The organism is Actinomyces sp. zg296 (assembly GCF_009829695.1).
GTDB classification, from domain to species: domain Bacteria; phylum Actinomycetota; class Actinomycetes; order Actinomycetales; family Actinomycetaceae; genus Actinomyces; species Actinomyces marmotae.
Genome location: NZ_VWPG01000014.1, coordinates 1 through 42,504, shown reverse-complemented (window position 1 = coordinate 42,504; position 42,504 = coordinate 1). Strand labels below are relative to the sequence as shown.

The following is a 42,504-nucleotide window of genomic DNA, read 5'->3' as shown; positions in this document are numbered from 1 at the left end:
TGATAGACGTCCCGGTGGTCATAGCGGGGGTGCCACGCCCGGCTCCCTTTCCGAACCCGGAAGCTAAGACCCCCAGCGCCGATGGTACTGTCCCTGCCAGGGGGCGGGAGAGTAGGACACCGCCGGGTACTTTCGTGATGGTGGTGGGCCCTGTTCTGGGTTGCTCCACGCGTCCCAAAGGCCCCGTATCGTTCAGCGATGCGGCAGGTCTTGAAGGGGGTGTGTTGAACGCTAGAACAGGACCCACCACCCTTTTTTGTTACCTGGCGTCCCCCCGTGTCCCCCGTGTCTCCCGGGCCTGCGTCTGCGCGCCCGGGGGCGGGCGAGGACCCCTTTTAGGGGGGGGCGGGGGTCCCGGCGGTGGGGGGGGCTGGGGCCCCCCTTTTTTTTGTTGCCCCGCTTTGCTTCCTCGCGTCTGGCAAGAGGGTCCAGGTAGTGGTCGGTACCCCGCCCACCACCCGGGGGTTCCAGGCGAGAGCCTGGGCCCAGGGGATACCGCCTCACCCCCGGGGATACCGCCTGGCCCCGGGGATACCGTCTCGGCCCGGCGTTGCGGTCTCGGCCTCCAGATACCGTCTCGGCCCGGCGTTGCGCCCTCATTCTCGCAGTTTGAGGCCGTATCTGCGGAGGTGAGACGGTATCTATGGGGTGGGGCGGTTTGTGTGGGGTGGGGCGGTATCCCGGGGGTGGGGCGGTTTGTGTGGGGTGGGGCGGTATCCCGGGGGGCGGTACCCCGGGGTCGGGCCTGGCTCGTGCTAGCCCGCGCGCCCGCGCCCTTCGCGGACCCACGCGCGCCCGCATGCCCCCGCCCCGCAGCAGCCAACGACGCTGCCGCACGATCCCGCCCACATCCGGCGGGCGAGATGGCTCAGGTGACGGGGCTCGTCGGCCTGTCGAAACGCGCGGCCGACTGATTCAGATCCAGCTCCGGAACCAGATGTGCCAGTACCAGTAGTCGTAGCTGATCCTCTGGCCTGTCCACAGGGGCCACCACAGCACGGCGAAGATGATTGAGAGCGAGACGACCACGCCCATCGCCGCCAGCCCCTCATACCTCAGGCGCCACCCGGAGACGCCGATCCACGTGGGTGTGAGGAAGCGCGGGTTGATGATCCCGTGCCACCTTCCGAAGCCCAGGAAGCGCGCCACGATCCCCCGGGGCGCCGGCAGGCCCGGTCCCGTCTCCCCCGCGATGACGGCGCGCTCCTCGGCCCTAGCGGCTGCCGAGCCCGGCACTGGCGGGATCATCCCGGACAGCGATCCCAGCGCGAGAGCGAGCGCCATGACGACGCACGGCACGAAGGCCACCGTGTAGAAGGAGAAGATCGTGCGGTCCGGGTACTGGAACCACGGCACGTAGAGGCCCACATAGCCGATCAGCGGCACCCACATCCTCCAGTCGCGGCGCGCCACTGCCACCGTGACGATGACGGCGAGCGCCCCAATGCCGAACCACCACACCGGGATGTTTCCGATCGCGGAGATCGCTTCCACGCAATGGCTGGAGCCGCAGGAGCCGCCCAGGTCCTCCTTGGGAGGGTAGTAGAAGAGCGTCGGGCGTAGCTGCGCCAGCCAGGAGATCGGCTTCGACATGTACGGGTGACTGCTGTCCAGGCCCACGTGGAAGCGGTACATCTGGATGTGGTAGTCGAGAAGGCTGTTGAGGGAGTCAGGCATCCACGCCCGGGGCAGTGTCTGGCCGGTCGCGCGCCGCTGCGCGGCCCAGCCGTGGTTGAAGGCATGAGGATGGGCGAACCAGGAGAACCAGCCGAGCACGTACACGATGATCGCCGTGGGCACCAGGTAGAGGAAGTCCTGCAGGCTCCTGCCGAGGAAGCCCACCACTCGCCAAGAGCGAGCCCTGACCGCTCGCAGCGCGCAGACGTCCCACACCACGACCAGGATCCCCACCGCGGCGAGGAGGTAGAGGCCCGACCACTTGATCGAGCAGGTCAGGCCCAGGCTGATCGCCGTCGCCAGGAGCCACGGCCGCCACAGGAGCAGGGGAGGGACACTGCCCGCGGGCTGACCAGCGAGGCCGCGTGCCAAGCGCTCGCGCGTCCACTGGCGGTCGCGCACGAGGCAGTACAGGGCGCAGGTGGCGAACAGGCCGATGAAGTTGTCAAGGAGGGCGATCCGGGACTCGGTGATGCCGATCCCGTCGATGGCCAGGAAAAAGCCCGCCAGGCCGGCCAGGAGCGGGGAGGGGACGAGCCGCATCATGATCCGCGTGACGAGGAGGACGGTGAGCACGCCCGCCAGTGCCGGCATGAACCGCCAGCCGAAGGAATTGACGCCGAAGATCTCCATACCTGAGCCGATGAGCCACTTCCCGAGCTGGGGGTGGACGACATAGGAGGGCTTCGTGGTCAGGGCTTGGGCGACGTCGCCCGTGGCGAAGAGGGCGTCGGCCCCCTCCTTCCACTCGGCCTCATAGCCGACGTGCCAGAGCGCGTAGCCCTCCTTGACGTAGTAGATCTCGTCGAACATGAGGCCCCGCGGGTGGGACAGCCCCACGAAGCGCGTGACCGCCGCCAACAGGGTGACGATCGCGGTGACGATCCAGCCATTGACGCGCAGGGAGGCGGTGAGCGCCCAGGAGGTGGGGCGCAGCCCGAGGCGCTCCCGTAGATCGTCCTCCGAGCGGCCTTCCGTCAGGGGGGCAGCCGCGGGCGCTGGCCGCTCGCCAGCCGTCCAGCGCTCCAACTCCTCGCGAGGAGAGGCGGTCTCGGCGTCAGGAGCGCTCATGAAGGGGGGCTCGTCGACGGCGCCCGGCTGGCCTGCGACCTCAGGGACGTCGGGATGGTCATGCCTGTTATCAGTCACCCGGCGAGTCTAAAGGGGAGCGCCATACTGGGCCCATGAGCGACGTCACCGCGCCCCCGGGCGCCCACGAGACCGAGAACGAGGCCCATCCGCGCGATGCCGCCGGCAGTGTCGGTGAGGCGGGCGCGCCCGGGCCCGCCACGCCGGGGGCCGATGTCCCACGGCCAGGCGAGATCCTCCTGGCCGCCACGCCCATCGGGAACGCCGGTGACGCCTCGGCCCGGCTGCGCCTGGCCCTGGAGAAGGCGGACATCGTCGCGGCTGAGGACACCCGGCGGGTCAAGGCTCTCGCCCAGCGGCTCGGCTTGCGCATCGGCGGCAGGACCGTGGCGTACCACGAGCACAATGAGGCCCAGCGGACCGGCGAGCTCATCGAGGCCGCCCAGTCCGGGCAGAGCGTCGTCATGGTCTCCGACGCCGGAATGCCGTCCGTCTCCGACCCCGGCTACCGGCTCGTCGTGGCCGCCGCCGAGGCGGGCGTGCCCGTAAGCGCTGCCCCCGGGCCCTCAGCCGTCCTCACCGCACTGGCTGTCTCGGGCCTGGCCTCCGATCGCTTCTGCTTCGAGGGCTTCCTGCCCCGCAAGCAGGGGGAGCGGGGCCGGGCCCTGGCCGAGCTCGCCGATGAGCGGCGCACCATGGTCCTCTTCGAGTCGCCGCGCCGTGTCCACGCGACTCTTAAGGCGATGGTCGAGGCCTTCGGCCCCGAGCGGCCCGCCGCGTTGTGCCGCGAGCTCACCAAAACCCATGAGGAGGTGCGCCGGGCCACGCTCGCCGAGCTCGCCGCCTCCACGGCCGGTGAGGTGCTCGGGGAGATCGTGCTCGTCGTCGCCGGGGCCCCGCAGCGCTCAGCCGATCCCGAGCAGGCCGCCGCGGCGGCGCTAGCACTGGCCGACGGCGGCATGCGCCTGAAGGAGGCCGCCGCCCAGGTGGCGCGCGGCCGTGGGCTGCGGCCCAACGCCGTCTACGAGCGCGCCCTGGCGCTCCGCCATTGACGGACCCCGCCCCCAGCCTGTGACGCGGCCGGTTGACGGCCGTCGGGGGTGCCCCGGCGCCCCCGACTCCCCGGAGTGCGCCCGCGACCACCATACGGCGCCTCGCGCGCGAGCGGATAGGCTTGTCCCATGAGCCACATCCTGTCCGCCGTCGCCTGGCCCTACGCCAACGGCCCCCGCCACATCGGCCACGTCGCCGGTTTCGGTGTCCCCTCCGACGTCTTCTCCCGCTACATGCGCATGGCGGGGCACGACGTCCTCATGGTCTCGGGCACTGATGAGCACGGCACCCCGATCCTCGTGGCCGCGGATGCCGAGGGCGTGAGCGCCCGCGAGCTCGCCGACCGCAACAACCGGCTCATCGTCGAGGACCTCGTCGCCCTCGGCCTGTCCTACGACCTCTTCACCCGCACGACGGCGGGCAACCACTACCGGGTGGTCCAAGAGATGTTCCGCACCGTGCGGGACAACGGCTACATGGTCGAGCGGGTCACCCGCTCCGCCATCTCGCCGTCGACCGGCCGCACCCTGCCCGACCGCTACATCGAGGGCACCTGCCCGATCTGCGGCGCCGACGGCGCCCGCGGCGACCAGTGCGACGCCTGTGGCAACCAGCTCGACCCCACCGACCTGATCAAACCGCACTCGCGGATCAACGGCGAGACCCCCGAGTTCATCGACTCCACCCACTACTTCCTCGACCTGCCCGCCCTGGCCGACGCCCTGGGCGACTGGCTCGACGAGCGCGAGGCCTCGGGCACGTGGCGCCCCAACGTCATCCGCTTCTCCAAGAACATCCTGGCCGAGATCCGCCCCCGCGCCATGACGCGCGACATCGACTGGGGCATCCCCGTCCCCGGCTGGGAGGACCAGCCCTCCAAGCGCCTCTACGTCTGGTTCGACGCCGTCATCGGCTACCTGTCCGCCTCCATCGAGTGGGCGCGCCGCACCGGCGACGCCGAGGCCTGGAAGCAGTGGTGGGCCGACCCCGATGCCCTGTCCTACTACTTCATGGGCAAGGACAACATCGTCTTCCACTCCCAGATCTGGCCCGCCGAGCTGCTCGGCTACAACGGCCAGGGCAGCCGCGCGGGCCTGCCCGGCGTCGGTTCCAGAGAGCTCGGCGCGCTCAACCTCCCCACCGAGGTGGTCTCCAGCGAGTTCCTCACCATGGAGGGAAAGAAGTTCTCCTCCTCCCACGGCATCGTCATCTACGTGCGCGACTTCCTGGAGCGCTACCAGGCCGACGCCCTTCGCTACTTCATCTGCGCCGCGGGCCCTGAGACCGCCGACGCCGACTTCACCTGGGCAGAGTTCGTGCGCCGCACCAACTCCGAGCTCGTCGCCGGCTGGGGCAACCTCGTCAACCGCACCGCCACCATGATCCACAAGCGCTTCGGCGCCATCCCCGCCCCCGGTGAGCGGGCCGAGGAAGACGCCGCGCTCCTGGACGCCATCGAGGCCGGGTTCGACGCCGTCGGCGGCCTCATCCGCGCCCACCGGCAGAAGGCCGCCCTCGCCGAGGCGATGCGCCTGGTGGGGGAGGCCAACAAGTACATCGCCGACACCCAGCCCTTCAAACTCAAGGGCGAGGATGAGGCCACCCAGGCGCGGCTCGCGACCATCCTGCACACCCTCGCCCAGGCGGTCGCCGATCTCAACCTCATGCTCTCGCCCTTCCTGCCCCACGCGGCCAACGACATCGACCGCGTCCTGGGCGGCAGCGGCCGGATCGCCCCCATGCCGCGCATCGAGGAGGTGGCCGAGCTCGATCCCGAGGTGCTGCCCGCCGACTTCGATGGGCGCGCCGGCTACCCCATCATCACCGGTGACTACACCGGCGCCCCGACCTGGGGACGGCACGAGATCGTCGTCGGCGCCCCGATCGCCAAGCCCGCCCCCGTGTTCACCAAGCTCGACGAGTCCATCGTCGAGGAGGAGCTGGCCCGCTACGCCGACTCCGCCCCCGACGACGTCACCGGGGCATGAGCCGCTCCCGCCGCGCCCCCGGGGAGCGGTCCTGGCCGCCCGCCGACGCCGTCGCGCCCCTGGCGGCGCCCGTCACCGACAACCACGCGCACCTGCCTGTGCCCGGGCTGCCACCCAGCGGCCCCGGGGCCGACGCGCCGCTGAGCGCGGCCGAGCTCGTCGAGCGGGCTGCCGCGCGCGGCATCACCCGCATCATCACCTCCGCCTGCGAGGCCCCCGCGTGGGAGGGGAGCATCGGCCTCGCCCGCGCCCTGCCCGGGGTGCGCGCGGCGCTGGCCATCCACCCCAACGAGGCCGTGCTGCACGCCGGGGTGCGCGAGATCGGGCCCGACGGCCTGGAGTCGCGCGCGGAGGAGCACCACGCCGAGCCCCTCGACGAGGCCATGAGCCGACTCGAGGCGCTCATCCGAGCGGCGGGGGCCGCCGTCGTCGCCGTGGGGGAGACCGGCATGGACCTCTTCCGCACCGGCGAGCGCGGGGCCGCCGTCCAGCGCGAGGCCTTCCGCGCCCACATCGCCCTGGCCAAGGAGCTCGACCTGCCCCTGCAGATCCACGACCGCGACGCCCACGAGGACTGCGTCGAGGTCCTCCTGGCCGACGGCGCCCCCGAGCGCACGGTGCTCCACTGCTTCAGCGGCGGGGCGCCGCTCGCCCAGGCCTGCGCGGAGAACCACTGGTACGCCTCCATCGCCGGCCCCCTCACCTACCCCTCCAATGGCGCGCTGCGCGACGCCGTCGCCATCGTGCCCGACGATCTCCTGCTCGTGGAGACCGACGCCCCCTACCTGCCGCCCAAGCCCTGGCGCGGACGACCCAACGCCAGCTACCTCATGGGCGACACCGTCCGCTTCCTCGCCGAGCAGCGGGGCTTGGACGAGCGCGTCATGTGCGAGCGCCTAGAGGCCACCACCACCGAGGTCTATGGGCACTGGCCCGGCGCGCCGGCCCCGCGCTGAGGGGCGGCCGCGGGCCTGTCAAGGCGCATGCGCCCAAGGGACGGCGCCCCCTTCGAGCGATCAGGTCGCGGCGAGGGGGATGTGATGGGGAGCATTGCCCACGAGACGGGGTGTCGGTTAGCGTGAAGCCCATCCCCGAGTGATAGGAAGTCAATACCGTGGGTCGTCACTCCGACAGTAGTTCCCTGAATACTACGCTCACCGAACTCGGAGCTCTCGCCGCCCGGTCCCTGACCGCGGACCGCAAGGCAGGCCACGGCCGCAGGCGGGCCGAGGGCCCGGCGCGCACCTCGGTGGGCCCCGTCGTGGCCCGTGCCGGTGGCGTGGCCACCGCGCTGTCCATCGCCGTGTCCGGGAGCGCCTGGGCCGCCGTCAACGCCCACGAGGACGCGGCCGATGAATCCGCCTCCCCCGCTCTGGCCGCCCTCGGATCGACCGTCGACGGCGACGCCACCACCCAGGGCCACGCCGTCCGCGCGTCCTCCGGCGACGCTGGCGGCGGCATCGCCACGACGGGCGCGGAGACCTTCTCCACCCTCACCGAGGATGTGGCCGACCCGCACGCCTCCTCGGAGAAGGAGAGCTCATCCCTGGCCGCCGGTGACAAGAAGGTCGAGACCGCCGGCGTCGACGGCGTCACCCGTGTCACCTACCGGGTCGTCAGCGTCGATGGCCAGGAGGTCTCCCGCGAGGTCCTCTCCAGCGTCGCCGTGACCAAGCGCGTTGACGAGGTCGTCGTCGTCGGCAAGGGCACCCCCCAGGACGTCGCCATCGCCCAGGCGGGCGACGGCAAGACCAAGGCCTCCGCCCAGGCGATCGGCAAAGCCCTGCTGTCCTCCTACGGCTGGGGCGAGGACCAGTTCTCCTGTTTGGACCGCCTGTGGACCCGCGAGTCCCAGTGGGACTACCAGGCCGTCAACCCCTCCTCCGGGGCCTACGGGATCCCGCAGTCCCTGCCCGGCGAGAAGATGGGCTCGGTGTCCAGCGACTGGGCCTCCAACCCCGCCACCCAGATCAAGTGGGGGCTGGGCTACATCCAGGGCCGCTACGGCAGCCCCTGTGCCGCCTGGGCCCACTCCGAGGCCACCAACTGGTACTGAGCCGCTCCGGCCGGGACACGACTGAGGTGCCCTGGCCGCTTGGGCCGGGCGGCCCGCTGCGGGCCCGCCCGGCCCGCTGAGGGCGGCGGGGCGCGAGATCGCGATTGAGCGCGGCTCGCCGTGAGTTTCCTCGCCCGAAACGCCTCTGACCGGCTGCGCCGCGATCGCGTGCTCGCGCATGTGACTGGCCTCAATGGAAACGACCGACGGGCGTCCGTTAGCGTGAGGGCAGTCAAGCCCATGGAAGGAGGAGTCACGTGACTCCCGCCCCCCGCAAGCACATCCTCGTCCGCTCCGGCGCCCTCGCCGCGGCCGTCGCCGCGGGCGTCTCCGGTGGCGCCTACGCCGCCGTCGATTCTGCCGGCAACGGGTCCCTGCCGCTACCCTCCCTGACCGGCGGCGACATCGCGCAGGCCGCTGAGGCCCCCACCGCCAAGCCGGACTTGACCCCCGCGATCGGAGGCGAGGTCCCCGAGGCGCAGAGCGCCGCCGCCAGCGCGGAGAACGTCGTCGTCGAGGACGTCACCGAGTCGCACGGTTCCACCGAGGAGGAGACCGACCAGCTCCCCAAGGGGGAGAAGAAGGTCAAGACCGCCGGCGTCGACGGTGTCACCCGCACCGTCTCGCGGGTCACCGCCGCCGCCGACGGCACGGAACTCTCCCGCGAGGTCGTCTCCACCATCGTCGTGACCGCCAAGGTCGATGAGGTCGTCCTCGTGGGCACCAAGGAGAAGGCCGGCCAGGACTCCCCGGCGGACGGTGCCGGGAGCGGTCAGGCCGGTAGGGGCGGCGCGCCGACGGCGCCCCCGGCCGCCTCCGGTACCGACGCGGCCAGCGCGCAGGCGATCGCTCGCTCCATGATGGGCGCCTACGGCTGGGGGGACAGCGAGTTCTCCTGCCTGGTGAGCCTGTGGAACCGGGAGTCCGGCTGGAACTACCAGGCCCGGAACGCCTCCTCGGGCGCCTATGGGATCCCGCAGGCCCTGCCCGGGGGCAAGATGGCCTCGGCCGGCTCGGACTGGCAGACCAACCCCGCCACCCAGATCAAGTGGGGCCTGGGCTACATCCAGGGCCGCTACGGCAGCCCCTGCGCCGCCTGGTCCCACTCCGAGAGCACCGGCTGGTACTGATCCCCCTCCCTCCCCTCGCCGAGACCGGTCGAAAATAAGAGCGAGACCGGTCGAAAATAAGAGCGAGACCGGTTCCCTCTTCTCAGGCGGCGCCGTCGGCTCGTCATGAGCCGGTCTGTGGTTCCCCGGCTCCTCCGGCGAGATGGCGCTTGGGGGTGACCGGCTCAATGGCGCGGGGCGCGGCTCCTCGGGTAGCGTGGACACTCCGTCCCACCCCGAGGAGCGAATCCCATGACTCCGCGAACCCCTGGCAGTCGGGCCCACGCCCTGAGAGCCGGCGCCATCGCCGTCGCCGTCGGCCTGCTCGTCCCCGGCGGCGCCTATGCCGCTGTGGCCACCACGAGCGCCTCCACGCAGAACCCCGACCAGGCCAGCGCCGTCAAGGACGACGCCGGCATCGCCTCGCTCGGCAGTTCTCATGAGGCCGCCAGCACCTCCCCGATCTCGACCGAGGAATCGCTCGTCGTCGAGGACACCACTGAGGCGCACGGTTCCACCGAGGAGGAGACCGACCAGCTCCCCAAGGGGGAGAAGAAGGTCAAGACCACTGGCGTCGACGGCGTCGCTCGCGTCACCTACCGCGTGATCAGCGCCGACGGCGTGGAGGTGTCCCGCGAGGCCGTGTCGTCCGTGGTCATGACCGCGAAGGTCGATGAGGTCGTCCTCGTGGGCGCCAAGGATGCCGCGGCCACTCCGACGGCGTCGAGCGGCGCCGACTCCTCCTCGGGATCGTCGCGGAGCGCGGCCGCGCCCGCCGATGACGGCAGTCTTGACGATGACTTCCGACGGCTCGCCCAATGCGAGTCCGGTGGCAACCCGCGTGCCGTCAATCCCGCCGGGTACTACGGGCTCTACCAATTCTCCCTGGAGACGTGGGCCTCTGTGGGCGGCACCGGCAACCCCATTGACGCCAGTCCCGAGGAGCAGACCATGCGCGCCAAGATCCTCCAGCGGCGCTCCGGCTGGAGCCAGTGGGGCTGCGGGCACTGATGCGCCGAGGCGCGCGCGGGGGCGCGCGGAGCGCTTGTGCCGCGTGCTCGGGGGTCCGGTGGTGCCGCCCATGGCGCACTGGACCGGTCTCGTTCCTGATTTCGACCGGTCTCGTTCATGATTTCGACCGGTCTCGCCGCTATTTTCGACCGGTCTCGGCGAGGGGGTGGGGCGGGGCGCCGGTAGGCTTGGGCCCATGCCCGATACGACACCCCAGGCTGGCGCCGGACTGCTCGGCCCCGCCGAGATCCGGGGACTGGCCGCCGACCTCGGCATTCGCCCCACCAAGACCCTCGGGCAGAACTTCGTCCACGACGCGGGGACCGTGCGCCGCATCGTGCGCTCCGCGGGCGTCGAGCCGGGCGAGTGCGTCCTCGAGATCGGCCCGGGCCTGGGCTCCCTGACCCTGGCGCTTCTGGAGGCCGGGGCTCGCGTCGTCGCCGTCGAGATCGACCCCCCGCTCGCCCGCGCCCTGCCGGCGACCGTCGCCGATCGGATGCCCAGCGCCGCCGAGCGCCTGAGCGTCATCAACGCCGATGCCCTGTCCATCACCGGCCTCGAATCGCTGGGGCTCGCCCAGCCCGACGACGGCGCGGCGCCAGATCCCGCGGCGCCTGCCCCCGCCGCCCCCACCCGGCTCGTGGCCAACCTGCCCTACAACGTCGCCGTCCCCGTGCTCCTCACCGTGCTCGCCGCTCTGCCGTCGATCCGCTCAGCCACCGTCATGGTCCAGGCCGAGGTCGCCGACCGGCTCGCCGCCGCCCCCGGCAGCCGCACCTACGGCGTCCCCTCGGCCAAGACCGCCTGGTACGCCGCCGCCCGCCGCACCATCACCATCGGGCGCACCGTCTTCTGGCCCGTCCCCGGGGTCGACTCCGCGCTCGTCGAGCTCACCCGCCGCGAGCCCCCCGCCACGGCCGCCAGCCGGGAGGAGGTCTTCGCTGTCGTCGACGCCGCCTTCGCCCAGCGCCGCAAGACCCTCCGACAGGCCCTCGCCACGCTGGCCGGGAGCCCCGGTGTCGCCGAGGCCGCCTGCCGACGCGCCGGCATCGACCCCGCGCTGCGCGGCGAGCGCCTCGACATCACCGCCTTCGCCGCCCTCGCCGAGGCCCTCGCCGCCCCTGAGGTGCTGGCCGCCCCTCAGGCCCCCACCAGCAGCACCGCCATCGAGGAGAAGCGATGAACCACCTGCGCGCCGTCCCCGACCCGGACGCCACCGGCCCCCGCGCGGGTTCCGCGACCTCCGTGCGCGTCGAGGCCCCCGGCAAGGTCAACCTGTTCCTATCGGTCGGCGCCCCCCGCCCCGACGGCTACCACCCCCTGACCACCGTCTTCCAGGCCGTGCGCCTCATCGAGACCGTCACCGCGCGCCGCCAGGCCCTCGACGCGCGCGGCCGCATCACCCTCACCCTCGCAGATCCCGACGACGCCGTCCCCACCGACGAGCGCAACCTCGTCGTGCGCGCCGCCCGCCTCCTCGCCGAGGCCACCGGCGTGACCGAGGGCGTCGACCTCGTCCTGCGCAAGCGAGTGCCCGTGGCCGGGGGCATGGCCGGGGGCAGCGCCGACGCCGCCGCGACGCTGCTCGCCTGCAACCACCTGTGGGGCACCGGCCTGGGACTGGGCGACCTCCTCGACCTGGCGGCCCGGCTCGGCGCCGACGTCCCGTTCCCCCTCATGGGCGCCACGGCGCTCGGCCACGGCGTCGGCGATCGACTCACCCCACTCATGGGGCGCGGCACCTACCAGTGGGTGTTCGCCCTGTCCCGCGAGGGCCTGTCCACCCCGGCCGTCTTCGCCCGCTTCGACGAACTCAGCGCCACCAGGGCCGCAGGCGCCGGGGCGCCGGCCGCCCCCGCTGAGGTCCCCGAGGCCCTCACGGCCGCCCTGCGCGCCGGCGACGCCGAGGCCCTCGCCGACTGCCTGGCCAACGATCTTCAGGAGGCTGCCCTCGATCTGCGCCCCGAGCTCGGAGAGGTCATCGAGACCGCCGAGCGGGCCGGGGCCCTGCGCGCCATCGTCTCCGGCTCCGGGCCCACCATCGCCGCGCTCGCCCCCGACTCGGCCACCGCCCAGCGCGTCGCCCGGGCCCTTTCCGCCTCGGGCCAGTGCGCCGACGTCGTGCGCGCCGATGCCCCCGTCGCCGGCGCCCGGGTGGTGGGCTGATGGCGCACCTGCTGGGCATTGAGGACCTGCGCATCATCGTCGGGTCGCGAGCCCTCCTCGACGGCGTCCGCCTCGGCATCGAGGATGGCACCCGCGTGGGCGTCCTGGGCCCCAACGGCGCCGGCAAGTCCACCCTCCTCGCGGCCCTGGCCGGCAAGCGGGAGCCCGACGGCGGCCGCATCACGCGCGCCGGGGACCTCAGCATCGCGCTGCTGACCCAGTCCGACGACTTCACCCCGGGTACCACCGTCACCCGTGCCGTCCACGGTGACGCCCCCGAGCACGAATGGGCCTCCGATCCCGCCATCCGCGACATCCACGCGGGCCTGCTCGCCGACGTCAGCCCCTCCGCCGACGTCACCACCCTGTCCGGCGGGCAGCGGCGCCGCGTCGCCCTGGCCGCCGTCTTGACCGCCGACGCCCGGATCGTGCTCCTCGACGAGCCCACCAACCACCTCGACGTCGAAGGCGTCGACTGGCTCGCCCGGCATCTCAATGCCCGCTTCTCCGGGCGGCGCGCCGGGGCCGGGGCGCTCGTCGTCGTCACTCACGACCGCTGGTTCCTCGACGCCATCTGCACCAACGTGTGGGAGGTCGTCCCCGGCGTCGACCCCGGCGGCGACCGCCCCCAGGTGCCCGGGCGCATCGAGACCTACGACGGCGGCTACGCGGCCTACGTCCTGGCTCGCGCTGAGCGCGCCCGCCAGGCCGCCGTCGCCGCCGCCAAGCGCGACAACCTCCTGCGCAAGGAGCTCGCCTGGCTGCGGCGGGGCGCTCCGGCTCGCACCTCCAAGCCCCGCTTCCGCATCGAGGCCGCCGAGGCGCTCATCGCCGATGTGCCCCCGCCGCGCGACACCGTCCAGCTCGCCGCCATGGCCACCGCCCGCCTGGGCAAGAAGGTTATCGACCTGGAGGACGTGAGCCTGAGCTACCCGGGGAGGGGCGGTGGGGCTGCGCCGGGCGAGGGCCCGGCCGACGGCGCCGCCCCCGCGGAGGTCCTGCGCCATGTCACCTGGCGCCTGGCCCCCGGCGAGCGCGTCGGCATTGTCGGCGTCAATGGCGCGGGCAAGACCACCCTCCTCAGGCTCCTCGAGGGCGTCCTCGAGCCCACCTCCGGGCGGGTAGTCCGCGGCACAACGGTCGCCGTCGCGACCCTGTCCCAGTCCACTCACGAGCTCGATGCCCTGGCTGACCTGCGCGTCGTCGAGGCCGTCGCCCAGGTGGGGGAGCGCGTCATGGTCGGCGGCAAGGAGCTCACCGCCACCCAACTCGTCGAGCGGCTCGGCTTCACCCGCCAGCGCGCCTGGACGCGCGTCGGCGAGATATCCGGAGGGGAGCGGCGCCGCCTCCAACTGCTGCGCCTGCTCATGACCGAGCCCAATGTCCTCCTCCTCGACGAGCCCACCAACGACCTCGACACTGACACCCTCGCCGCCGTCGAGGACATCCTCGACACCTTCCCGGGCACGCTCGTCGTCGTCTCCCACGACCGCTACCTCCTCGAGCGCGTCACCGACCACCAGGTCGCCGTCCTCGGGGACGGGCAGGTGCGCGATCTGCCCGGCGGGGTCGAGGAGTATCTCGAGTTGCGCCGGGTCGCGGCTGACAGCGTTGGGCGGGGCGTCGTCGTCGGGGCGCGCGATCGCCCCGGCTTCGGGGGCCCCGGCGACGACCGCCCCGGCGACGATGGGGGCCCTGGCACGTCCGCGCGGCCAGTGCTCACCGGCGCCCAGCGCCGCGAGGCCACCAAGGCCCTCGGGCGGATCGAGCGGCGGATGGAGCGCGCCGCCTCCCGCATCGAGGACCTCCACGCCCGCCTTGAGGAGGCCTCGGCCGAGCCCTCGCGCCTGGGCGAGTTGGCAGGGCTGGGGCGCGAGCTCGCCCAGGCCCAGGCCGAGCACGCTGCCCTGGAGGAGGCCTGGCTAGATGCTGCCGAATCGTTGGAGTCCTGACTCGGCTCCTCACCCCACTTCCCCTTACGATGGTCGGGACGCAACGGCCGGGTGCCGAGCCTGAGGGTCAGGCCGGCTGGCCCAAGAGGAGGTCCTGTGCGCGAGGCTGCAGGCACGATCGGCGAGGCCCGCTGGGGCGCTGGCGACTGGCACGGAATCATCACGCCGCGCGCCGCCCTCATCCTGCCCCCGGTCATCCCCATGCCGATCGTCGAGCGACTCTGGCGGGACCTCCACGGGGACGGCCTGACGACGGCGGCCGTCCTGTGGGACGTCATCTCCAGCGTCGTCGCCCGCACGGGTGAGCGGCCCGATTTCGCCTTCGTCCTCCTCGAGCCCGATGGGAACCGGCACGTGGCCGTGCGGGGGCGCGGGATCGTGCGCACCTCCCACGGGGACATCGCCTCGGGTCCCACCTCCACGTGGACCGAGACCATCGTTGAGCCTTCCGACACCCTGGTCCTGCTCACCCCGGACACCGGTGACGGCATCATGCGGCCCCTGGCCGACGGCATCGCGCCGGTCAGCGTCGTGGCGCTGCCCGCGCTCGCGGAGGAGGAGCGGCCCGAGGGCGCGTCCACCGTCCACGACGCGGCCAGCCTCCCCCGCCGTGCTGAGGCCTCCGGCCCCTCTCCCGCCACGAGCCGCCCCACCGCCGATGTCCTCGCCGGCGCCCCCGCCCCTTCGGTGGCGCCGGTCGCGCCGCCGGCGGCGCCGGTCACGCCGTCGGTGGCGCCGACTCCGCCCACCGCGCCTGCGGCGTCGGCGGGCCGGCCCGAGACCCTGCCCGAGACTCTGCCCGAGCCCGCCGTCGAGTCCACCCTGGCGGTCCCCTTCGACCCCGCCGCGATCCTCGCCGGCATCGACCAGCAGGCAGCCCCCGGCGTCGACGGCGTCCCTGAGACTCTGCCCGAGCCCGCCGTCGAGTCCACCCTGGCGGTCCCCTTCGACCCCGCCGCGATCCTCGCCGGCATCGACCAGCAGGCAGCCCCCAGCGGCGACGGCGTCCCCGAGACTCTGCCCGAGCCCGCCGTCGAGTCCACCCTGGCCGTCCCCTTCGACCCCGCCGCGATCCTCGCCGGCATCGACCAGCAGGCAGCCCCCGGCATCGACGGCGTCCCCGAGACTCTGCCCGAGCCCGCCGTCGAGTCCACCCTGGCCGTCCCCTTCGACCCCGCCGCGATCCTCGCCGGCATGAATCAGGGCTCGACTCCTGCCGAGGCCGAGGGCTGGACCGCCTCCGGGCCGGCGGTGACGGCAGGCTCCGTGCCCGCCCCGTCCGCGGGCTCCGCGCCCCTCCTCCCGGCATCAGCGGCTTCGGGGCCCGCCGCGCCCTCCGCCCCGATCGCCGCCTCGGCCCCTGCGGCCTTCTCCGCCCCCGGCGCGCCCTCCGCCCCCGGCGCCTTCTCCGCGGACCTGCCCGCCCAGACCGGCCCGGGCATCACGGCGGCCCCGAACTTCGCCGTCGGCCCCGAGTCCACCGGAGAGTCCTCCCTGACCAGCCCCGCCCCCCTCCGGCGCGGGGATCACGACGGCTCCACCGTGGCGGAACTCCCGGGCGATCTCCTTGAGGAGATCCGCTCGGCGCGCTCCGAGCTGGCCGAGCTCCCCACGCCCGACCGCAGCGGCCTCGTCCCCTCCCACGGCGCGCGCGTCCTGTCCGCCTTCTGCGCGAACTCGCATCCCAACCCCACCCACCTCGTGGCCTGCCGCGTCTGCGAGGCTCCCCTGGAGGGGCCCGTCAGGCTCGCGCCGCGACCCGTGCTCGGCAGCCTCATCCTGTCCGACGGTCGCGTCCTGTCACTCGGCGGGCCCATCGTGCTGGGGCGGCGCCCCTCGGCCGACCGCGTGGCCACCTTCGACGCCGGCTTCCCCACGTGCATCAAGGTGTCCAGTCCGGACCGGCAGATCTCCCGCAACCACCTCCTCATCGACATCGACGAGTGGTCGGTCCTCGCCCGCGACCTGTCCAACACCAACGGCACCGTCCTGCTGCGGGAGGGATCCGCCCCGGTCCACCTGTCGCGTGTGGAGACCACCATTCTGCGCAGTGGCGACGTGCTCGAGCTCGGTGAGGGAGTCACCGCGCGCTTCGAGGCCGCCTGATGGCCGCCCAGATCGACTCACCCCCGCTCATCCCCGGGCTCAAGCACCTGCGCGTCCTCGGCTCGGGCGGCTACTCCACCGTTCACCTCTACGAGCAGCAGGTGCCCCGCCGTGAGATCGCGGTCAAGGTCATGCGCGGTCCCTCCTCGGACCTCTTCCAGTCCGAGGCCGAGCTTATGGCCCGCGTCTCCAGCCATCCGGCGATCCTGTCCCTCTTCGGCGCGGGTGTCACCGAGGAGGGGTTCGCCTACATCGTCATGGAGTATTGCCCGCCGCCCCAGTTGTGGACCGTGGCGCGCCGTAGGCCCCTGAGCATCGCCGACGCCCTGCGCACCATCATCCAGATCTCGGGCGCCGTCGAGACGGCCCACCGGGCCGGCATCATCCACCGCGATATCAAGCCCGCGAACATCCTGCTGACCGCGTACCGCCGTCCCGTCCTGGCTGACTTCGGCATCTCCTCCGTGGCAGGAGACGTCAACCAGGCCACTCGGGGGCTCTCCGTTCCCTGGGCGCCGCCCGAGCAGCTTATCGACGCCGCCAACCCGCACCCGTCGGCCGATGTCTACTCCCTGGCGGCCACCTTCTACTCCCTCCTCTCCGGGCGCAGCCCCTTCGGCACGGCCGGTCAGAAGGACGACATCTTCCAACTCTCCCGGAGGATCATCTCCGACCCCGTCCCGCCCCTCCAGCGCCCCGACGCCCCGGAGGCCCTCAAGAGGGTCCTCGAGGTCGCCATGGACAAGAGCCCCATGCAGCGCTACCCCAGCGCCCTGGCCCTGGGGCGGGCCCTGCAGGAGATCGAGTCCTCCCTCAACCTCCCGCCCACCACCATCGACCTCCTCCAGGACTCCCTTGATGGGCCCGAGGACGCCGGCGACGACGACGATTCCGGAACCCGCATCGCCGTCTTCTCCCGCGTGGAGACCCCCTCCCAGGCGGCCCCCGCCGCTCCGGAGGAGGAGGCCGGTGTCGAGGAGACTGAGGAGGAGGCGCCCAGGAGGCCCCGTGTCGCCCCCACCGTCATCGGTGCGGCCGCGATCGCGGTGGCTGTCGTGGGCGGCTACATCGTGTGGAGCGGTCCCGGCGAGGAGAGGCCTCCGGGTAGTTTCGCGACCATCCAGGCCGGTCAGGCGGCTCCGTTGAAGGAGACGGCTCCCGGGCCGCAGGGCCTCGTCGGCGAACTCGCCGAGGATGGGACCGCCCGCTTCACATGGTCGGCGCCCGCGGCCGACTGGGCGGGGGAGTACCAGTACCGCCAGTGGCGGGGGACGGTCCCCACCTGGGAGAGGACGGCTGACACCTCCGCCGTGCTGCCCGCGGGCCAGACCTGCATTGAGGTCGTGGCCGTGCGCGATGACCGCCAGGTGTCGGACCCCGTCCACGCCTGCGTCAACGCCCCAACCCCCTGAGCCGCATTTCAGCGAGACCGGTCGAAAATAGGAGCGAGACCGGTCCGCGAACCGGTCTCGCTCCTATTTTCGACCGGTCTCGGCGATGGGGAGGGGCGGGGAGGGCGGGGGTCAGGACTCCAGGACGAAGCCGATCGAGCCGAAGTAGATCGTCGTGCCGGGCAGCACGGGCACGGGGACATCGGGCAGGAGGCGCGTGAGCACGCCATCCATGATGACCCGCGTGCCGTTGGTGGAGTGCAGGTCCGAGATCCAGGCGCCGTTGGCCATGGGCACGATGCAGGCGTGGGTCTTGGACACCGTCCGCGAGGAGTCCGCGAGGCGGATCGCCTCAGCCGCGTTGTAGCGCGAGATGTTCTCGGGGGCCCGCCCCACCAGCGCGATGTCGTTCAGCGCGATCGCCTGCCCGCCGGTGAGCGGCACGAGCCGCAGATGCGTTGGGGTGGCCTCCGCAGACAGGCTGCGCGCCATCGATCCGGTGAGAGCGTGGACGGTGGCGTCGCTGCCCTCGGACCAGTCCTCGATCGGCACCGCGGCGCGGCGTCCGGACTCGGGGGAGTCCAGTGGCGTGGAGGTGATGATCGGGGCCTCGGAGGACGACGGCGTCGCCGTCGGCGCGGGGGAGAGAGGCGAACCGGTTAGGGAGCGCGGGGAGGCGGGGGTTGCCGGCGAGCGCACGGAGGAGAAGGCGTCGTCGGGGATGCCGAGGGAGGCGAGGGGCACGGGGCGGGTCACGGCCTCGGCCTCAGCCGCGTGACGGCCCTTGCGGCGCGCGCGCCGGGTTGGGGCCGCCGGCGCCGAGGCCGCGCTCACCGCTGAGGGCGCCGACAGGCCGGACGCGGCGGAGCCCGCCGAACCGGTGGTGCCAGCGGAGCCCGCCGAGCGGGGCGTGCCGGCGGAGGCCGCGGAACCGGAGGTCCCGGCGGAGCCCGCCGAGCGCGCTGAGAGCACCGCGGCCACCGCTGCTGAGACCGCGGAGAAGGAGGACCGGCCGCGCCGGGGCGCCGAGGCGGCGCGGGCCGAGGAGGCCGACGCCGCCGACGGCGCAGAGGCCCCGGAGGAGCCCGATCCGGTCCAGGGGACATCCTCGATGACCGGGCTGGGCTGGGGCACCTCCTGGATGATGCCCGTGGGGCTGGAGGTCGCTGAGGGAGCGGGAGCCGCGCTGCCCAGGTCGTGCAGGGCGGGGAGAGCCGCTGCCGCGTCCGCGGAGGGCTCGGTCATGTCAACGACGCGGATGGGCCGGACCGTCTTAAAGGTCTGCACCGGGCGGCGGCGGACCTGCCGACTCGCTCGGGCGGCGTCGGATGGGGCGCTGGCGCTCAGTGGGCTGGATGAGGGCAGATCGGGACCGCCCGATCCGGCCGGGCCTGCCGCGCCCTGGCTGATCGGTAGATCGGGCAGGACATGGCGGGCGGCGCCCGGCGGGCCCATGTGGCGGCCTCCGCGCTCTGGCATGGCGGCCGGCTCCTGGGGCTCGGTGGTCATGAGGGGCGATTCCTTCTGGCTCGGTTGCTCGCTGCGGTGTGGCGGTGGGAGGCCAGGGAGCGCGGCGACAGGCGGCCGCGCAGGCGCCCCGGCAGGGAGAGGGAGGACCTCATCTGATTCGCCGCGGTGTCCGCGGAGGACCACAGCGAGCTCAGGGTATCGGAGGCTGGCTCGTCAGCGCCGAAAACCGCCTCATCCACGCCATTTGCGACGGGAATGAGACCCGCGGAGGGGAATCGCTTGTCGAGGCCGTGGGCGGTTTCGTGGCGGGTTGCGCCCGGCTTCATGGGCGCTCGCAGGTCACGGGCCAGGTCGAGCAGTTCGTCCCAGGCGCCCAGTGCCCCGTCGGTCCCCTGGCGGCTGCGTCTGCGTCTGCGCCGCAGGGCCTTGAGCCCCAGGATGATGAGGAAGGGCGCCAGGACCGCCAGGATGGACCCGGCGATGACGAGCGCCAGGCGGGGGGTGGAGTCCGCCACGGGCTCGGGCTGGTTGAGGTCCTGATCGGGGTCGTCGTAGGACGGCGGCAGGTCTTCCGGCTTGGGCAGGGGCAGCGGCGGCTGGAGGGCCTGGGGCTGCGGGTTGATGGTGTCGTGCGCGGCGAGCTGCTCGGGGACCTGATCGCGGTCGGGGGTGACGTCGATGGGCGTCCAGCCGTGGTCCATGAAGGGGATCTCCACCCAGGCGTAGACATCCTCGCCGGTCACGTTCGAGGCGTCACCGTCGGTGGCGGGGCGAAATCCCATGACGACGCGGGCTGGGATCCCCAGGGAGCGGCACAGGAGCATCATGAGCACGGCGTACTGCTCGTCGTCGCCGATAAGCTGCTCGTGGCTGATCATCGAGGCCAGGCGGGCGGCGCCGTGCCCGGGGGGAGAGGAGTAGTTGGTGCCGTTGGAGTACGCCCCCGCGCGCAGCGCGTTCTGGAGCGCCACGATCTGCACGACCGGGTCGGACTGGTCGCCGACGATCCGGGCGGCCATCGAGGCGATCCCCGGGGGCACGTTCTCCACGGTGCCGAGCTGGGTGGGTACCACGGTGTCCCCGGTGAGCGCATCCGCGGTGGGCACATCCTGCGGGCTCGTGCGCGCGGTGACGGTGTCGCCGCTGGCCAGGCCCGCGGTCGTGATGATGGTGGGGGAGGCGCCGTCGCGGAAGAGGGTCTCGCGCAGCAGGTGCGCGCGGGACCCGCTGACCTCGATGGACGAGGTGGTGGGAACGGTGGGGACCCAGGGCAGGGCGTAGCCCTCCATGGTCATCCGGACGGTGGTGGATTTGGAGGCGGCGGGTGCCAGGGTGGCGCCGGTGCCCAGTGGGCGGAAGCCAGAATTGGCGCCCGTGCCGCCGCTGATGCGGGCGGCCAGGCCGTCGTAGGAGTCGAGGGTGGCGACGGCGATGCGGCCGCCGTCGGACAGGCCCTCGACGGTGAGAAGCCGGGTGGAGGCCTGATCGGTCTCCAGGGTGCGGATCAGCCCCAGGGGGGTGGCGTACTCACGCAGGTCAAGTGGGGGCTCGAAGACCTCGCGCAGGATGTGGCGCTCGCCGGAGGCGGCGGGCAGCGCCAGCCCGATGCCGGTCCCGATGGACAGGATGACGGTGGCGCCGACCAGACGGCGCAGGGTGACCAGGCGGCGCGCCTGCTGGGACTCGGCGGTGCCGGCCACGAGGCGGCTGGCCCTCTGGCCCTGGGCGGCGGCAGCCCACATGAGGAGCAGGAGGATGACGAGCGCGGGCCCGATGAGACGGGCGGCGGGGGCGTTGCGCCCGCCCCAGGCGATGAGGACGGTGGGCAGCGCCAGGGCGGCGAGCCCAGCGGTGCGGGCCCAGCCAGCCAGCAGCAGGCGGCAGGACAGCGTGGCGATGACCAGCCCCGCGAGCCACGGCAGGACGGACATCCCCGCGTAGCCGCTCAGCGGCAGCGGCAGGGTGAGGGAGTCCTTCCAGACGGTGATCGTGCCGGCCAGGACGGCCCGCACAGCGGTCATGCCCGAGCCGACGTCGCGCAGGAGCAGGGGGCCCAGGCCGGCATGGGCGACGGCGCCCAGGGCGAGGGTGAGCAGGGGGCCCAGGCGCAGGCGGGCCGCGGCCAGGGCGACGAGCGCGCCGACAACGATGCCCTCGGCAGCGGCGATGACGCCGCTGGGCCCGGCGAAGGGCGAGTAGATGGGGGCGGTCCCCGCCACGAGCAGGGCGATGAGGAGGAGGTAGGGAATCGCGGCCAGGCGCCCCCGCTGGGGGCGCGCCTTGCCGGCGGGCTTGGGGGAGCCCGCCGTGCGACGGAGCGTCAGGGGGGTCATAGGGCCCTCCTCAGGAGCTGGGGGAGGCTGTCGACCGTGTCGAGGTTGAGCACGGGGGTGGCGGCGAGCATGGAGATGCTGGGCTCGGCGGCGCCACAGGAGATGATGATCGAGCTCATGCCGGCGGGGATGCGCAGGCGCGCCCTGGCCAGGGAGTCTTCGGAGCATCCCTTGCCGGTGATGAGCGCGACGATGGAGGCGCCGGGGTGGAGCCCGGTGCCGTGGTTGACGAGGGCGTCGAGTTCATCGGCGCCTGTGAGCTCCAGATCGCAGGACGCATCGAGCAATCGTGTGGGGCCCGTGGTGGGCAGGGTGTCTCGCTGGGTGAGCAGGGCCACTTCGCGGCTCTCCATCATCGAGCTCAGCGCCAGCGAGCAGGCGGCGGATACCGCCGTCTCGAAGTCGTCCGGGTCAGGGTAGTCGTCCTCGCGTACGGACAGCAGGGTCAGGAGGCTGGCGCGCTGGGTGGCCTCGAACTGGCGGACCATGAGGGTGCCCGTGCGGGCGCTGGACTTCCAGTGGACGTGGCGGCGGTCGTCGCCGGGCACGTAGGGGCGAAGCGCGTGGAAGGAGGCGTCGGACATTGACAGGTCCTGGGTGACGGCGCCCTCGATGTCGCGCATGACTCCGTGGATGGCCTGGCCGATGCGCACCGTGCGGGGGTGGACGTGGACCGTCTGTGCCGTGCTCATGGCGCGCGTGCGCCGGGCCAGTCCCAGGGGATCGCCGACCACCTGGAGGACGGGGCCGATGGACAGGACGCCGCGGCGCTCCGTGGGCAGGGCGAAGCCCTCGTCGTGGGACTGGCCGGTGTGGAGGAGGGGCACGTTGATCTCGGCGAGGCCCTCGCCCATGGGCATCTCCATGCGGGTGGGCAGGAGGACGCGGGTGCCCTCGTTGGAGGCGGTGACTTGCACGAGGGCGTGATCGCCGACGGCGATGCGCGGGGCGATGAGGCCGTGGGTGACGGTGTGGCCGCCCCGGTGGAGGACCCAGCCTAGGGCTGTGAGCAGGCAGGCGATGAGCGTGGCGGCACCGGCCCAGGCCTCCTGCCAGCCGAGGCTGGCCCCGGCCAGGAGGCTGACGGCGGCGAGGCCGGCGGTGGTCCACCCGGTGCGGGTCAGGACCTGCGCGCCGGCGCCCTCGGGCGCGGTGGTGCTGGGAAGGTCGGGGGATGCGGTGGGGGCCCCTGGGGAGGAGCCGGTGCTCAGAGTGTCGAGAGAGGTCATTGGTGTTGTCGGGTCACTCCACTATGTGGCAACTGGCGGTCAACTTGGGGTTGTTTGTCAGGACGTAGCCGAGCCACTGCGCAGTGCCGGTGGAGTTCGGCTGGGTATCGAACGGGCCTTTTGACGGCCAGACATTGGCGTCGTTGAACTCGCACCTGACCTTGCTCCCCGCGGGGAAACTCGACAAGTCCAGGAGGGCGCGCCAGCAGGCATCCTGGGAGTACCCGGAATTGGCCGAGTCGATCACGGTGCAGGAGGCGTACGGGCTCGTGGCGTTGATCGGCAGGGCGCGGGGCTGAGGGGCCGCGGGGCGGGGCTGAGCAGCTACCTTTTCTCGGGTCTTGTACTCGCAGTCCCTGCTGGAGAACCCGTAGGTGTTGGTCGCCACGACGCACCAGCCGCGGCTCTCCCCCTCGGGAACGGTCGTCGTCAGGGGGTTGTGCGACTGTTTCAGGCCCTTAATCTCCTTCCCGCCACCGAGCCTGGCCTCGGAGCCCCCTGTCTCGTAAGCCGAATATTTGATATGCGAATCATCGGGGTTGCCAGAGTGCGACGAGGGGTACCACGAGCACGTCAGAGTGCCATCGCTGGCCAAGGAATCGCATCTCACATCCGGGTCGGTGGGATTGCCGACGACCGTGGCGGAGGTGGATACGGATTCGGAGTAGACCTCGCCGCCATCCTGCATGCCGTAGGCGCGGGCCTCCACGGTCACGCGGCCGGCGGCGAGACCATCGAAGGTCTTCTTGGACTGCCAGCGGCCACCGTTGACGCGGTACTCGACCTTGAGGTCGCTCGCGCTCCAGCCATTGCCGGCCTGAGGGGTCGCGGAGGCGGAGATCTGGTTGGGGACGTCCGATGAGGCAGAGGCGGACAGCCCCGTGGGGGGAAGCGGGTTCAGGGTGAGGTTGATTCCCTTGGTGTTCAAGGAGTCCGTCGAGCCGGCCTTCGTCGTCGCCCTCACGCGGAAGGTGTAGGTCCCCGCCGTCGAGAGGCTGATCGGGGTCGACAGGGCGGAGCCCGCGTTGACCGTGCGGGACTCCGGGCCCGTGACACTCACCGTGTAGGACACCGGGCCCGCGTGATTCGAGTTGGCCGGCTGCCAGTAGACCGTCACCCCGGAGCCCGTCTGGACGACGTGGGTGATCTCGAAGGGGCCCGGCTTGCCGTAGGGCGTCGCTGAGGAACCGGAGCTGGCGCTCTTGGAGGAGCCGACCTCCGCGCCTCCCGAGCTGGCGATAGCCGTGACCGTCACGGAGTAGGAACTGCCCGCCTTCACGCCGTCGGCCGCGCCGATGGTCAGCGAGGTACCGGTCGTCGTGCGGGTGATGTCGCCGCTGTCGGAGTGGAAGACCACGCGGTAGGTGGTCTGGGTGCCCGGCACGGCGGCCCCCGGGGTCCATGAGGCGGTGAGCGTCCCCTCGCCGGCCTGGAGGCGCACGCCGGTGGGGGCGCCCGGCGCGGACGGCCCCAGGGTGACGGTGTTGGAACGGCCCGCGGAAGAGGTGCCGTTGGCGTTCGTGGCCGTCACCTCGAAGGCGTAGGACCTGCCGGAGGTCAGGCCCGTGGCGTAGCACGGGCTGCCCGTGCAACTCCAGGAGCCCGCGCCGCCCACCTCGGTGAGGGTGTAACTCGTGATGGGGCTCCCGTTGGCGCTGCCCGGGGCCCACGTCACCCTGGCCGAGCTGAAGTCGCGCGGCTCGGCAATCACCCGCGTGGGCGCGGAGGGCGCGGAGGCCACGGTGACCGTCACCGTGCCGGTGGCGGCGCGATCCGCGGCGCCCGTGGCGTCGAGCACCTGGTAGCGGGCCACGATGTCACCCGTGGCGCCGGCCGCCGGCGTGATCGTCAGGGAGGTGCCCGAGGCGGTCACAGAGCCCTGCCCCGAGGTGATCGTGGGGGATCCGGACAGGGTGATGCCCTGGCCCGGGAAGGGGTTGGACACGTAGCCGCTCACGTCCACGGTCACCGGCTCGCCGTGGGAGGTCTGTCTCGCCGGGGTCGTCGTGATGCGCGGGCGCGTCGAGGCGCTGACCGACAGTGGCAGGCTCGCCGACACCTCCGGGTTCTTGCTATCGGAGACGGTCACCAGCAGGGAGCCCGTCGTGCCGGTCGCCGTCGTGGCATCCGCGCCCACGGTCAGGGTCGAGCCCGACAGGGAGGCCGTGAAGCCGGCCGGCGCCGGGCCGATCGTGTAGGTGAGGGAGTCGCCGTCGGGATCGGAGGCCATGGTGGCCAGGTCCACGCTGACGGGATTCTCGTTGGGCGCGACCGTCAGCGCCGTCGGGGTGAACCTGGGAGGGCGGTTCTCTTTCGGCTCCACGAGGATCGGCAGGTTCAGCGTGGTGCTGAGCGCGTCGTCGCCCGTCCCGTCGGTCACGGTGAGGGTCACGGAGGTCTGCCCCGTGAAGCCCGGGGAGGGCGTCACGGACAGCGAGCCGTTGCCCTCCGCGCTGACCGAGGACAGCCCGGCACCGGCCGAGATCGAGGACTTGTCCCCGATGATGGGCGAGGTGCCCGCGCGGGTGAGGATATGGGAGGCCAGCGGGACGGAGGTGGTCGCGTCCGCCGGGATCCTCACCGGGGTCGTCGAGCGGTTGAGCTGCGGGACCAGGGCGGAGGCGGCGGGCACGAAGACCACCGCCTGGCCCGTGAGGCCGTCGGGGTCGGTAACCGTGTAGAGGATGAACTGCGCGTGGTCGGTGACGGCGACGCGCAGGGAATTGCCCTCCACCGTGGCATTCGGGTCCGAGCTCGACACCTTGAGCGTCTCCGGGCTCCCGTCGGGGTCCGAGTCGTTCTTGAGCACGTCCACAAGGGCCGTGCCCGAGGCGTCGATATCGGACAGCGTCACCGCGTCGTCAGCGGCGATGGGCGCCTGCGGTGGGGCATCGGCGCGCACCTGCGCCGTGAGGGTGCCCAGCGCGGTCCCCCCGCGGGAGTCGGTGGCCGTGTAGTGGACGGTGTAGTTGCCCTCCTTCTCGGGCAGGTCCAGGGCGACCTGGCCGTTCACGGCCTTCGCCGTCAGCGCCGGGTCCTCGCTCGTGGGCTCACCGGCCAGGGTGACCGGGTCATCATCGGAGTCCCAGTCGTTGGCGGTCACGTCCACCCTCACCTTGCGGCCGGGCTTGGCGGTCACCAGGTCGTCGGTGGTCTTGGGGGGCGTGTTGACGGCTGTGGGGGCGGCGATGCCGACCCGCGCCGTGCCCGTGGCCGTGGCGCCCAGGTGGTCGGTGACCGTGTAGGTGAAGGAGTCGGTGCCGCTGGAGCCCTCGAAGGCGGTGTAGACGAGCATGTCGCCCTTGATCTCGACGCTGCCCTTGGTGGGCTGGGTCGCCAGACCGGTGAGGGTCGCGGAGTCGCCGTCAGGGTCGATCTGGTCCAGGGGAACCGTCAACAAGGCCTTCTTGCCGGCGATGGTGGCCGCCGTCACCGGGCGCGGCTCCGGGGCGGCGTTCGCGGCATCGTCTCGCTCGCGCACCTCGATGGTGACCGTGGCCGTGGCCGTCTGCCCGGCGGAGTCCTCGACCGTGTAGGACACCTCCGTGGTGCCGGGGGTCTGCCCGGCCTTGAAGCGCAGCTTGTCCTGGTTGATCCAGGCGGTGCCCAGCGAGTCGTCCGGGACGGTGAGCTTGCCGGTGGTCTTCAGGGACAGGCCCGAGGGGGAGGAGTCGTTCTCAAGGACCGGCACGGTGACAATGTCGCCGACGCGCACGACGGCCGTGTCATTGACGGCGACCGGCGCCTGGGAGGTCGAGTCGGACAGGGGCACGATGGTTATCTTGCCGGTGGCCGTGGACGTGCCGTTGGAGACCGTGTACTCGGCCGTTATCTTGCCCTGGACCTCGCCGACGGCGGAGATCCGCACGAGGGAGTGATCGATGACGGTCGCGCTCACCCCGGAGCCGGGCGGCGTGGTGGCCGAGACGGCCACAAGCACTCCTCCGGCGGGATCGGAGTCATTGGCCAGGGGATTGACGGTCACTGAGCCGCCCGGGGCGAGGAAGACGGTGTCGTCCTCCACGATGGGCGCCGCCGAGGGCTCCGAGGCCTCGGCGATGTCCACGCGGATGAGCCCCTTGGCCAGGGAGGTGCCGTCGGAGGCCTCGTAGTCGAGGTAGTAGGTGCCCGCTTTCTGGGCGGTGAAGTTGACAGTGCCGGCGGCCTGGTCCTTCGTGACGGTCGTGCCCGGGGGCGCCTCACTGATCGAGCCGAGGCGCAGGGGCGTGGAGGTCGGCGAGGAGTCGTTGGCGAGCGGGGAGATGGACACCGGCTGCCCGACGACGCCGCGAGCGTGGTCCGCGTGGGTCGCGGGCGCGGCGTCGGCCGCCGGGACGACGTCGACCGTCAGCTTGCCCTCGGTGGTGGTGCGGCCATCGGAGACGACGAGGGTCAGCTCGCGGGGCCCCGTGCCGCCGTTCAGTTCGGTGACGGTGAGCAGTCCCTCGGGGGTGATGCGGGTCTCCAGCCCGACGCCGGTGGCGGAGACTAGGTGCAGGTCATCGCCGTCGGGGTCGCGCCAGTTGGACAGGACGGACAGGGAGTCCGTGCCGCCCTCGGCGAGCTTGAGGGTCTGGGTGGCCTGCTGCTCGGGCGCGGAGTTCTCCGAATCGGGGCGGATCGTCACCGTGGCGACGGCGGAGTCGGACATACCGCGCCCATCGTTGGCCGTATAGGGCACGGTGAGTGTCCCGGTGGCGTCCGGGGGGACCTTGATCGCCAGGGCGAGGCCGCCCTGGACCTGGGTTACCGTCGCCGTCGAGCCGACATCGCCCGGCACGGCGGTCAGGACATCGCCGTCGGGGTCGGAGTCGTTGGCCAGAACCGGGAGGATCGTCGTGCGCCCGGCGCGCACGCCGAAGGAGTCGTCTACGGCGTCCGGCGGGTGCTCCTCATCGCGGTTGGGCGTCTGGGCGGGGTCCTGGGTGGTGTCCTTGGCGTTCTCGTCCGGGGTGGCGTCATCGCTGGAGTGCCCGGAGTTCTCGGTCCACTCGTCGGCCTGGGCGAGGTTCCGGTCGGGCAGCCACACGGTGCCGATCGTCGTGTCGTTGAGGACGATCGCGTCGCGGTTGGTGCGGAAGGTCGGGGTGGTCGAGGAGGCCAGGGCGTTGTCGTGGATGTACTCGGGAGACGAGGAGCCGCACATCCGCAGGAACTGCCCGGAGGAGGACCAGGCCGCGTAGGAGCAGTTGCCCAGGCGGACGGGGCGGGCGGCGACTCCCGGGGCGGCGTCGCCCTTGGCCGCCGAGGGGGTGCGCGTGGGCGACGAGCCATCGAGGGGCACGCTGATGAGCTCTGTGCGCGAGGCAACGAGCACGCTGGAGGCGTCCGGCCCGGGCTGCTGGAGGGTCAGCCCCGTCTCCCCCAGGTCGATGGTGCCGCCCCCGGGCAGGTGGAGGATGCCGGTGCCGCGCTCCAGGACGATCGGCTTGGAGCCGACGGCGGTGAGGGTGGCGTCCGCGCCGTCCGACAGCGTTAGCGTGGTCGAGGTGGGGGCCGCCCAGGAGGTGGCCGTCGCCGTCGCCGTGGTGAGGGACCCGGTGGAGGGGGACAGGGCGTGGATGGTGCCGTCGGTGCCGATCGTCGCCAGGAGGCCGGGGGAGTCGGAGATGATGTGGGAGGCCGAGCCGCTGGTGACGAGGCCGGCCTGGCTGGCCAGGGCGCCGCTGACGGTGCCGGCGGTCGAGTTGATCGCGATGACGCGGTCCGCGCCCTGGGCGATCGTGGTCCCGGCGGGCAGGGTGCCCACCGACGCGCTGGAGACCAGCGCCGGATCGACCTTGTCCACCGATTTCCCGGAGACGTTGGAGACCAGGACGTTCTCGCCGTTCTGGCTGACGTCGAAGTCCGACGACGTCGTGCGAATGACTCCATCCGCCTCATGGGAGGAGGCGTTGATGCGGGCCACGAGGTGCTTCGACGTCGAGGTCACCCAGACGCCGTTGTCGTGGAGGTCGAGATCCTGCTGGGCGATGCCCTGGTGCTGCACGGCGGCCATGCCCAGGGCCGCCGCGCATAGGGCGGCCAGGGCGCTGGCGCCGCGGCGTCGGATCCGGCCGCTCAGGGTGCGGACGATGGAGGAGGGCACGGGGATGGCTCCAATCGGGAAGGGATCGCGTGCTCGGGTGAACAGGGCCGAGCCCACTACCGGGATTCGCCATCCATTCTACGGGCGCGCCCCCGCCGGTGTCCTCCCCCTGGGCTCGTCTGCCGCTGCCTCGTGATCTTCCCGGTGGCGGGGCCCACAGACTCTACGGCGGGGTGTCACGAAAGCGCCGTCGGGTGGCGCAGCGTCGGATCTGGCTGGAGGCCCCGCAAGCCATTCCAAGCGAGGTTGACCATGTGGGCCGCCACCGCTTCCTTGCTCATGGAGCGGTCCTCCAGCCACCACTGGGCCGGCATGGCGACGATGCCGACGAGCATCTGGGCGTACAGCGGCGCGGTGGAGGCCTCAAGCCCGTGGGCGCGGAACTGCGCGGCGAGGATGCCGGAGACCTGGATGGCGACATCGGACAGGAGCGTGGAGTACGTCCCCGCGGCGCGGTCACTGCCCGCCAACAGCAGGCGGAAGCCGTCGGGCGAGTTCTCGATGTAGGTCAGCAGGGCCAGCGCCGCGCGCTCGACGATCACCGAGGGACTGCTTGAGGAGCGCAGCGCCTCGGTGATCGTGGAGGAGATCATCGTCAACTCGCGGTCCACGATGACGGCGTAAAGGCCCTGCTTGCCGCCGAAGTGCTCATAGACCACCGGCTTGGAGACCGTGGCCCGGTGAGCGATCTCCTCGATGCTCGTGCCCTCGAAGCCCCTGTCCGCGAACAGGGCGCGCGCCACGGCAATGAGTTGCTCGCGCCGCTGGCTGGCGCTCATCCGGGTGCGCTTGGGGGTCATGGGGATCGGCGCAGAGGGCCGGGCCTCAGGCCTCGGCGGGCACGACGCGGCCGGCCAGGGAGATCGCCTCATCGACGGCCTGGCGCAACTGCTCGGGGATCGATCCCCACACCCGCATGATGAGGTCGGCGGGGATCGTGGGCAGGCCCGCCATCCGCAGGATGATCGCCGCCTGCGGATGGGCGTGGGCGTCCGGGCTTATGGCCCAGAAGCCGGCCATATCCGGGGCGGGGCGCAGCCGCTGGGGCTCGGCCTCCGGGATGAGGGATTCCAGGACGGCCTTCTGGGCGCTGTGCCGCCCGGCCTTGGAGGAGTCGTCGGTGGCGGGGACGATCGCCAGATCGACGACGAACTCCGGGCGGCCAGCCTCGCACCTGACGACGCGGGCCTCGGAGCCGAGCCGATCAGCGCGCGAGAGGCCCTCCAGGACCTGTAGCAGGAAGGGCTCGGCCGAGGGGTCCAAGGCCCCCGCGGCCCGTCGTCGCGCCTCGATCCGCGCCCATCCCGGTGCCGGGTAGGTGGGGATGACGATCCAGTCGCGCGGGTCGGGTCGAACGGCGATCTCCATCGTTGTCCTGCTTCCTCGTTTTCCTCGTCGTCGCCTCTGCGCGTCAGCGCTCACGCCGCCTCATCCCGGGCGGCAACTGTTGACCGCGCGCCGATTGCCGGTCCATGGGCCTTCGGGCGCTAGTACCGGCTAGTCCTTGACACGGTACCCCACCTTGCCGAAGAGAACGCGATCGCCGGGAAACACAGGTTCTGGGATCCCCGGGACCGCGCGGCGCGAGGTGCCCCCATGGACGATGGTGGTGCCGTTGGTGGAGTGCAGGTCGGTCACCCACAGGCCGTCGACAACCGGGATGAGCAGGGCATGGGTCTTGGAGATGGACAGCGAGGTCCCGCGCAGCACGAGGAGGCTCGCCTCGGGGTGCTCCGGCGAGGTCACCGGGTCGCGGCCCAGGACGACGACGCCGGCCAGCGCGATCTCCCCCCCATCCCGCTCGGGGACGAGGATGGCGGTGGCGCCGGTGTCCTCGATCGCGGAGGGCATGCGGATGGACTGGACGGTGGAGTCCAGGGAGTCCTCGCCATCAGAGTGCGCCCCCAGGTTCATGTGGCGCAGATCGACCGGCTCCGTCGGGGGAGGAGCGCCGTGACCCCGCCCGACGCGTGGCGCGATCGGCGCGCTCGCGGCGCTTGCCGTGCTCGCGCTGGGGGCGCGGGTGACGGGCGCGCTCGTGGTGGTGAGGGCCGGCGCCTCAGCGGGCGCCGAGTCGGCCTCGGGGGTCTCGGCGTCGATGACGGGCCCGGTGGCGCCGCCGTCGGGGGCGGGGGCCACCGAACCGACGACGAGGCCGGCGTTCAGGGCGTCCAAGCCACTGCCGTCGAGCGTGGGGCTGTCGAGCTCGGGAGCCTCCCCCGACCAGGGTATGGAGCCCAGGATCGCCACGGCGCCGGGCTCCTGCGCGCGCGAGGAGGAGCGCTCGTGGGGGCGGCGCATGGGGTGGCGAATCGAGTGGCGCAAGCGGGAGGCGTGATCGGAGCCCGTCCCCGCCGCCGAAGAACTGGCCGCCGGGACCGACGGCACCGCCGAGGGGGTGGTCGGCGAGGGGGCGGCCAAGGTCTCACCGGTGGCGCCCGCAAGATGCTCCACGGAGGGCACGGCTGACGGCGTCATCATCGCCGTCGGCTCGTCGGCCGGGGAACTGGCCGGGGAGGCGGCCGGGCCGCTGGGGGCGGAGCACGGGCCGCTGACTCCCCCGGGCGGGGCGAAGGAACTGGAGTGCTTCGTGGAGATCAGGCGCATGCGGCTCAGGCGGTCGTGCCAGCCCATCCCCTCGGGGTCCCTCGCCGCGCTGCGCAGCATGAACAGGCCGCCGAGGCCAGCGGTGATGAGGATGAGGTCGGTGTGGACGAAGGCCCCCACGAGAGAGGGGTTGTCATTAGAGGCGTCCACCATCCGCACCCCGGCGATCCTGCCGCCGGGCGTCCAGCCCGTGGTCGCGATGAGGGCGAATCGGGCGAGGAGGAGCCCCACCGCGGTGACGCCCGCGGTGATCAGGAAGCCCAGCGCCCCCTTGGCGAGCAGCGTGATGATGGTGCCGATCACTAGGCCCAGGAGGATGTCGATGATGACGGCGAGGAGGCGGGCCTTCGGGGACGCCGGGAGCGCGGGACCGGGGGCTGCCTGTCGCTGGTCCCGCTTCGGCGCCTGAGTGGTGGTGGCGGTCACGCGCGCTTTCCCTTCGCGTCGGAGATCTTGGTACCGCCCCTCACGCAGTGGCCGCTGCTGCCCCGGCCTCGGGCTCGGGCGACGCGACCTCCTGGAGGAGGGCCCTGCGCAGCATCGTCGACGAGGTCGTCGGCGTGTACGGCAGGTAGACGACGCGGGCGCCGACCTCCGCCATCTGCTCTTCGAGCAGTCGGCCCTTGTCGGTGCCGCGCCAGTCTGTTCCCTTGAAGAGTACATCGAATGGCGCGGTTCGCCAGGCCAGACGCTTGTCCTGATCGTGATCGAGGATGACGTGATCGACCATCCGCAGGGCTTGGACGAGGGCCATCCGCTCGTGCTGGGGCACGATCGGACCTCGGCCTTTCATCCGTTCCAGGGAGGCGTCCGTGGCCACTCCGGCGATGAGGCGGTCACAGTGCGCGGCCGCAGTTGTGAGGATATTGAGATGGCCGACGTGAAGCATGTCGAAGCCACCGGGCACATAGCCGACGATCATCAGTAGGCTCCCTTCCCGCCGGTGACGGCGCGCGCGGTGGCGGCCAGGATCTTGGCGTCGATCAGCGCGCCGCGGTTCTCGACGTAGTGGCGGTCGAGGGCCACGGTCGAGCTCCAGGACAGGTCCGAGCGGCCCGAGACCTGCCACAGGCCGGTCATGCCGGGGCGCACGAGGAGACGGCGGCGCGCCTCGCTGTCGTACCGGGCGACCTCACTGGGCAGGGCCGGCCGGGGGCCCACCAGGCTCATCTCGCCGCGCACGACGTTGATGAGCTGGGGGAGCTCGTCCAGGGAGGTGCGGCGCAGGATCCGGCCCACGCGGGTGATCCGCGGGTCGCGGGAGTCCTTGAACAGGACCTGGTTGCCCGAGTCGCCGCCCCGGGCGATGAGCGCGGCCCGGCGGGCGTCGGCGTCGGCGTACATGGAGCGCAACTTCCACATCGTGAAGTGCGTGCCGCCCAGGCCCACGCGGGTCTGGGAGTAGAAGGGGCTGCCGGGCGACTCCAGGCGCACGGCCAGGGCTGCGATCCCGATGATCGGCGAGGCGATGAGCAGGAGCGCCAGGCCGACGATCCGGTCGACGACCTTCTTGCCGAATTCGCGGGTGCGGCGGGTCTTGACGCCGATGAGCGCCGTCCAGCCGTGCGTGACCGGCAGGCCCGTCAGGCGGCTCGGGACGACGTCCTGGAGGCCGGGGGCGACGATGAGGCGCACGTGGGTGCCCTCCAGCCCGCGCATGAGGGAGCGCAGGTCGTCGGGGGCGACCGCGCCGAGCGTCATGACGACGTCGATCATCTCCTCGCAGACCATCTGGGCTAGGTCGTCGGCGTCCGGAACCGCCATCGCGTTGCGCAGGCTCCCGGGGGCGCCGGAGGAGAGGTAGCCGATGACGAGGAAGCCGTCGGCGGGGTGGCGGCGCATCTCATGGAGCATCGGCTCGGCGCCGGGGCCCATGACGATGAGGGTGCGGCGCAGTGCGTGGCCGTCCATGCGGCGGCGACGGAGATGGCTGGACTCGATCACCCTGCCCATCAGGATGAGGACGAACTGGGCGGCCAGCAGGCAGGTCACGGCGATCGGCCCGAGGGGGGAGCCCAGGGCCCGGTGGGCCAGGAGGCTGACCGGCAGGGCTAGCGCGTGGAGGCCGAAGAGCGTGGGCAGCGGGATGGAGCCGTGGTCAACGGCGGCGGTGCCCAGTCCGCCCAGGGCCCAGGCGCCGATGATGATGAGGATGCCGATGGTCATGGCGGCCAGGGTGGCCTCGGCCCCGCCGAGGGGCAGGGCGATCCAGGAGGGGATGGCGATCGCGACGAGGTCGCTGAGCACGATCCAGGCCAGGAGGTCGCGGCGCATGGAGGACCATGCGAGACGGCCGTGCGTGGTCTCGGCGAGGGGGAGGCGCGCCAAGGGCAGACCGGTCTCCGGCCTGATAGTGGCCGCAACATCATTCAGGTACATCAGGGCTCCTGTTGAAGTATGCGAGGGATGTTCGGGGAGAGACCCAGAAGGTGGAAATGTCCAGGTCAGGCTAGGTGTCATAGGGTGAAGTCGCAGGGAGCGACCCGCTGGGAGCCTGAAGGTCAGACCTTTTCGTGGGAGCGACGGGTCGGAGTCGTCGCCAGTGGGCTTGATTCGGGGTTCTAAGCAGATTCTATCTCCCAGGCGCACTCCTTGGGCAATGTCGTATCGCACGTGTGTGCGATTGATGCCCTCCGGCGGCGGGGGCCGCCGGAGTGGCCGTGAAAGGCTGCGTGGTCTGTGGTGATCGCCGGCCAGGGTGATCGTTCGGGCCTCTTGGCGCGAAAATGGTCCAGACCTCTGGCCTGTGGCTTCGCCGCTGAGCGATCCCTGTGTGAGATGCGCCGCCGTCGTGGGCCGCGGGGCCTGGGACCAGCGGGGGAGCGCCGTCGATCACGGAATGGCGCCAAAAGCCCAGGGGCCATCGGGCCTCGGGAAGACCGGCTGCTAGAGTCTGCCCGTTCCCACGGCGTCTCTGACGCTGGTCCCTGCCCTGTTGCAACGAGGTACCGCTATGCCCATCCAGCCCGCCCCCCGGAGATCCGGGCCATGGGCCTCGGTCGGCCGAACAGCCGGCGCGAAGATGGTCGTCATGGTCGTCGCAGGCGTCTTCGGCCTCATCAACACCCGGCTGATCCTCAGCCACTTCGGCGCCGACGCCTACGCCCAGTACGGCCTGCTGGCGACCTTCCCCACCCTCCTGCCCTTCACCGACCTGGGCATCGGCGCGGTCATCCTCAACGTCGTCGCCGGCTCTACCGATCCCGCTCATGACTCCGCGCTGCGCCGCACCCTGACCACCGCCATCCGCGTCCTGCTCGTCTCCACGGTGGTCATCTGCACCGGGGGCATCGTCATCCAGCTCCTGGGGGCGTGGCCCACCCTGCTTGGCGCCCGGCTCATGGATGGCGGCGGCGCCACCGCCACCATCTGCCTCCTCATCTACGCGCTCGCCCTGCCGCTGAGCGTGGGGCAGCGCATCGTCGTCGGGCTCGGCCGATCGGCCACCCAGGTCATCAGCTCCGGCGTCGTCTCCCCGGCGATGACGACCCTCCTCATGCTGGCCATCGTCACCCGCATGGACTCGGGCAACGCCGTGTCCATCTACTCCTACCTGGCCAACACGCTGGTCTCGATCATCTGCATCATCGTGGCCTGGCGGGCCACCGGCCCCCTCCTCCGGCAGGCCGCGCGCGACGTGCCCCGGCTGCGAGAGGTCCCCGGCGTCAAGGTCATCAACACCGCCGGTCCCCAGCTCTTGCAGTCGCTCGTCCTGCCCATCGCCTTCCAGACCGACCGCATCCTCCTCAGCCACCTGGGCGCCTCCGACGCGCTCGCGCAGTACAACCTGGCCAACACGCTGTTCAACCTGCTCACGCAGACCGTCGTCGCCGCCGGCGTGGCCATGTGGCCGGTGTTCGCGAGGGCCCGCTCGGCCGGGCGGATCGCCAGCCCCCTCAAGCCCTCGGGGGTCTTCGCCTGCGTCGCTGGGGTGATGTCGCTCGTCATGGCGCTGCTGGCCCCCTGGGCCGCGGACATCCTGTCCGACGGCGCCATCCACCTGCCGACGCTGCTCATCGTGGCCTTCGCCGTGTCGGTCGTCGTCGAGGCCGCCAAGTACCCGTTGGGCATGTACATGACGGACCCGCGCGGCCTGCGCTTCCAGGTGGCCCCCGTCCTCGTGCTCGTCCCCGCCAACTTCGCCCTGTCCTGGGTCCTCATCGCGCCCTTCGGCGCGGCCGGACCCGTCTTGGGCTCCGTCATCTCCGTGTTCATCTGCCAGTCCATCCCCTACCTGTGGTGGGTGCGGCGCGACCTGGCGCGCCGTCGCCGGGCCGGTGAGGGGGGCGGGACTCCCGCCGACGACGCCCGTCCCACCACCGCCTGATCCCCTACCCGCATACTTGGAGACCTCATGAGAACCTCGAAGCCAGTGAGTCCCGGCCCCGCCGGCGGCGCGCGCCCCAGCATCGGTGAGTCGATTCGGGCGCTGTCGACCGCGCAGAAGGCCAAGGCGGGCGCCCCCCTGTACTCGCGCCTGGTCAACCGCCCTCTGGGAAGGGTGCTGGCCGCCGTCGCGCACCGCCTGGGCGCCACCCCGGACCAGGTCACCATCCTGTCCGCGGCCTGCACGATGACCGGCATCATCCTCATCGCCGCCCTGCCGCTGACCGTGTGGGCCGCGCTCGTGACGGCGGGCCTGCTCGTGCTCGGCTACGCGCTCGACTCCGCCGACGGCCAGCTCGCCAGGCTCCGCCACGGCGGCTCGAAGGCGGGGGAGTGGCTTGATCACGTCGCCGACGCGATCAAGCTCTCCAGCCTCCACCTGGCCATCGCGATCTCACTGTTCCGCTTCGCCGACGTCGTCGCCTCCCGGCCGGCCCTGCTGCTTCTGCCGCTGGCCTACAGCGCCGTGCAGAACGTCCACTTCTTCACCTACATCCTGACCTACCAGCTGCGCTACAACGGTGGGACCCCGCTGGCCAAGGATGAGGGGCGCGCCGGGATGCTCAAGTCGATCCTGTCCGCGCCCACGGACTACGGGCTGCTGTGCATCGTGCTTGCGCTGCGCTGGGCGCCAGAGCCCTTCCTCGTGATCTACGCGTTCATGCTCCTGGGGTCGGCCGGCTACCTCGCCCTGGCCCTGCCCAAGTGGTACCGGGACATGCGAGCCCTCTGACACCCCGCCCCTTCCCGCCCCGCCCCATCGCCGAGACCGGTCGAAAATAGGAGCGAGACCGGTCCGCGAACCGGTCTCGCTCCTATTTTCGACCGGTCTCGGCAATGGAGGATGGGGGTTACTGGAGGAGGGACTCGACGGCGTCGACGATCTCGCTGCGGTAGCGCTCCACGGAGAAGCGCTCGGCGGCGTCCGCCTGCCCGGCCGCCGCGAGCCCGCGGGCCCGGGCGGGGTCGCGCTCGAGCTCGGCCAGCGCCGCCGCCAGGGCCTGCGGCGACGCCGGGTCGACGAGCAGCCCCGTCTCGCCATCGCGCACGACCTCCCTGAGGGCCTGGGCGCGCGAGGCCACGAGCGGGCGCCCCGCGTGCAGGGCCTCGGCGGCCGTGTTGCCGAAGGACTCGCCCAGCGAGGGGACGATGACCGCATCGGCGTCGGCCAGGAGGGGCCAGGTCGGGTTGACGTAGCCCAGCAGCTCGACGGCGCCGCTCAGGTCCGGCTGGCTGATCCGCTCCCGCAGCTGCTCCTCGTACCACTCGTATCCTGGGAAGACGGATCCGGCCACCACGAGGCTCGCGTCCACGCCCTCGGCGCGGAGCAGGCCGATGGCCTCCAAGGCGATGTCGATCCCCTTGCGGGGTGAGAGCCGGGAGATGAGAGCCACTCGGAAGGGGGTGCCCGCTGCCCGATCCCGCGGCCCCGGGAGGGGCCGCTCGGGGCCGGGGACGCCGTTGTGGATCACTCGCGTGCGCTTCTTGAGCAAGGGGTGGGCGGACAGCAGGACGTCCCGGGTCGCCCCCGAGTTGGCGACGACGGCGCGCGCCGCCAGCAGCGGCGCGTAGAGGCCGGCGCGGATGATGAGCGGCTGGGAGTCCTCCGCCTCGTGCGCGTGGGCGATGGCCGGCACGCCGGCGAGCCGCGCGGCCAGCGGCCAGGTCGGGATCGTCACGGTGTTCGTCAGCACCGCCCGGGCCCCGGAGGACCGGATGATCCTCGCCAGGCGCAGCGCCTCCGGCCCCGCTCCCGCGCCGAGCCCCACCAGCCCGCGCGGGTTGAGCAGCGCCTTGCGCAGCACGGTGAAGGGGATGATCGCCACCGTGGCCCCGGCCTGGCGCAGCACCGGGACGAGCGGGCCGTCGGCGGGCAGAGCCACCTTGACCACGTGGCCGGCGCCGACGAGCGCGTGGATGGTCTCGACCAGTTGCAGGTCGGAGCCGTACAGGTCGGGGGAGGGGTGGGCGACGAGGATCGTGCTCATGCGGGGAAGGCCCCCGTCCTGCGTCCCGAGGGGCGGTGGTGCACCGGGCCGCCGATGGCCAGGCGGCGGCACAGCGCCTCGTAGGAGTCGGCGACGGCATCCCAGTCGTAGCGCTCGGCCCGCTCCCGGGAGAGCTCGCCGCGCGCCGCCGTGCCGGCCGGGTCGGACTCGGCGGACTCGATGAGGGCGCGGACGTCACCGGCGGTGGTCCAGTAGCGGCCGGCGGGCCCGAGCACCTCCCGGTTGAAGGAGACGTCGAAGGCGTCGACGGCGGCCCCCGCCCCGATCGCGCGCAGCAGCGAGGGGTTGGTGCCCCCCACGGAGTGCCCGTGGAGGTAGACCGCGGCCCCGCCGTAGAGCTGGTCGAGGAGCTCCTGGTCCCACAGGCCCCCGAGGAGCCGGACGCGGTCGTCGGCCAGGGAGTGAATCCGCTCGGTGTACTCGTTGGCGTAGGGCGCCGAGCCGACGACGACGAGCGGGTGCTCGGCGCTGGAGGCCGCGTAGCCCTCGACCGCGACATCCACGTGGTTCTCCACCTCGAAGCGGGCGACCACCAGGTGGAAGCGGCCGGCTTCAAGGCCCAGCTCGGCCAGGCGGTCGGTGCCGGCGTGGATGCGCGGGGCGCCGTAGGCGATGAGGTCGGTGGGGGCGTGGAACTCGGTGTCGTAGTAGTCGGCGATGCCCTGGGCGTCGGCGATGAGCGCGTCCGAGTAGCGCACGGCCAGGGCCTCGGCCGCCCGGTAGTAGCGCTTGCCGGTGGGGCCCCACTTTCCGCGCTGCCACTCCAGGCCGTCCACATGCGTGGCCACCGGGATGCGGGCGGCGCGCAGGGCGGGCAGGAAGGGGGAGTTGGCGGCGTTGAAGACGATGGCGGCGTCGGGGTGTGCGCGGCGCAGGAGGTGGACGGTGCTCAGGGCCGTGTGGGAGAGGGTCTCAAGGCTGCGCTTACGCATGGCGGGCAGCTCCACGAGGCGCATGCCGAGGTACCTCTCGGGCAGGGGCGTACCGGGCTCGGGGTTGCGGCAGTAGACGAGAACCTTGTGCCCCTTGGCGGCCAGGCGCCTGCCGACCTCCTCGATGGCGGTCTCGAAGCCCCCGTACCGGGCGGGCACCCCGCGGGTGCCGATCATCGCGATGCGTAGTCGGTCGGGGGAGGAGGTGATCACGTCGGGGCCTTTCAAGCGGGGCGCGGGCCCGTAGCGTGCCGGTGCGCCGGAGGATTGGGACGGCCGGGCGCACTGGATGGGGCGGCTCCGGCGGGGCGACGGCGCGGGGCCGTCTCATGGGAACACCGCCATGGTACCGAGCCCGGGAGCCCCGCCCCATCGCGTGGGAGGGCGATGCGAATCATCCGGCGCCCGGTCATCCGGCGCTCGGCGGCCACTCGCCGCTGTGAGTCACGCTGCCCGAGGCGTCGTCCCAGGTGAAGGTGGACACGGAGCGGCCGCTCGCGCCGGCGTTGGACTCCCCGTCCTTCGACCAGGTGTAGGTGGCCTGGATCGTCGCGTCGTCGATGCGCTCTACGGCGGGCTTGAAGCCGTAGGACTCAAGGGACGCGGTGCCGACGTACTCGCCGTGGTGGAAGAGCATGATCTGGTAGGGCGACGACGCGGTGGCGCCGTGGACCGGCAGCGTCACCCAGGACAGCGGCGCGCAGCGGTCGTAGGTGCTCAGATCGGCCTCGCCGGGGCTCCAGTTCATCCCCGCCGGGGGCGCCGGGACTTCGTCGAGGGAGCCGGCGACGGCGGTCGCGCCCCCCATGGCCGCGCACTGCTCGGTGGGGGCCTGGGATGGCTGCGCGCCGGTATCCGAGGCCTGCGCGGGGGCCTGGGGGAGCGCTTGGGTGGGGGCCTGGGGCGGCTGCGCGCCGGTATCCGAGGCGTTGGCGGTGGATGCCGTGCCACCACTGGCCGGGGCGGTGCCGGTGGCGCCGCCCCCGCAGGCGGTCAGGGCCAGTGCGAGGAGGAGGGCGCCAACGGGCGCCAGAGCGGACGATCGGGGCATGATGACTCCTTGGCCGATTTAGATCGAGTGTGTTGCATCTCACTAGAGTAACGGAAGGGGTGCCGTACCCGATAGGCCTGTCGGGGTTCTCGTGCGTCGCGGTCGGGGCTGACCGCGGGGTTTGGGCACGCCAGAGGTCGGATGGCTGGCTCAAAGGGTGGTAAGGCGCGCCTGACATGGGGTGATGTCCGGAGCGCTCTCGATGGCGCCGGATGGGCGAAGGTCGCGTTATTTAGGGAACCCCCAGGGCGAATTTCGTAACCTGAAAGTTATCTGAGTGTTATTGTCGAGTGTGGCGCCTGGCCCCATCCGAGCTCCCGCGGCGATGCTCGGCGCCCTCGCTAGAAGTGTCCCTGCATCCCCAACCGTTGAACGGAATATCTCTATGCGTCTACGTTGCCATGCCCGAAGGCTTGCCATGGCCTCCGCGCTCCCCCTCGCCCTGGCGGCGCTGCCAGTCCTCCCCTTCACGAGCCCGGCCGCCCACGCCGCTGACGCCCAGGGTGCGGCGGGCGGGGTCGCCATCGCTTCGCCAACGCCCCTCCCGACCGCCCAGATCAACGGCGTCGTGTGGGATCAGAAGATCGTCGGCAATACGGTCTACGCCGTCGGAGAGTTCTCGAGCGCGCGTCCGGCCGGTTCCGCTCAGGGGCAGAACGAGGTCCCGCGCTCCAACGCGATGGCCTACGACATCACCACCGGCGCCCTCCTCGACTGGGCGCCCACCACCAACGGCGTCATCTACTCCATTGACGCCTCGAAGGACGGCAAGACCCTCTACCTCGGCGGCAACTTCACCAGCCTCAACGGCGAGAGCACCTTCCGCCTCGGCGCTGTGAACGCCTCCGACGGCAAGCGCGTGAACCTCGGTATCTCCCCCAACACCGAGGTCCGCGACGTCCAGGTTTCCCCCGACGGCGGCACCCTCTACTTCTCCGGCGCGTTCACCCAGGTCAACAACAAGGCCCGTTACCGCGTGGCCGCCGTCAGCCTGCCCTCCCTGACCCTGACCGAATTCGCCCCCCGGGTGGGTCGCGGCCTCGTCCGCACCGTCACCGTCGCCCCTGATGGCAGCCGGGTGGCCATCGGTGGCTCCTTCCGCGACGTCGGCGGCTTCTCCCACCCCGGCCTGGCGATCCTCGGCAGCGACGGCGCCGTCCAGTCGACCAACATCAACTCGGTCGTGCGCAACTCCGGCACCTACGCCGCGATCTTCTCCCTGAAGTCGGACAGCCAGGGCCTCTACGGCGTCGCCTACTCCCAGGAGGGCAGTTTCGAGGGCCTGTTCCGCGCCAGTTGGTCGACCGGCGACCTCGACTACATGGCCGACTGCCACGGCGACACCTACGATCTCTTCCCCGCCGGCGGCGTCGTCTACGTCGCGGGCCACCCGCACGACTGCCGCAACATCGGCGGCTTCGGCGACACCGCGCCGACGAGTTACTACAACGCCCTGGCCTACGTGAACGGGCGTACCGGCACGGTGCAGCGGAACCACGCCCGCGGCTACACCGACTACTCCGGCCAGCCGGCCACGACGGCGCTTCAGAACTTCCGCCCCAACTTCATCGTCGGCAGGTACACCGGCATGGGCCAGGCCACCTGGACCGTTGAGGGCAACGACAAGTACGTCGTCTACGGCGGCGAGTTCGTCGGCGTCAACAAGAAGGGCCAGCAGGGCCTCGTCCGCTTCGCCATCGACTCCACCGAGGTCCCGCCGCAGGGCGAGGGCGACGACAACGGCGGTCACGACGGCCGCCAGGGCGATCGCCACGACGGCCGCAAGGGCGGCAAGGGTGGCAAGGGCGGTCACGACGGCCGCAGGGGCGATGGCCGCGACAACCGCGACGACGACTGGAATGACTGGTGGGACCGCGGTGGCCGTCACGGCGACTGGAATGACTGGTGGGGCCGCGGTGGCTGGAACGACTGGTGGAACCGCGGCTGGGGATGGCGCTGATGACGCGCCGCCACCTGAGGCGTGTGGGGATGGGTGCGCCGCGTCGCGCGGCTCGCCCGCCCCTCGCCCTCTCCGTGGCGCTGGTCCTGGCGCTCGGGGCCTGCTCCAGCGGTGAGGCCTCCGACTCGGCGTCCTCCGCCTCGCCGACCGCCGACGCCACCGCCAGCACGGCGGTCCCGGCCAGTAGCGCAGAGCCCACGGTGACGGGCGAGCCACTGCCGACCGGCCCCGAAACGCCGTCGGCGCAGGCCTCACAGGATTCCACGGCCCTGAGCCAGGGCGACATCTCAGCCGATGAGCTCCCTCCCGTCGCCCCCGACCAGACGAGCACCGTGGATGGGGCCGATATCGCGCTGGGCGCCATGCGCTCCGAAGACCTCAAGGCCGGCCCCGGGGAGACCGGTGGCCCGGGCGTGGTCATCCCGGTGAAGATCACGAACAACACCGGATCGGAGTTGTCGCTGTCCGGCCTCGTGGTCACCGTGACCTACGGCGCGGACAAGTCCCCGGCGGCTGAGTTGGTCAGCGCCTATGGCGAGGTGCCCGACTCTGTCGCTCCGGGGGAGACGCAGACCGTGGAAAAGGCCTTCACGATCCCCGCCTCCGGACGAGGGCAGGTGCACGTCGTCGTCGATCTCGGCCCCGATCACGCGGCCGCTACCTTCGACGGCGCGGCGCCCAGCTGAGCCCAAACCGCCCATCCTCCCGCCCGTCGCGCCCGCATGGCGCGGCGGGCGGGATGCGTATCGGGGCGCCGCCGGGCGAGCCGCGCCGCCATGGGGCGCGCCGGCAGCGCCGATGCGCGCGGACATGGGGCGCCGCCGGGCTTGCCGGGCGCGCC

The 42,504-nt window shown here is 72.1% G+C and carries 28 protein-coding genes and 1 rRNA gene; 16 read left to right on the top strand and 13 right to left on the bottom strand.

Features of this window, described 5'->3' with window-relative positions:
• The first annotated feature begins 10 nt into the window (after nt 1-10).
• Nucleotides 11-128, top strand: a 5S ribosomal RNA gene (gene rrf / locus GVV76_RS09670).
• A 787-nt stretch (nt 129-915) separates the two neighbouring features.
• On the opposite strand, the gene GVV76_RS09665 is transcribed toward rrf, so the two are convergent.
• Nucleotides 916-2,826: a dolichyl-phosphate-mannose--protein mannosyltransferase gene (locus GVV76_RS09665; RefSeq protein WP_236263383.1), complete on the bottom strand. Its 1,911-nt coding sequence runs from the start codon at nt 2,824-2,826 to the stop codon at nt 916-918.
• A 35-nt stretch (nt 2,827-2,861) separates the two neighbouring features.
• Here GVV76_RS09665 and rsmI point away from each other — a divergent pair, with 35 nt between their 5' ends.
• The 11 genes from rsmI (at nt 2,862) to GVV76_RS09610 (ending at nt 17,619) form a co-directional block, all read left to right on the top strand.
• Nucleotides 2,862-3,818 carry a 16S rRNA (cytidine(1402)-2'-O)-methyltransferase gene (rsmI, locus tag GVV76_RS09660; RefSeq protein ID WP_159626686.1) on the top strand — a complete coding sequence of 319 codons (957 nt, stop codon included), beginning with the start codon at nt 2,862-2,864 and terminating at the stop codon, nt 3,816-3,818.
• 129 nt (nt 3,819-3,947) lie between these two features.
• Nucleotides 3,948-5,807 carry a methionine--tRNA ligase gene (gene metG / locus GVV76_RS09655; RefSeq protein WP_159626684.1) on the top strand — a complete coding sequence of 620 codons (1,860 nt, stop codon included), beginning with the start codon at nt 3,948-3,950 and terminating at the stop codon, nt 5,805-5,807.
• On the top strand, nt 5,804-6,763 hold the full coding sequence (locus tag GVV76_RS09650) for a TatD family hydrolase (RefSeq protein WP_159626682.1): 960 nt from the start codon (nt 5,804-5,806) through the stop codon (nt 6,761-6,763). The genes metG and GVV76_RS09650 overlap by 4 nt, the downstream gene beginning before the upstream one ends.
• A gap of 158 nt (nt 6,764-6,921) precedes the next feature.
• On the top strand, nt 6,922-7,863 hold the full coding sequence (locus GVV76_RS09645) for a G5 domain-containing protein (protein WP_159626680.1): 942 nt from the start codon (nt 6,922-6,924) through the stop codon (nt 7,861-7,863).
• Between the two features lie 257 nt (nt 7,864-8,120).
• Nucleotides 8,121-8,993 (top strand): G5 domain-containing protein, encoded by an 873-nt coding sequence (locus GVV76_RS09640; RefSeq protein WP_159626678.1) that lies wholly within the window; start codon nt 8,121-8,123, stop codon nt 8,991-8,993.
• A gap of 231 nt (nt 8,994-9,224) precedes the next feature.
• On the top strand, nt 9,225-9,983 hold the full coding sequence (locus GVV76_RS09635; protein ID WP_159626676.1) for a resuscitation-promoting factor: 759 nt from the start codon (nt 9,225-9,227) through the stop codon (nt 9,981-9,983).
• A gap of 196 nt (nt 9,984-10,179) precedes the next feature.
• Entirely contained in the window at nt 10,180-11,166 is a 987-nt protein-coding gene (rsmA, locus tag GVV76_RS09630; protein ID WP_159626674.1) for a 16S rRNA (adenine(1518)-N(6)/adenine(1519)-N(6))-dimethyltransferase RsmA, read from the top strand.
• Nucleotides 11,163-12,149, top strand: coding sequence for a 4-(cytidine 5'-diphospho)-2-C-methyl-D-erythritol kinase (locus tag GVV76_RS09625; RefSeq protein ID WP_159626672.1), 987 nt, complete (start codon nt 11,163-11,165; stop codon nt 12,147-12,149). The genes rsmA and GVV76_RS09625 overlap by 4 nt, the downstream gene beginning before the upstream one ends.
• The gene (locus GVV76_RS09620; protein WP_159626670.1) at nt 12,149-14,101 is read left to right on the top strand and encodes an ABC-F family ATP-binding cassette domain-containing protein; all 1,953 of its coding nucleotides are present in this window, start codon (nt 12,149-12,151) and stop codon (nt 14,099-14,101) included. The genes GVV76_RS09625 and GVV76_RS09620 overlap by 1 nt, the downstream gene beginning before the upstream one ends.
• Nucleotides 14,102-14,197: 96 nt before the next feature.
• The gene (locus GVV76_RS10630) at nt 14,198-16,207 is read left to right on the top strand and encodes an FHA domain-containing protein (protein WP_159626668.1); all 2,010 of its coding nucleotides are present in this window, start codon (nt 14,198-14,200) and stop codon (nt 16,205-16,207) included.
• Entirely contained in the window at nt 16,207-17,619 is a 1,413-nt protein-coding gene (locus tag GVV76_RS09610; protein ID WP_159626666.1) for a serine/threonine-protein kinase, read from the top strand. Before GVV76_RS10630 ends, GVV76_RS09610 begins: the two co-directional genes overlap by 1 nt.
• Nucleotides 17,620-17,730: 111 nt before the next feature.
• On the opposite strand, the gene GVV76_RS10625 is transcribed toward GVV76_RS09610, so the two are convergent.
• The 9 genes from GVV76_RS10625 to GVV76_RS09565 all read right to left on the bottom strand — a co-directional run bounded on the left by GVV76_RS10625 (nt 17,731) and on the right by GVV76_RS09565 (nt 33,704).
• Nucleotides 17,731-19,107 carry an FHA domain-containing protein gene (locus GVV76_RS10625; RefSeq protein WP_159626664.1) on the bottom strand — a complete coding sequence of 459 codons (1,377 nt, stop codon included), beginning with the start codon at nt 19,105-19,107 and terminating at the stop codon, nt 17,731-17,733.
• A complete protein-coding gene (locus GVV76_RS09600) occupies nt 19,104-21,401 on the bottom strand; it encodes a transglutaminase-like domain-containing protein (RefSeq protein ID WP_159626662.1) in 2,298 nt (765 codons plus the stop codon). The genes GVV76_RS10625 and GVV76_RS09600 overlap by 4 nt, the downstream gene beginning before the upstream one ends.
• Nucleotides 21,398-22,630, bottom strand: a complete 1,233-nt coding sequence (locus GVV76_RS09595) for a DUF58 domain-containing protein (protein WP_159626660.1) — start codon at nt 22,628-22,630, stop codon at nt 21,398-21,400. The genes GVV76_RS09600 and GVV76_RS09595 overlap by 4 nt, the downstream gene beginning before the upstream one ends.
• A gap of 13 nt (nt 22,631-22,643) precedes the next feature.
• A complete protein-coding gene (locus GVV76_RS09590; RefSeq protein WP_159626658.1) occupies nt 22,644-28,718 on the bottom strand; it encodes an Ig-like domain-containing protein in 6,075 nt (2,024 codons plus the stop codon).
• Nucleotides 28,719-28,894: 176 nt separating this feature from the next.
• Entirely contained in the window at nt 28,895-29,518 is a 624-nt protein-coding gene (locus tag GVV76_RS09585; protein WP_159626657.1) for a TetR/AcrR family transcriptional regulator, read from the bottom strand.
• A 25-nt stretch (nt 29,519-29,543) separates the two neighbouring features.
• The gene (locus tag GVV76_RS09580; RefSeq protein WP_159524491.1) at nt 29,544-30,086 is read right to left on the bottom strand and encodes a hypothetical protein; all 543 of its coding nucleotides are present in this window, start codon (nt 30,084-30,086) and stop codon (nt 29,544-29,546) included.
• A 129-nt stretch (nt 30,087-30,215) separates the two neighbouring features.
• Nucleotides 30,216-31,751, bottom strand: a complete 1,536-nt coding sequence (locus GVV76_RS09575) for an RDD family protein (RefSeq protein ID WP_159626656.1) — start codon at nt 31,749-31,751, stop codon at nt 30,216-30,218.
• Between the two features lie 40 nt (nt 31,752-31,791).
• A complete protein-coding gene (locus GVV76_RS09570; protein WP_159524489.1) occupies nt 31,792-32,247 on the bottom strand; it encodes an adenylyltransferase/cytidyltransferase family protein in 456 nt (151 codons plus the stop codon).
• A complete protein-coding gene (locus GVV76_RS09565) occupies nt 32,247-33,704 on the bottom strand; it encodes a sugar transferase (protein WP_328703570.1) in 1,458 nt (485 codons plus the stop codon). The genes GVV76_RS09570 and GVV76_RS09565 overlap by 1 nt, the downstream gene beginning before the upstream one ends.
• A gap of 652 nt (nt 33,705-34,356) precedes the next feature.
• On the opposite strand from GVV76_RS09565, the gene GVV76_RS09560 reads away from it, so the two are divergent.
• Nucleotides 34,357-35,652: an oligosaccharide flippase family protein gene (locus tag GVV76_RS09560; protein ID WP_201292232.1), complete on the top strand. Its 1,296-nt coding sequence runs from the start codon at nt 34,357-34,359 to the stop codon at nt 35,650-35,652.
• A gap of 27 nt (nt 35,653-35,679) precedes the next feature.
• On the top strand, nt 35,680-36,444 hold the full coding sequence (locus tag GVV76_RS09555; RefSeq protein ID WP_159626654.1) for a CDP-alcohol phosphatidyltransferase family protein: 765 nt from the start codon (nt 35,680-35,682) through the stop codon (nt 36,442-36,444).
• A gap of 118 nt (nt 36,445-36,562) precedes the next feature.
• Here the strand turns inward: GVV76_RS09555 and GVV76_RS09550 are convergent, their stop codons facing one another.
• The 3 genes from GVV76_RS09550 to GVV76_RS09540 all read right to left on the bottom strand — a co-directional run bounded on the left by GVV76_RS09550 (nt 36,563) and on the right by GVV76_RS09540 (nt 39,703).
• Nucleotides 36,563-37,699, bottom strand: a complete 1,137-nt coding sequence (locus tag GVV76_RS09550) for a glycosyltransferase family 4 protein (protein WP_159626653.1) — start codon at nt 37,697-37,699, stop codon at nt 36,563-36,565.
• A complete protein-coding gene (locus GVV76_RS09545; protein WP_413227762.1) occupies nt 37,696-38,829 on the bottom strand; it encodes a DUF1972 domain-containing protein in 1,134 nt (377 codons plus the stop codon). Before GVV76_RS09545 ends, GVV76_RS09550 begins: the two co-directional genes overlap by 4 nt.
• Nucleotides 38,830-39,061: 232 nt before the next feature.
• The gene (locus GVV76_RS09540; RefSeq protein WP_159626652.1) at nt 39,062-39,703 is read right to left on the bottom strand and encodes an LppP/LprE family lipoprotein; all 642 of its coding nucleotides are present in this window, start codon (nt 39,701-39,703) and stop codon (nt 39,062-39,064) included.
• Nucleotides 39,704-40,121: 418 nt separating this feature from the next.
• Here GVV76_RS09540 and GVV76_RS09535 point away from each other — a divergent pair, with 418 nt between their 5' ends.
• Nucleotides 40,122-41,663 (top strand): hypothetical protein, encoded by a 1,542-nt coding sequence (locus tag GVV76_RS09535; protein ID WP_236263381.1) that lies wholly within the window; start codon nt 40,122-40,124, stop codon nt 41,661-41,663.
• A 29-nt stretch (nt 41,664-41,692) separates the two neighbouring features.
• Entirely contained in the window at nt 41,693-42,349 is a 657-nt protein-coding gene (locus GVV76_RS09530) for a hypothetical protein (protein ID WP_159626651.1), read from the top strand.
• Nucleotides 42,350-42,504: the final 155 nt, after the last annotated feature.

Coding starts and splice junctions, on each gene's coding strand:
- rsmI (WP_159626686.1), top strand. CDS start 2,862: ATGAGCGACGTCACCGCGCCCCCGGGCGCCCACGAGACCGAGAACGAG.
- metG (WP_159626684.1), top strand. CDS start 3,948: ATGAGCCACATCCTGTCCGCCGTCGCCTGGCCCTACGCCAACGGCCCC.
- GVV76_RS09650 (WP_159626682.1), top strand. CDS start 5,804: ATGAGCCGCTCCCGCCGCGCCCCCGGGGAGCGGTCCTGGCCGCCCGCC.
- GVV76_RS09635 (WP_159626676.1), top strand. CDS start 9,225: ATGACTCCGCGAACCCCTGGCAGTCGGGCCCACGCCCTGAGAGCCGGC.
- rsmA (WP_159626674.1), top strand. CDS start 10,180: ATGCCCGATACGACACCCCAGGCTGGCGCCGGACTGCTCGGCCCCGCC.
- GVV76_RS09625 (WP_159626672.1), top strand. CDS start 11,163: ATGAACCACCTGCGCGCCGTCCCCGACCCGGACGCCACCGGCCCCCGC.
- GVV76_RS09620 (WP_159626670.1), top strand. CDS start 12,149: ATGGCGCACCTGCTGGGCATTGAGGACCTGCGCATCATCGTCGGGTCG.
- GVV76_RS09610 (WP_159626666.1), top strand. CDS start 16,207: ATGGCCGCCCAGATCGACTCACCCCCGCTCATCCCCGGGCTCAAGCAC.
- GVV76_RS10625 (WP_159626664.1), bottom strand. CDS start 19,107: ATGACCACCGAGCCCCAGGAGCCGGCCGCCATGCCAGAGCGCGGAGGC.
- GVV76_RS09600 (WP_159626662.1), bottom strand. CDS start 21,401: ATGACCCCCCTGACGCTCCGTCGCACGGCGGGCTCCCCCAAGCCCGCC.
- GVV76_RS09595 (WP_159626660.1), bottom strand. CDS start 22,630: ATGACCTCTCTCGACACTCTGAGCACCGGCTCCTCCCCAGGGGCCCCC.
- GVV76_RS09585 (WP_159626657.1), bottom strand. CDS start 29,518: ATGACCCCCAAGCGCACCCGGATGAGCGCCAGCCAGCGGCGCGAGCAA.
- GVV76_RS09580 (WP_159524491.1), bottom strand. CDS start 30,086: ATGGAGATCGCCGTTCGACCCGACCCGCGCGACTGGATCGTCATCCCC.
- GVV76_RS09570 (WP_159524489.1), bottom strand. CDS start 32,247: ATGATCGTCGGCTATGTGCCCGGTGGCTTCGACATGCTTCACGTCGGC.
- GVV76_RS09565 (WP_328703570.1), bottom strand. CDS start 33,704: ATGTACCTGAATGATGTTGCGGCCACTATCAGGCCGGAGACCGGTCTG.
- GVV76_RS09560 (WP_201292232.1), top strand. CDS start 34,357: ATGGTCGTCGCAGGCGTCTTCGGCCTCATCAACACCCGGCTGATCCTC.
- GVV76_RS09555 (WP_159626654.1), top strand. CDS start 35,680: ATGAGAACCTCGAAGCCAGTGAGTCCCGGCCCCGCCGGCGGCGCGCGC.
- GVV76_RS09550 (WP_159626653.1), bottom strand. CDS start 37,699: ATGAGCACGATCCTCGTCGCCCACCCCTCCCCCGACCTGTACGGCTCC.
- GVV76_RS09545 (WP_413227762.1), bottom strand. CDS start 38,829: ATGATCGGCACCCGCGGGGTGCCCGCCCGGTACGGGGGCTTCGAGACC.
- GVV76_RS09540 (WP_159626652.1), bottom strand. CDS start 39,703: ATGCCCCGATCGTCCGCTCTGGCGCCCGTTGGCGCCCTCCTCCTCGCA.
- GVV76_RS09535 (WP_236263381.1), top strand. CDS start 40,122: ATGGCCTCCGCGCTCCCCCTCGCCCTGGCGGCGCTGCCAGTCCTCCCC.
- GVV76_RS09530 (WP_159626651.1), top strand. CDS start 41,693: ATGGGTGCGCCGCGTCGCGCGGCTCGCCCGCCCCTCGCCCTCTCCGTG.